This is a genomic window from Microbacterium sp. Soil_N32 (assembly GCF_057655505.1).
Genome location: NZ_JBDGME010000017.1, coordinates 112,247 through 167,463, shown reverse-complemented (window position 1 = coordinate 167,463; position 55,217 = coordinate 112,247). Strand labels below are relative to the sequence as shown.

The following is a 55,217-nucleotide window of genomic DNA, read 5'->3' as shown; positions in this document are numbered from 1 at the left end:
GTTGCCGAAAAGTCTAGGACGTGCGGCATTGTTTTCCGCCTCCCTGCGCCCGGGGCACCGGCTGCTCCCGTCGCATTTTCTGTCGCCTCGGCCGCCTCCAGGCGACAGAAAGTGCGACGGGAACGGCGGATGGGGTGCGGGGACGAACCGGCGGGGCGGGCTGGGGGCTGGGGGCGGATGCGGTGGGTGGAGGTTTGCTATAGCGTTTAGGGATGACCCACCGCCGCGCGCTCATCACGGGAGCCAGCTCCGGAATCGGCACCGCCGCCGCCCTCGAACTCGCCCGCGAGGGACTCGACGTGTGGCTCACCTACGCCGGACGTGAGGCCGAAGCGGCCCGCGTCGCGGAGGAGTGCCGGCGGGCCGGAGCATCCGACGTGCGGGTCTCGCGGCTCGACCTGCGCGACCCGGCCTCGATCGACGCCCTCGTCGCCGAGATGACGGATGCCTGGGGCGAGCTGCACGTGCTGGTCAACAACGGCGGCGTTTGCCCGTACACCCCCTTCGACGAGATCGACATCGAGGAGTGGGACGGGGTGCTCGAGACCAACGTGCGCGGCACGTTCCTGCTGACGCGCGGCTCGCTGCCGTTGCTGCGCGCCGCCTCGGGCGATCGCAGCATCATCAACCTCTCGTCGATCGCCGGGCAGGTCGGTGCTCTGCAGACCGGTCTGCACTACGCCGCGAGCAAGGGCGCGATCCTCGCGCTGACCCGCAGCTTCGCCCGGCACCTCGCCCCCGAGGGCATCCGCGTGAACGCCGTGACGCCCGGGCCGGTCGCGAGCGCGATCACCGATCAGCTGCAGGGCGAGGGGCGCACGAAGCTCGAAGCGTCGATCCCGCTCGGCGCGTTCGGGCAGCCGGCCGACGTCGCATGGATCATCGCCTCGCTCGCCTCGCCGCGCGCCGGGTTCATCACCGGCGCCACATACGACGTCAACGGAGGAGTTCGCATTGACTGACAGCATCCGCACCGCCGAGCAGACCGTGCAGGAGCAGCTCGACGCGTTCAACGCGCACGACCTCGACGCCTTCGTCGCGACGTACGCACCGGATGCCGTGATCACCGGCGTCTCGTCCGAACCTCTCGTGGGGTCGCAGGCGATCCGGGCGTTCTACGAGCCCCGCCTGCAGAATCCCGAGCTCTCGTGCGTGATCGACCGGATCGTGCTGTTCGGCGACCGGTGGGTCGTCGCGCAGGAGCAGGTGATCAACGCCGGTGCCGCCACCGAGACGATCGCGACCTTCGACGTGGTGGACGGCCTGATCGCCCGCGCCTCCATGCTCAAGGCCTAGCGCCGAAGCGGGCACGCAGCGCGGGATCGAGCGCGACGTCTCCGAACGACGCTGTCCACGCCCCGTCGACGGCGATCGACTGCCCCGACAGGTACGGCGCCTCGTCCGACAGCAGGAAGGCGGCCACCGCGGCGACTTCCTCGGCGCGGGCGATGCGCCCCATCGGCGGGCCCTCGGCGAGCGCGCGCTCGGCGGCGGCGGGGTCGTCGGATGCGGCGATCTGCGCCTCGAGGTGCGGCGTGCGCACCCCTCCCGGCGCGACCGTGTTCGCACGGATGCCGAGGCCGCCGTAGCTCACGGCGACACTGCGACTCAGCGCGTCGATGCCGCCCTTGGTGAACTCGTAGGCGGCATGGTCGACGAACGACGCCCTCCCGTGAATCGATCCGACGTTCACGATCGCCCCCGGCACGCCCTGATCCACGAACGCCTGCACGGCGGTCGCGCACCCCCACAGGTATCCGAAGCCGTTGATGTCGAGCACCTCGCGCACCACCGTCTCGTCGAGCTCGTGCAGCGGGGTGCGCTTCGTGATGCCGGCGTTGTTCACCCACCCGGCCAGGGGCGCCCGAGCGCGCGCCGCCGCGGCCGCCCGCTCGTGCGCGGCGCGGTCGGCGGCGTCGCCGAGCACGACCTCGGCGACCACCCCGTGCTCCACCGTGCCCGACCCCGGCGAGCGTTCGAGCCCGACGACGATCCATCCGTCGGCTGTGAGCCGTTCGGCGATCGCCCGTCCGATGCCCTTGCCGCTGCCCGTGACGACGACGCTGCGTCCTGCTCCACCCATCTCAGTTCCCTCCCGGCGACGCGAACTCGAACACGCTCGGGTCGAGCGTGAAGCCCAGCCCCGGCGCATCCGCGGGCCTCACCTCGCCCGTGAACGACGGACCGCCGACGACGAACGACGGCGCCGGGTCGTACGGGTTCCCCCCGCGGGCGAAGGTCTCGACGCCGATGCCGAGGTGCGTCGTGACCTCGGGGTACACGTGTCCCGACACGGGCACGCCCCGCTCCGCCGCCCAGGCGGTCACCTCGCGCGCCGGCGTCACCCCGCCGATCGCGACGACGTCGAGTCGCAGCACGTCGACGCCCCCGACCTCGACGAGCGCCCGCAGCACCGCGGGGTCGGTCACCTCGTCACCGACCGAGACCCGAAGCCCGCTCTCCCGGCGGATGCGCGCGCACCCCTCCGCGTCTTCGGGCAGCAGCGGATCTTCGAGCCACGCGAGGCGCGGCGAGCCCCACTGCGCGATCTCGGCGAGCGCCTCGTCGGCGTCGCGCCACCCGAACCCGACGTCGACCACGAGACCGGTCGTCGACGGCAGCTCCGCCCCCAGGATCGTCAGCAGTTCGCGCATGTACGACGGGTCGGGCAGGCGCGAGATCTTCACCTGCGCCCAGCCGGCGGCCTGCGCGAGCACCTCGTCGGCGACCTCACGCGGCGTGTGCGTGGCCGACGGGTACGCCGCGACGAGCATCGCCTCGCGGGGGGCGTCGCCGGTGCCGAGCATGCGCCACAGCGGCACCCCTGCGCGCCGGGCCGCGACGTCCCACAGGGCGATATCGACCAGGCCGATCGCCCGGCGCACGAGACCGACCCGTCCGACGATCGCGGTGCCGCGCAGCATCCGCTCCCACGTCGTCGCCGGATCGTCGGCGTCGGCTCCGCGGGCGTGCGGAGCGACGAGACGGTCGACGATCTCGGCCATCGGCGCCTCGCGCGACAGGCAGTACGCCACGCCCCGGATGCCGTCGGCATCGGTCACCTGCACCGCGCTGTACTCGCGCCGGGTCACCGTCATCGCCCCGAGGTGCAGCGGCGCGGGCAGCGGCAGCACCGCCGTCGCCGTCTCGACCGTGGCGATCACACCGCCCGATGCGCGGGTCATGCGGGCCTCTTCGCGAGCGGCACGCCGTAGTCGACCATGAAGCCGCCGTCGACGTAGAGGGTCTGGCCGTTCATGTACCGCGACTCCTCGGAGACGAGGAAGCTGACCGCGGCGGCGATCTCGCTCGCCTCGGCCAGGCGCTGCGCGGGGATGCGCGACAGGATCGTGTCGAGGCTGAGCGTGCCCTGCTCGACGCCCTGCCGGAACACCCCGGTGTCGACGTAGCCCGGCGCCACCGCGTTGACCCGCACGCCGCGCGCCGCCCACTCGGCGCCGGCGGTCGACGTGAGACCGATCACGGCCGCCTTCGTCGTGGCGTACGGCGCACGCCCGGCCGAGCCCCGCGACGAGATCGACGAGATGTTCACGATGCGGCCTTCGCCGCGCGCGAGCATCCGTCGTCCGGCGGCCTGCAGGGCCGAGAACACGCCGTGCAGGTTGACGTCGACGACCGTCGACCACTCGTCGAACGTGAGGTCTTCGAGGCCGCGATGTCGCTGAATACCGGCGTTGTTCACGAGCACCTCGATGGGCCCGAGGTCGTCTTCGATCTCGCCGAACACGCGGTCCACGGCGGCGTGATCGGTCACGTCGAGCTCGCGCCACAGGATGCCCGCCGGGTTCTCGCCCACGGTCAGTCCGGGAACGCGATCGGCCGCGACGACGAGGTAGCCGTCGGCGGCGAGGCGCTGTCCGATCTCCCAGCCGATGCCGGCGGATCCTCCGGTGACGATGGCGACGAGGCGGGTCATGCTTCTCCTTGCGTGGGGGTGAGGGTGAGGGCGGATGCGGGCGGGTCGGCGAGCACGGCCGCCAGCCTCTCCGCCGCGTGGGCGATGAGCAGGTCGAGGGCTCCCGGCGCGAGCGGCGTCTGCCACGCCTGGTACGCACCGCGGTCGTAGGCCTCGGCGGTGGGGAGGTAGACGAAGCCGGGACCGTTGGTCAGGTTCATGACCACGATCGGGATGCCGGGGAAGCGGCCCCGCAGAGCGGTCTGCAGCCGGGAGTACGCCTCGCCGGGATGCGCGACGAACACGGCGTCCCCGAACCGCCACACCCACACGGGGTGCGCGACGGCGGGGCCGTCGATGTAGTCCTCGCGGAGGTTCCGGGCCCGGCCGAGGCGCTCGTCGCGGGAGCGCGCATCGATGTCGGCCCACTCCTCGGCCAGCTCGTCGAGAGTGGGCAGATCGCGCAGGGGCAGCTCGACCTCCGACAGGATCGCCGCGGCTGTCGCGGACACCGCGGGAGGGGCCGCGGTGGAATCGCCCGCCCCGGAGGAGGCCGTCACGGAGGATCCCGCGACCGGCCGCCCCGCCCACACCGCGAGCGGCGCACCCGACTCGACCACGCGATCGAGGGTGAGCTCGAGGCCCGGGGCGGGCAGCGCATCGATGGCCGCGAGTACGGCGTGCCCGAGCGAGCGGCCGTGCCGATCGGCGACCGCGACGTCGCCGGTGTACTGCTCGCGCGGCGCGAGTTCGCCCGAGGCCCCCTGCACGAAGAGGCACGGCGCGCCGGTGGCGTCCTCGACCACCTCGCGCATCGCCCCCACGTAGTCGGGCGACACCTTGCGGTTCTGCCACGCCAGGGTCGTCGGGTGGCAGGCGTAGTTCACGAGGGTCGCGCACACCGCGCCGTCGATGCTGAGGCGCCCGATGGTGACGGTGTCGTCGGCGGCGCCCGCGGGGTTGTAGCCGACGAGCGCGCGGCCGTCGAGGTCGAGTTCGCGCTCGGCGGCGAGCGTGCACCGTCCGGTCGTCCATTCGATGAGTCCCGGACGGGCTGCGGCCAGCGCCTCGCGGCCCGCGGCGACACCGGCGGCCGCGAGAGCGTCGAGGTACCCGGGGATCAGCTCGCCGCCGGGCAGGTGAGCGTCGGCCGCGCACAGCACCGCGCCCGCGTGGGTGTGCGAGAGCGAGACGAGCAGCTGGTCGGGGTCGAGGCCCAGTCCGTCGAGGATGGCGGTGCGCACGCCGCGCTCGTCGGCGACCCGCCGCCACCAGGTGCCGTCGGCGGCGAGCAGCACGCGCGGGCGGTCGTCGCCGCCGATGAGTGCGAGGGCGGTGAGGGTGAACGGCCGGTGCGCGCCCTCGGAGCGCTCCCAGTCGGCCGGCCCCCAGTTCTTCGCGCGGATGCCGGTGGGCGGTGTGATGTCGCGGCGCGCGACCCCGATCGACACGACGCTGCGCGGCACGCGGATGCGGTCGCCGATGCGGGTGGCGGACGTCATGGGTGCTCCTCGGGGTCGATGTCGGAGTGGGCTGAGGAGTGACCGGTGGCGACGCCTCCGGAGGGGGAGCAGCGGACGCGCGCGGAGCGGCCCGGGGTGACAGCTTCGGAACGGGTGCCGGCGACGCCGCCGAACCGGGAGGAGGATGCCATAGCATCGGTGCGAGCGTGCACCACCGGCATCCCGATCCCCGCCGGGTGTGACGCACTCGGAGAGGGCCCATCCATGCGCACCGTGTCGGATCGCAACATCGCCGAACAGGTCGCCGACGAGCTGCGCTCGGCGATCCAGTCGGGTGAGCTCGCCCCCGGCGAACGCCTGGTCGAACGCACGCTCGCCGATCGCCTCGGCGTGAGCCACATCCCCGTGCGCGAGGCGCTCACACGGCTCGCCGAAGAGCGGTTGATCGTGCGGGAACCGCGCCGCGGAGCGCGCGTCGCCGAACTCACGGCGCAGGACCTCGACGAGATCTCGAGCCTGCGCATCGTGTTGGAGCAGTTCATGGCTCTGCGGGTGCAGGAGCGGTGGAACGCGGATGCCGCGGCGCGCCTCGAGTCGATCGTCACCGCGATGGGCGCCGCCGCCCCGGGCGACATCGACGAGGTGCTGCGGCAGGACCGGCTGTTCCACGAGGCGCTCGCCGATCTGGCCGAGCACCGGTTCCTCGACGAGGTGAGCGCGCAGCTGCGCGGGCGCGTCGCCGGGTTCCTCCGCGCCGCGAACGCCGCACTCGAACCCGACGAGCAGCAGCAGCACGTGCAGAGCCACCAGGAGATCGTCGACGCCCTCGCGAGCGGCGACCCCGAGCGGGCGCGCACCGTCGTCGCCGCGCACATCACCCGCGCGGCCGCGCGCATCACCCCGGCAGGAGCATCCGCATGACCGACCGCACCATCGTGATCACCGGAGCGTCCGACGGGATCGGCGCCGCCGCGGCCCGTCAGCTCGCCGCATCGGGTGCTCGCCTGATCCTCGTCGGCCGCTCGCCCGAGAAGACCCGCGCGGTCGCCGAGGCGGCCGGCGCCGAGCACTTCACCGCCGACTTCGCGCGCCTCGACGACGTGCGCACGCTCGCCCAGCAACTCACCGACGCCGTCGGCGACGGCACGCTCGACGTGCTGGCGAACAACGCCGGCGGTATCTTCGGCGACCGCACCCCGACCGTCGACGGCTACGAGAAGACCATCCAGGTCAACCACCTGGCCCCGTTCCTGCTCACGAACCTGCTGCTGCCGAAGCTGCTCGCGTCGCGGGCATCCGTCATCAACACGTCGAGCGTGGGCCATCGCCTCTTCGGGCACATCGACGTCGACGATCTCGACAACGCGAAGAAGTTCAGTGCGAACAAGGCCTACGGCGACGCCAAGCTCGCGAACGTGCTGTTCACCCGCAGCCTGCACGAGAAGTTCCACGACGACGGCCTCAGCGCCGTCGCCTTCCACCCCGGCACCGTGCAGACGAACTTCGCGTCGGACTCGTCGAGCATCATGCGGCTCGTGTATCGCAGCTTCCTCGGCAAGCTGCTGCTGACGAGCACCGACGAGGGCGGCGCCATCCTGCGCTGGTTCATCGAGGGCACCCCCGGCGACACGTGGTTCTCGGGCGCCTACTACGACGAGCGCACCCTCTCGTCGAAGGTGAACCCGCAGGCCGACGACCCCGCCCTCGCCGAGGCCCTCTGGCAGCGCAGCGCCGAGCTCGTGCGCCTGTAGGCAGCGCTCGCGCGCCCGCACCCGCACCTGCATCCGCTGCCGCGCCCGCTGCGAAGGAGAACACGCGGAGCGGAGGAGCGGATGCCGCATCCACTCCTCCATAGCGTGAGATCTCCTCCGCACCGCGCGCGAGGACTTCGGTACCCTTCCCGCATGCCCCTCGCACTCGTCACCGGAGCCGCGCGCCCGAACAGCATCGCCGCGGGCATCGTGCCGCGGCTGCGCACCGACGGCTGGTCCGTCGTCACCAGCGACCTCGATGCCGGAGACTACCCGGCCGATCTCTCCGACCCCGACGGCCCCGCTGCACTCGTCGAGCGCGTGCGCCGCGAACACGGCGAGGTCTCGGCGCTGGTCCTGAGCCACGCTCACGGCGTCGAATCGGGCATCCTCGACACCACCGCCGAGAGCTTCGATCGTCACGTCGCAGTGAACGCGCGCGCCAGCCTGCTGCTCATTGCGGCGTTCGCGCGGCAGGTCGGCACGGACGGCGGCGCGATCGTGGCCTTCACGAGCGACCACACCACGGGCAATCTGCCCTACGGCGCCTCGAAGGGAGCGCTCGACCGCATCGTGATCTCGGCGGCGCGCGAACTCGGGTCCCGGAGCATCTCGGCGAACGTCGTCAATCCGGGCCCCATCGACACCGGATGGATGAACGACGAGATCCGTGATGCGCTGACTCCGATGCATCCGCTCGGCCGCGCCGGCACGCCCCGCGACATCGCCGGGATCACGTCGTTCCTGGTCTCCCCCGAAGGCCGCTGGATCACCGGGCAGCTGCTGCACACTGACGGTGGATTCTCGGCCCGCTACTGATCCATCGCTCACTGGGCGGCCGCCTCGCACCCGCTGCGAAGGAGAACACGCGGAGCGGAGGAGCGGATGCCGCATCCGCTCCTCCATAGCGTGAGATCTCCTCCGCACCGCGCGCCTGCCCGCCGCCGACTCAGACCGCGATGTTCGCGGTGTCGACCACGCGGTCGCCCGCGGCGGGGAACGCGGTGCGCGTGACGCCCGACTCGACGTTGGCCGTGTGCACGAGCGTCGACGACGATCCGAACGCGCCGTCGGCGAGCTCGATCGCACCGCCCTCGAATCGGTTGCCGACCGCGCGGTAGTGCGTGGCGCCCGTCTTGATCGACACGTGGGTCGCCGACCCTTCGGCGCGGAACGTGCTGTCCGACAGCGCTACATGCAGCTCGCCCGATCCCGTGCGGGCGAGGCCCGTGCCGCCGACGTTCACGACCTCCGACCCGGCGATCTCGACGGCTTGGCGCTCGCCGCGTGCGGCCGCGATGCGCGCGTTGCGCAGGGTCGACCCCTCGATGCGCAGCCGTGCAGACGACACCGGCATCGGGGCCGCGTCGTCGGGGCCGGTGAGGGTCGACCCGCGGAAGGTGACGGCGCCGGGCCCGGTGATCTTCAGCCCGCCCACGCCGGTGAGCACGGTGTCGACGAAGGTCACCGGCGTGGTGACGTTCGCGGCGGTGAGCTCGCCGCCCGCCGCGACGAACGTGAAGTGCGACCCCTCGATGATGTTCGGGCGCGACGAGGCATCCGACTGCTGGGTGATGATGAGCGTGTCGGATGCGGTGCACCCGCGCAGCTGCGCCCCGTCGGCGTTGATCCACAGCATTCCCGAGCCCGCGAGAGTCGGCTTGCCGATGACCTGCACGTCTTCGAGGGTGAGGTCGGTGATCCGCACGCGCGCCACGAACCACGAGCACACGTGCTTGCGCACCGTGATGCGCTTGGCCGCCGACCCCCACGCCGCGCCCGAGTTCGCGAACGTCATGAGTCCCGAGTTGCCCGTGTAGGTGAGGTCGTGCTCGTACTGGCCGTGCGTGACGAAGGGCCCCTGGTCGTCGCCGTCGCCATGGCAGTTCTCGACCAGGCAGTAGGCGCTCGCGGTGAAGTCGTTGAGGTGCCGGGCGTTGGCGGTGTGGCAGTTGGCGATGTAGCCGTACAGGCAGTAGATCTGCTGCGTGAGGTACCCGGCGCCGCCCCAGGTGACCGACGTGGGGTTCTTCAGCGTGCACTCGGTGGTCGAGAAGTAGGTGTTCCAGCGGCGCTGGATCAGCGGCCAGAAGGTGCCGGTGCCGTCGATGTGGTCGACGTCGCAGCGCACCGCGTACTCGAAGGCGAGCGGGTGCGACCCGGTGTACTCGTCCGTCCCCTTCCCGAGGAACTTCAGGTTCGACACCGACACGTCCTGCACGGGCACCACGCGCCGCCACGTCATGGTGCGGTCCTTGCCCAGCGGCCACCCGTTCTTGTAGTTGATGCGGATGTGCGTGCCGTCGACGATCTGCGTCACCTGCACGAGCCGCTGCAGTTCCCGCTCCCACCGGCCGCTGAGCGCGTCGACCTCGGCGGCGTACCAGTCGCCCACCGTGAAGAACGACGAATCGGCCACGGGGAACACGTCGCGCAGGTCGGGCACGTCCTCACCGAGCCGCGCCTGCTGCACGGCATCCGTCACCTCGCCGCGGAAGAACATGACCGCGGCGAAGGGGTCGTCCTTCCCGGCGTTCTCGATGCCCTCGGTCGTCATGAGGTGCCCGCCGAAGTCGAATGCGATGTTCGAGCGCGAGAACGTGTGGCGACGCACGAAGTTGAGGTCGGTGTGCGCCTCGATCCGGTGGATCGTCGGGTCGTTCACCATCGCGTCGAGGGCATCGTCGGCGTTGACGTTCGCCCCGAAGATGCCGAAGGCGCGGAAGTCGACGACGCCCTGGTGCACGAGCACCCAGACGCCCTCCTTGCGGGCGGCGAGCACGGTGCCGCCGTTCACCGCCGGAGCCGCGTCTTTCACGAAACGGTAGAGCCCGTCGCCTCCGTCACCGGGTGCCGCGTAGCCGGAGGTGCGCATCAGGTCGCCGGCCTTGCCCTTGATCGACGCGAGGTCGGTCGCCAGACCGGCGTTGCCGACGTCTTTCGAGCCGGCCGCCGCCATCGGGGCCACCGGACCGGATGCCTGGGCGGGAGACTGCATCGCGACCGCGGCCAGGCCGCCCGCCGCTGCCGCCCCGAAGCCCGCGAGCAGCATGCGCCTGCTGCGGAGTCCGGCCGGGGTCGTGCTGTCGTCGTTCGTGATCGTCATCTCTACCTCCATGCGGCACCTAAGCCGTGATCGGGCGTGCGGCCGGATGGTCGTCACGCGACGTGGGTCAGTTCGTGCGGTCTCCCGCGGTGCTGCCGCTCATGCCATCGACGCGAGCTGTGCACGGTCGACGAGATGCGCCAGAGCCTGGCCGGCGGCGAACGCGTCGATCTCGTCGGCGACGATGCGCCCCTGCCGCAGGCGCCCCTCGGTCGTTCCGGCGGCGCGGTGCGGAGTGAGCAGCGCGCCGCGGAGGGCGCGCAGCGGATGTTCGGGCCCGAACGGCTCTTCGTCGAACACGTCGACGGCCGCGCTGAGCCGCCCCGAGCGCACCTCGTCGATGAGCGCGGCCTCGTCGACGAGCCACGAGCGGGCGGTGTTGACCAGTCCTGCACCGTCGGGCATGAGGGCGAGTTCGCGCCGACCGATCAGATGGCGGGTCTCGGGCAGCGTGGGCGCGTGCACGGCCACGATGCGCGCCTGGGCGAGGGCGGTGTCGAGCGGCACCAGATCGGCGCTGAGGGCGGATGCCGCGGCCGCGTCGAGCGTGGGATCGACGAGCAGCGCGCGGGCACCGAGCGCCCGGATGAGGTCGAGGTACGCGCGCCCCGTGCGCGAGGCGCCGATCACCGCGATCGGAGCGTCGAGGATCTCGTGCTGCGCACCCACGCCCTCGTACCAGCCGCCGTCGCGCAGCCCGTTGTGCAGCTCGGGCACCCGGTGCAGCAGCGCGAGGGTGAAGGTCAACGACACCTCGGCGACCGAGCGCGCCATGCCGGCGCCCGCCTGGGTCACGCGGATGCCGCGGTCGAACAGCTCGTCGGTCGCGAACGCCTTGACCGAGGCACCCGTGTGCGCCACGAGCGCGAGCTGCGGGAGGGCGTCGAGCGTCGGCGCATCGAACGGACCGACACCCCAGCTCGTGACGACGACGCGGGCCTGGTCGAGAGGGGCATCCGTCAGCCGGTCGACGCGCGTGAACGACCCGCCGAGCCGCTCGGCCGCAGCGGCGAGGCGGTCGGCGTCGGCCGGCGAGAAGAACTCGGCGAACAGCGGCGTCGGTACGACGGCGACGATCGAGGGCCCGCCCGGCGACGCGCTCATGCCAGCCAGGCCTCGCGGTGCGCCGCGATGAACGCGTCGTCGTTGAGCGCCGGGTACGCCCGACGCACGCGGGCGATCTCGTCGGCCTGCCCGGGCGACAGCCCCTCGTCGGGGTCGAGGCACCAGATGCCGTCGAGCAGACCCTGCTGGCGCAGCATCTCGTGCACACCCGCGATGACACCGTGGAAGTCGTTGCCCGGGTCGAACACCGCCTGGTTCACGTCGACCATGTCCGACGCGATCAGGCCCAGCTCGCGGTACGCCGCGGCATCCCCCGCCATCGCACGCTGCGCTTTCTCGAGCAGTGCCACCGCCGCGCGGGTGCCCACCGCCCACTGCCCGAGCAGCCCGCCCACGAATCGCAGCGTGCGGGGGCCGTCGGGCGCGTCGACGTGGAACTCCGAGAGCAGGTCGGCGACGATCGCGTCGTCGTTGCCGGTGTAGAGGGCGATCTCGTCGGCCCGCCCCGACGCCGCGACCCCGCGCACGAGCTCGAGCGTGCGGTAGCGGTCGAACGGCGCCGCCTTGACCGCGACCACCGCGGGGATGGCGGCGAACTCGCGCCAGAACTCGCGGTCGAGCACGGGCCCGCCGATCGCGGTCTGCAGGTAGAACCCCACGACGGGCAGCACCTCGCCCACCGCACGGGCGCGGTCGAGCAGCGCCTGGTCGTCGGCTCCGGCGACGCGGGGGCTCACGAGCACGGCGTCGTAGCCGAGAGACCGGGCGAGCTCGGCCTCGGCCACCGCCTGCGTCAGGTCGCCCGCGACCCCGGCGATGCGCACCAGGCTCGCGTCGTCGCGGGCATCCATCTCCTCGGCCGCGAGCGCGAGCACCGGCTCGAACAGCGCGTGCTCCGGATCGCGGATCTCGAACTGCGTCGTGTGCACCCCGACGGCGAGGCCGCCGGCGCCCGCGTCGAGGTAGTAGCGGCTCAACGCCCGCTGACGGCGCTCGTCGAGCCGGCGGTCGGCGGTGAGGGCGAGCGGATGCGCGGGGATGACGGCGCCGCGGGCGAGCGTCACCGCGGCCTCCGGGCGCAGAGCGGGAACGGTCGCGGTGCGGGCGGCGGATGCGACCATCAGAACTTGCCGTCCCGCACGGCCCACTTGGTGGGTTTGGCGATCATCGGCAGTCCCGCCGTGATCCACTCGGCCTGCCGCTCGATGAGCGTCTCGGCCGACACCTCGGGGTAGCCGAACAACGCCATGCACCGACGGGCGTCGCTGAGCAGCGCGGTCGGCTGCGGCTCGTCGACCAGGGTGACCTCGCGGTCGAGCAGCGCACCGAAGCGGCGGGCGATCGACTCGACGCTCAGCAGCTCGGGGCCGGTGAGGTTGATCGTGAACGGGTCGGTCGAGGCGTGGCTCAGGCTGCGCAGCACGACCTCGTTCGCGTAGCCCTGCCAGATGACGTTGACGTTGGCCGTCGCCACCGATACGGGTTCGCCGGCGTGCACGGCGCTGCCGATGTCAGCGAGCACGCCGTAGCGCAGGTCGATCGCGTAGTTGAGGCGGATGATGGCGACCTTCGTGCCGCGCTCCTGCGCCCCGAACTCGAACACCCGCTCGCGGCCGAGGCACGACTGCGCGTACTCGCCGATCGGGGCGGGGGCGACCTCTTCGGATGCCCCGCCCGAGGCGGCCGGCACGAACGGGTACACGTTGCCGGTCGACAGCACCGAGATGGCGCTGTCGCGGTAGCGGCGGGCGACCCGGTCGGGCAGTGCCGCGTTGACCTCCCAGGCCCACGACGCGTTGGTGGCGGCGCCGAACTTCGCACCCACCATGAACACCACGTTCGGAGCATCCGGGAGCCCTGCGAGGTCGTCGTTCTCGATGAGGTCGAACGGCACCACCCGCACCCCCGCGCTCTCGAGGCGCTCGCGGACCGCCGCGTCGCCGAAGCGCGAGACGGCGATGACGGCGTCGCCCTTCCGGCCGGCGGCGTCGAGGCCGCGACGGGCGAGCATCGCGAGGGTCGGGCCCATCTTGCCGCCCGCCCCGAGGATCACGAGGTCGCCGGAACCGGCGGCGAGATCGTCGACGAGCGCGGCGCTCGGCGTGGCCAGCGCCTCCTCGAGCTCGGCCTCGGAGGTGAAGCGGTGCGATGTCATGTGGTGCATTCCCTTCTTGTCAGCCCTTGATCCCGGTGCCCGTGACTCCCTCTTGCACGTAGCGCTGAGCGATCAGGTACGCGAGGAAGATGGGCAGGAGGGCGACGACCGAACCCGCGAGCATGGTGCTCAACGGCACGTCCTGCTGCTGCAGCGACGAAATGCCCACGGTCAGCGTGAACATCGAGTTGGACTTGGCGATGATGAGCGGCCAGAGGAAGTCGTTCCAGTGCCACAGGAAGACGAAGATGCCGAGCGTCGCGAGGATCGGCTTGCACAGCGGCAGCACGATGCGCAGGAAGATGCGGAACTCGCCCGCACCGTCGATGCGCGCCGCCTCGAACAGCTCGTCCGGCAGCCCCTGGATGAACTGGCGCATGAGGAACACGGCCTGCGCGTTCGCGAGCGTCGGCAGGATGAGGCCCCAGTAGGTGTCGATGCCGCCGAGGTTCGCCATGAGGATGAACGTCGGGATGAGGGTGACGTGGAACGGCACCATCACCATCGCGAGGAACGACCAGAACATCACCTCTTTGCCGCGGAAGCGCTTCTTCGCGAAGGCGTATCCGGCGAGCGCCGAGAGGAACAGCACCGCGACGACCGACACCAGCGAGTAGACGAGGGTGTTGAACAGCCACACGAGGATGTTCTGGCCGCCGAGCACCTGGGCGTACGAGTCGAAAGAGATGTCGTTGAAGGGCGACAGCGAACCGGGCAGCTCGACGACCATGCCGGGCTTCAGGCTGAGCACGACCATCGCGTAGAACGGGAAGAAACTGAGGATGCCGGCGATGCTCAGCCACACCCAGCGCACGACCACGCCGAGACGCGTCGGCTCGAGGGCGCGGAACGAGCGGGTGCGGCCGCGGGGGGCGGCGGACTTCGGGGCCGTCGCGGGCGGCGTCTGGGTGGGCGGCTGGATCAGGGCGGTCATTTCTGCTTTCCGATCACGAGGCGCTGGATGAGGGCGACCACGAGGGTCATGATGAACAGGGCCACCCCGACGGCGGCGGCATAGCCGTAGTCGAAGTAGCGGAAGCCCTGGTCGTAGAGCATGTAGACGAGCGAGTAGCTGGCGTTGGCCGGTCCGCCCTGCGTCATGACGTAGATGACGTCGAACACCTGGAACGCCGCGGTCGTCTCGATCACCGCGAGGAAGAAGAAGGTCGGACGCAGGTACGGGAGGATGATGTACCGGAATCGGTTCCAGGCGTTCGCCCCGTCGACGAGGGCCGCCTCCTCCAGTTCGCGCGGCACGTCCTGCACGGCCGCGATGATGATCATCATCCCGTAGCCGAACCGCGACCAGACACCCACGACGACGATCGCGGGGATGACGAGGATCGTGCTGCCCAGCCACGAGCCGCCGAGTCCGAGCGGGCTCATGATCGCCGACCACGGCCCGTTGCTCGAGAAGATCCAGACGAAGATGCTGCCCGCGAGCACGAGCGACGTGATCACCGGCAGGAAGAAGATCGAGCGGAAGAACCGCGAGCCCCGGAACGCCCGGCGCACCCCGAGCGCCATGACCGTCGAGAGCACCAGCGAGATCGGCACGGCGAAGATCGTGAACGTCACCGTGGTGCCGAGCGCCCGCCAGAACAGGGGGTCGGCGACGAGACGCTGGAAGTGGTCGAGTCCGCGCCAGGCGATCTCGCCCGAGATGTCGTAGTCGAAGAAGCTCAGCGCGACGCCGGCGATGCTCGGGCCGAAACGGAACGCGATGAAGAGCAGGAAGGCGGGGAGCACGAAGAGGAACGCGACGCGCGCCTCCCGGCGGGCGAGCACGCGCGCCACGCGCCCCGTGGGCCGTTCAGCGGTGGATGCCGTCGTCATCAGGGGTCCTCACAGAAGGGAGCGGGGGCGCACGGGCGTGCGCCCCCGCTCGGCACGACTACTTGATCAGCGGAGCCGCGGCGGCCGCGGCATCCTTCAGCGCATCGGCGGGCGACTTCTGGCCGAGCAGCGCCGCCTGGATCTCGGGCGCCAGCACCCCCATGAGGGCGCGGGAGCTGCCGTCGAGCTCGCCGACGGTCGTGTCGGGCACATACTTCTCGACCTCGCCGAGCAGCGGGTCGTCGGCGTACAGCGGCTCGGTGGTGCTGAGGGCCGAGAAGTAACCGGCGGCCTTCAGGTAGGGCTCGATGACATCGGCGCTGGTGGCGTACTCGGCGAACTTCGCCGCCGCATCCTGCGCCTTCGATCCCTTCAGGACCGACAGCGATCCGACCGTGCCGTAGGCGACCGACTCCTCGTCGGTGAGCGGCGCGAGCACCTTGACGTTCTCCTCGCCCCAGAACGGCGCGACCTCGGTCACGGCGTTGTTCCAGGTGCAGGCGACCTTGCCCTGGGCGATCGCCGTCTGCTCCAGCGGCACGTTCGTGGTGAGGGCCTCCGGGTCGAGAGCGCCGTCGGCGGCGAGGTCGCTGATGAACGTCAGCGCCTCCTCGCCGGCCTTGCTGTCGAAGCCGACCGCGCCGTCGTCGTACACCTGGCCGCCGGCCTGCCACAGCAGCGGGTAGAAGGTGAGGTTGAGCGTGTTCTCGGCCGAGGCCGGGTAGTTGAGCACGTACATGTCGGCGGCGGTGAACGCCGGCGCGATCTCGGCGATGTCGTCCCACGTCTCGGGGTACTCGGTGACGCCGGCGGCCTCGAACGCGGCGGCGTTGCAGATGAGCGGCTGAGCGCTCGTCAGCAGAGGTGAGCCGAGGATGTCGCCGTCGATCGTGACCGATTCCTTGACGTTGGGCAGCAGGTCATCCTGCCGCTCCGCGCTGAGCAGGTCGTTCAGCGGGGCGATCGACTTCTGGTACGCGGCGAGCTGGTCGGGGATGAGGTAGACGACGTCCGGGCCCTTGCCGGCGGCGATCGCGGTCTGCAGCGCCTCGTCGCGGTTCGCCCACGGGAAGATCTCGTAGTCGACGGTGACTCCGTCGTTCTCCTTCTCGAACTCCTCGATCGTCGAGTCCCAGAACTCCTTGTGCGCCGCTTCGTCGGCGATCACGGGGTAGAGCCAGACGGTGATGTTCTGCTCGCCGTCGGCGGTACCTCCGCCGCCGGCCGAACAACCGGCCAAGAGGGCGACGGTCGCGAATCCCGCGACGACGCCGGTGGTCTTGCTGACGCGCATGGTGCTCCTTTGCTCATACCGTGCTGAGTACGGTTCATTATGACAGTAGGGTGGGATAATTCGTCAAGGACAACTTCGCAGCCATTTGTTTCACCCGTGTTTCCGGCCGGAAAATGGTTGACCTTGATCTGAGAATCCGGTGTGCTAATTTGATCGCACCTGCCGACGTCAGCAAGGAGAGGACTGCACATGGGAGTGCCGGGCCACCTGTCGATCGTCGCGCGATCAGCCCTGCAACTGCGTGACGGCGGACCGGCGACGGTCGCCGCTCTCGCCCGCTCGCTCGAGATCTCGCGCACCTCGGTCGAGAACGCCGTCGCGGTGCTGAGCGAGTCGGGTCTGCTCGCCGACGCCCCCGCACCCGGCGCGTCGGGGGCGGGGCGCCCCGCGCGCCACTACGCCTTCCACGCGGGCGCGGGCACCGTCGTCGGTCTCGACATCGGTGTCGCGAGCGTGCGCGTGATCCTCGCCGACCTCGCCGGCCGCGTCGTCGCCCAGCGCTCCTTCCCCGGCGTCGAGGCGCAGGCCGACGGGGCCGCCAAGCTGCAGGCGGTCATCGACCACGTGCGCCGCACCCTCGCCGACGCCGATCTCCCGGCGTCGCGGCTCCGCGCCGTGGGCGTCTCGCTCCCCGGGCTCATCGACGACGCGGGTCGGGTCACGCTCTCGGTCGTCATCCCGGAATGGTCGGGCGTCGACATCGGGGCGCAGCTGCGCCAGGCCTTCGGATGTCCGGTCGCGGTCGACAACGGCGTGCGCCTCGCCGCGGTCGCCGAGCACCACCTCGGCGTCGCCCAGCTCGTCGACGACGTCATCTACCTCTCGGTCGGCAACCGCATCTCGATGGGCCTCATCCTCGGCGGACGCCCGCGTCGGGGCATCCACAACGCCGCTGGCGACATCGGACGCCTGGCCTTCCGCGGACTCGACACCGGCACCGGGCAGATCTCGTGGCGCACCGCGCCGACGGCCGCGGAGGTGTTCGCCGCGGCCCGTGCGGGCGACGCCGCGGCGCGCGACGAGCTCGACGCGTTCATCGACGAACTCGCGCACGGCATCGCCACGCTCACCATGACCGTCGATCCGGCCATGATCGTCATCGGCGGTGGCCTGTCCGCCGCACACGAGCAACTGCTCGACCCGTTGCGCGCGGCGCTCCCCCGCCACCTCGGCCTGCCGTTCCAGGTGCCGATCGCCGAGGCGCGCCTCGGGGCCGAGGCCGCCGCGCACGGCGCCGTCGTGCACGCGTTCCAGCGGCACGCGTCCGACGTGTACGGCATCGACGACATGCCCGTGCCGCCCATCACCCCGCTGTCGGCGGTCGCCGCGCCGGCATCCGCATCCGCATCCGCATCTCTGGAGGAGAAGTGAGCACCCTGAAGGTCGGACTCATCGGCGCGGGCGGCATCTCCCGCGTGCACGCCGACGCCTGGCGCGCCCTCGGCGTCGAGGGCTACGTCACCTCCCTCGACGGGGCCGACGAGATCGCCGCGGAGTACGGCTTCGTGCAGGTCGCCGACGTCGACACCCTCATCGAACGCGTCGACCTCGTCGACATCGTCACCCCCAGCAGCACGCACGCCGACTTCGCCCTGCGGGCCATCGCCCGCGGCCGCGACGTCATCTGCGAGAAGCCGCTGGCGGCGACGGCGGATGCCGCGGCCGAGGTCGCGCGCGCCGCCGAAGCCGCGGGAGTGCGCCTCTTCCCCGCCCACGTGGTGCGCTACATGGGCGAGTACGAGCGCATCAAACAGGGAATCGACGCCGGCCGCATCGGCACCCTCGCCGTGCAGCGCTTCAGCCGCGCGGGCTCCGCCCCGCAGACCCCGTGGTTCTTCTCGGAGCGCGCGGGCGGGGGCGTGATCCGCGACCTCGCGATCCACGACATCGACCAGGCGATGTGGTTCGCCGGCGACGTCACGCAGGTGTTCGCCGTGCAGAACCCGCCGACGGTCGACGACCGCGTGCCCGCGCCCGTCACCGCGCAGATCGTGCTGACCCACGCGAGCGGTGTGATCAGTCACATCCACGCCAGCTGGGGTTTGCCCGGCATCCCGTTCCGCACCAGCGTCGAAGTCGCAGGATCGGAGGGGCGCTTGCGCTACGACAGCGCCGAGGACCGCACCCTCCGCACCGACGCCGTGGTCGACCCCGGCGCCACCGACTACCTGCCGCCGATGTCGCCGCAGGACAGCCCGTACTACGCCGAGATCGTCGACTTCGTCGCCGCGATCCGCGAACGCCGCGACGCCCGGGTGGCGCCGGTCGACGGCATCCGCGCCGTCGCCGTGGCCGAGGCGGCGTACGCGTCGATCGCCGCCGGAACGCCGGTCGAGGTCGACGCGAGGTCGACGTACGGTACCGAACAGGCCTCAGGACCCGTGCCCGTCGCGGCCTCCACCCCCGCCGCTCCCGCGGCAGCCGCCGAGGAGGCCTCCCGATGACCGCGCCCCTGCGCATCGCCGTGTTGTCGTTCGCCCACACGCACGCCCTCAGCTACGTGCACGCCCTCACCGCCATGCCGGACGTCGAGCTGATCGCCGCCGACCCCGACGGGGCGACCGCGCCCGACGACGCTCCGCGCGGGGCCGCCCTCGCCGCCGAGCTGGGCGTCGCCTACGTCGACACCTACGACGAGGCCTTCGCCTGGCAGCCCGACGCCGTGGTGATCGCCGCCGAGAACTCCCGCCACCGCGCCCTCGTCGAACGTGCCGCCGCCGCCGGGGTGCACGTGCTGTGCGAGAAGCCGCTCGCGACCTCGGTCGACGACGCGGTCGCCATGCGCGACGCGTGCGAGGCCGCGGGGGTCATCCTCATGGTCGCCTACCCGGTGCGGTTCGCCCCCGCCGTGCGCGACGCGATCGCCGAGCTGCGCAGCGGCCGCCTCGGGCGCGTGCTCGGCGTCACCGGCATCAACAACGGCAAGCTGCCCGCCGAGCGCGCCTGGTTCACCGACCCCGAACTCGCCGGCGGCGGCGCCCTGGTCGATCATGTGGTGCACTGCGCCGATCTTCTCGACGACCTGCTCGGCGAGCGCGCCGCGTCGGTGCGGGCGGTGTCGAACGGCATCCTGCACGGCCAGCGCGACCTCGCCGTCGAGACCGGCGGACTCGTGACACTGCAGTACCCGAGCGGCGTGATCGCGACGATCGACTGCTCGTGGAGCTGGCCGATGAGCTCGGCGACCTGGGGCGGCCTGACGCTGCAGGTGGTCGCCGAAGGCGGCACGATCACCGTCAGCCCCTTCGCGAAGGGCGTGGCGGGGCACGACGCCGCGGGCGAGACGTGGGACCCGATCGGCGCCGACCTCGACGCGCTGCTGCTCGCCGAGTTCGTCGACGCCGTGCGCACGCGACGCCGCCCTCAGCCCGACGCGGGCGTCGGCATCCGCACCGTCGAGATCGTGAAGGCCGCGCAGCTCTCCGCCGCCCGCCGGGGCGAGGTCGTCGCGCTCTGAGAGCACACTCACCGCGAGAGGGAGTAGGCTCTCTCCTCGGGTCGATCGGCCCGAGGAGTCAGGGAAGGCGGTGAGGGCGATGTCCGACGATAGTTACGACGCCGCCTCCGCTGCGTCGCGACTCCCTGCGCTCGCGCGTTGAGCATCCGCTCCGCGTCCGCACGTCGACCTCCGCAGCCGTCGGTGGCGTCTCCCGCATCCTGACGAATCCGCGCACCGGCCAACCGCCCGCGTGCGCCTGCGAGAGAAGAAGCACTGCCATGGCCCTCATCGACAACGGCGTGTACGTCGACGGACGTCGCGTCGAGACGCTCAAGAACCTCGACGACACCTTCCGCACCCTCGGCGCGACCGGCGGCATCGCCTGGATCGGCCTGTACCGACCGCAGCGCGAGGAGGTCGAATCGGTCGCTCGCGAGTTCGACCTGCATCCGCTCGCCGTCGAAGACGCCCTGTCGGGGCACCAGCGGTCGAAGGTCGAGCGCTACGGCGACACGCTCTTCGCGGTGCTGCGGCCCGCGCGGTATCGCGATGAGCAGGAGTCGATCGTGTTCGGCGAGCTGCACCTCTTCATCGGCCCCGACTTCGTCGTCACCATCCGGCACGCCGAGTCGCCGAACCTCTCGGCGGTCCGCCGCCGCATGGAGGCGAACCCCGACCTGCTCGCGAAGGGACCGGAGGCGGTGCTCTACGCAATCCTCGACGAGGTCGTCGACGAGTACGAGCCCATCGTCGCCGGGCTCGAGAACGACATCGACGAGATCGAGGACCAGCTCTTCGGCGACAGCGACGACGATGCCCTCTCCCGTCGCATCTACGAGCTCTCGCGCGAGGTCATAAACTTCCAGCGGGCGGTGCATCCGCTCAGCGGGATGCTCGAGTGGCTGCGCCGCGGAAGCGACAAGTACCGCGTCGACGAGGAGCTGCAGCGGTCGCTGCGCGACGTGCTCGACCACGTGATCCGCGTGAACGAGCGAGTCGACTCGTTCCGCTCGATCCTCGAGAACGCCCTGACCGTGCAGTCGGCGCTCGTGGCGCGGCGGCACTCCGAGGCGGGGCTCGCGCAGAACGACGAGATCAAGAAGATCTCCTCGTGGGCGGCGATCATCTTCGCCCCCACCCTCGTCGGCACCGTCTACGGCATGAACTTCGACCACATGCCCGAGCTGCACTGGGCCTTCGGCTACCCGCTCGCCCTCGGCGCGATGGGGGCGTTCGCGGTGACGTTGTACGGCATCTTCCGGTACAAGCGCTGGCTCTGATGCGGGCGGGGCGGGTCGAGGGCGGCGGCCCCGGTAGGGTCGGAGACGTGTCAGACACCGCCGCCCCCACCGCCGCATCCGACCTCGCCCGCATCGCCGACGGCCTCGCCGGCGCCGACCCGCTGACCTGGGTCATCACGGGCGACTCGATCACGCACGGACTGGTGTTCACGCAGGGCGGGCGCAGCTACGCCGAGCACCTGCACGAACTGATCCGCGGTGAGCTGGAGCGCGTGCGCGACATCGTCATCAACTCGGCGATCAGCGGGCACCGCATCGTCGACATCCTCGGCGACTTCGACCGCCGGGTGTCGTCGTGGCGACCCGACGTGGTGACGCTGATGATCGGCACGAACGACCTGTCGACGGGCGGGCCGCAGCCGGTCATCTCGCCCGACGACTACGCGGCGTCGCTGCGCACCTTCGTCGCGCGGGTGCGTGAGCTCGGCGCCGTGCCGGTGCTGCAGACGCCGCCGCCGATCGACGTGGCGAACGCGCCCGAACGCGCCCGGGTGGCGGAGTTCGCGGATGCCGTGCGCACCGTCGCCGCGAGCGACGACGTCATCCTCGTCGACCAGTACGCACACCTCGTCGACCTCGGTGCCGGGGGCGTGCCGTGGGGCCTGATGGGCGACCCGTTCCACCCGAACGCGGCCGGGCATGCGGCGATGGCGCTCGAACTCGCGCGCGTGCTCGGCATCCGCCCGCGCGCGGAGCGCTCGCGCACCCTGCCGCTGCTCGAGGCGAAGGTCGGCGCCGCGCGCATCTACAGCTGACGCCCGCGCCCCAGCGTCGGCGACCCCCTCGACGCCGCGCTCAGGCGTCGGCGACCTCGACTCCGGTGACCTCGAGCTCGTCGTCGAGCTGCACGAGGATGCGCGAGTCGGGGAACTGCTTCGGCGCCGCGAACGACACGTGCACCGCGTCGGCGAAGACGACGATCGCTGTCGCCTCCATGTCGTCGCGCAGGTCCCGCTGCTCGGTCACCTCGACCTCGCCGACGGCATCCTCGATATCGCCGGCCGCCTCGTCGACGATCGCGCGCCAGCGCCGCTCCGACACGGAGAGGATGCGGCGCAGCCCGTCGATGATCTCGGCGGGGTCCGCGTCTCCGTCATCGCCTTCGGGGTCCAGATCGACGGCGACGACGACGCCGGCCGCTTCGAGCTCGGTGCGTCCGTGCACCAGGCCGTCTCCGGGGACGGCGTCATCGAGCAGTCCGCTCTCGGTCACGCGGGTCAAGAGGTCGTCGAGCGCAGAGGTCATCCCTCCATCCTCCCCGAATCCGCCCGGCTGTTCACGGTTCCCGTCGCACTTTCTGTCGCTTCTTCGCCGCGTGAGCGACAGAAAGTGCGACGGGAGCGAGAAAAAGCGATCGGTATTCGGTCTTGCTAGGTACCAGTACCTAGTGTTACTTTGTAGCGGTACCCAGCGACACTGAGTACCGACGACGCGACGGAGGCGATCTCTATGGGCAAGCAGATGACCGAGATGCTCAAGGGCACCCTGGAGGGCGTCGTGCTGGCCCTGCTCGGCGAACAGCCGGCATACGGCTACGACATCACCGCGCGTCTGCGCGACCACGGGTTCACCGACATCGCCGAGGGCACGATCTACGCGCTCCTCGTGCGGATCGAGCAGCGCGGCCTCGTCGACGTCGAGAAGGTGCCGAGCGAGAAGGGGCCGCCCCGCAAGGTGTACTCCCTTAACCCGCAGGGCACCGCCGAGCTGGCCGAGTTCTGGAAGACCTGGAGCTTCCTCTCCCAGCGCATCGAAGAAGTGCGCACCACCCCCGCGAACACCCCGAGCAAGGAGAACTGACATGGCCGCCAAATGGATCGAAGCCCTGACCGGCTCGCTCGAACAGAAGAAGCAGTACAAGCAGGCGAAGGCCCGGCTCGACGCCCTGCCCCAGCCCTACGCCGCCACAGCGGATGCCTTCCACCGGTTCTTCCTGTACTTCGGGGGCATCACCGAGGGCGACACCCTCGTGCAGATGATCGCCGACTTCGCCGACCTGTGGGAGCGCGCCGCGATCGACGGCACGCCGATCGATGCGCTGATCGGCGACGACCCGGTCGAGTTCGCCGAGAACTTCGCCCGCGCCTACAGCGGTCGGCAGTGGATCGACAAGGAGCGCGCGCGGCTGGTGCAGGCCGTCGACGAGGCGACGGGGAAGGCGAAGGAATCATGACCCCCGCGATCAGCGCCCGGGGCATCGAGAAGTCCTATGGCGACCTCCGGGTGCTGCGGGGCGTCGACCTCGACGTCGACGAAGGCTCGATCTTCGCCCTGCTCGGCTCGAACGGGGCGGGCAAGACGACGATGGTGCGCATCCTCTCGACGCTGCTGGCGGCGGATGCCGGAACAGCCACGGTGCACGGAGCCGACGTGTCGCGCGACCCGCGCGCCGTGCGCCAGGCGATCAGCCTGACGGGTCAGTTCGCCGCCGTCGACGAGATCCTGACCGGTCGCGAGAACCTGATGCTGGTGGCGAAGCTGCGCCACCTTCCCGGGGCGGGAGCGATCGCCGACGATCTGCTCGCCCGATTCCGGTTGACGGGGGCCGGCGGGCGCCGGGCCGGCACCTACTCCGGCGGCATGCGGCGGCGTCTCGACATCGCCATGAGCCTCGTCGGAAACCCCGCCGTCATCTACCTCGACGAACCCACCACCGGACTCGACCCCGAGGCGCGGATCGAGGTGTGGCAGGTCGTCAAAGAATTGGCGGATGCCGGCACCACCGTGCTGCTCACCACCCAGTACCTCGACGAGGCCGAGCACCTGGCCGACCGCATCGCGATCCTGCACGAGGGTCGCATCATCGCGAACGGCACACTCGCCGACCTGAAGGCCCTGCTGCCCGCGGCGACGGTCGAGTACGTCGAGAAGCAGCCCACGCTGGAGGAGATCTTCCTCTCGCTCGTCGGGCCGAACACCCCGAAGGAGGACGCCGCATGAGCACGCACATCCTCGCCGACACGGCGACCCTCACCGGCCGGTCGATGCGCCACATCTTCCGCAGCGCCGACACCATCATCACCACCGCAGTCACACCGATCGCACTGATGCTCCTGTTCGTGTACGTCTTCGGTGGGGCGCTGCGGCAGAGCACCGGGCAGCAGAACTATGTGAACTACCTGCTGCCGGGCATCCTGCTCATCGCCATCGCCTCCGGCATCGCCTACACGGCGTTCCGCCTGTTCACCGATCTGCAGAGCGGCATCTTCGACCGCTTCCACTCCATGCCGATCGCGCGGTCGAGCGTGCTGTGGGCGCACGTGCTCACCTCGCTCGTCGCGAACGGCATCACCCTGGCGATCATCTTCGGCGTCGGCTTCGCGATGGGGTTCCGCACCGATGCGAGCATCGGGGCGTGGCTCGCCGTGATCGGCATCCTGCTGCTGTTCACCCTGGCGCTGACGTGGCTGGCGGTCATCGCGGGCCTCAACGCGAAGACGGTCGACGGCGCGAGCGCGTTCTCGTACCCGCTGATCTTCCTGCCGTTCATCAGCTCGGCCTTCGTGCCGACCGACACCATGCCGGGCCCCGTGCGGTGGTTCGCCGAGAATCAGCCGGTCACGTCGATCGTGAACACGATCCAGGCGCTGTTCGCCGTCGAACCCGTCGGGGCGGAGATCGGGGTCGCCCTCGCCTGGTGCGTCGGCATCCTCGTCGTCGCCTACGCGTTCGCGATGCTGACCTACCGCCGGAAGGTGCGCTGAGGGCGCCGGCCGCCGCACACGACGCAGAAAGGAGCCGAGCGAAGCCGTCTCGGAGCAGCCCGCCGGGGCTGTTTCGCGTGCAGTCTTCCTGAACTATAATCCGCGATCATGACTGGTTCTCAGGACTACGCCTACCTCGGACGGTGGAACTACAGCCTCCATACGCCCGTGCCCGACGAGTCCTGGATCACCGAAGCCGAAGCTCGTGGCGGGCTCGAGGCAGGCGTGATCCGCTGCGACATCGTGCCCGGCGAGGTCTACAGCCGTCGGGATGAACGGCCCCGGCCATCAACCCCGTGGGTGATCACGGCGTTCGGAGGCGGGGTGACCGGGTTCAAGGTCTTCCGCCTCACGCGTCACGGATCGATCTCGAGCATCGAGCATTTCCAAAACCTGGAAGGCCGTTTGTTCGTGGGAAACATGTTCGACTACACCTACCCCGATGACCGTCGCTACTACCGGCAGTCCGAGTCCACCACGATCCTGCACGGGATCGTGAAGCCCGACGGCACCGGCTTTCTCACGATCAATGACAAGTCGCGCCCCACCGTCGAGCGACTCTCGATGGATCAGGTCGACGTCTCGAACAACTGGCTCGACCGCCCGGCGTTCGGCGACTGGCACGTCCTCCTCGACCCCGACCTCGGCACCCGTCTGACCAAGCCCACCCGACCCGCCGTCGACGCAGCACGACCGCCCCTCGGGTCGAGGGTGCGTTCCGCGCTCAAAGACCGATTCACGGCCCGTCCCTGATCGAACGGGCGAGCGGACGGACGCCTCTGCTCGGGGCCGGATGGGAAGGAGCGACTATGACCGGTGATCTGAACGACGGACGGTTCCGCGACCCTCGGGCCGAGCCCGAGCCGATGCGGAAGTACCTCGGTGCCATACTCCGGAGCATCGAGACCTCCCTCGAGTGGATCGAAGAGGGCAAGGACCGGGTACCGCGAGACCTCCTCGACATCCGCGACCTGTCGCGAGAGTACTTCGACGCGTTCTCCGTCTCGTATTGGCTGGGGGAACCTCCCCATCGTTTACGTCAATACCTCGACGGCGCCGTCGACGCGCATGTCGAGTACGACACCCTGTCGCTCCCCCAGCGTCAAGAGCTCAGCAAGCACCCGCGAACCTGGGTCGACGCCCCCACCTGGATGATCGAGACCGGCGAACTCCTCGGCGCTGTCATCCTCCTCGGCACCGAGGAACAGCGCGCCCGCATCGACAGACGCTCGTGCTGCTCGGCCCCGACACCGCGCTCGAATACCTCGGCGGCCTGCATCCGACCCTCGACGGCGTCGACGTGACCCTCTCGCACCCGCGCCCCTACGGCCGACTCATCACCGCCGTCCAGGCACCACCCGACGCCCGCCCGAAACTCGTCGGACAATTCGTCCAGCACTGGTACAACGGCACCCGCAAACGCCAAGGCTGGGGCGAACACCTCCGCCAGCAGAAACGCGGCGTGCCCCTCCGATACCCCGGCTACTGGTGCTTCACCGGCGCCGCCCTCACCAAAATCCTCGACCTCGACGACACCGGCTACCGCGACAACGAGTACTACCCCGAAGCCTTCCTCCCTCGCTGAGCCCCCCCCGGGGCAACCTGCGGCCGCGGCGCGCTCAGCGCAGCGCGACCGGCCCGAGCACGAGACGGCGGCGGTCGCGCACCCAGTGCACCCCGAATTCCCGCCGCTCCGCCCGGGTGGCGAAGCGATAGCGATACGACACCGCCCGCACCCATCGCGGCGCGTTGCCGTCGAACGGGTCGACCCGCAGCAGCGCGAGCGTCGGGGCATCCGCCTCCAGCAGCCGGAGGAGGAACACCGTGAACCAGTCGTCGAGCGAACGGCCGAGCGGCAGGAACCACATCAGCCAGTCGAGCCGCAGGTGGTACGGGGCGAACTGCCGCGGCACGCGCCGCACATCGCCCGGTTTGCCCCGGAACTCGTACTCACGCCAGTCGCTCTCGCCCTCGGCATCCATCGTGCCCTCGACGACGATCTCGATACGCTCCTTCGTGACCGTGCCGAACGCGCCGTAGGCATTGGCGAGCTGCCAGCGGTTGAAGCTCGCGTTCATCAGCTGACGGCGGGCGAAGAGGTTGCGCAGCGCAGGCCAGCTCAGCACGACGTACAGCGCGGCAACGGCCGACGTCACGACGAACCACCACAGCGGCATGCCCGGCCACGGCCCGGCGTCGACCGACGGATGCCCGATGCCAGCCAGCCCGATCGCCGAGAACCCGATCACGATCGTCGCCCCGTTCAGCCAGGCGAAGTTGCCCGTCACGACGAGCCACGCCTGCGTCGCGATCACGATGAGCGCCGCCACGGCACCGATGATCTGCGGCACGGGCCCGTCGACCCAGATCGACAGCAGCGGCGCGAAGAGGAAGAAGGGCACGACGAGCTGCGCGACGTGGTTGCCGACCACCTCGGCCTTGTGGAACCACGCGGGCAGCAGATGCGCCTGACGACTGAGCGGCCCCGGCATGGGCTGCGTCTCGTGGTGGTACATCAGGGCGGTGAGGTCGCGCCACTCGCGCCCGCCGCGGATCTTGATCATGCCGGCCCCGAACTCCAGCCGGAACAGCAACCACCAGAACAGCGCAATCACGACCGTGGGCGGCGGCTGGTCGTTCGACCCGAGGAAGGCGGCGAGGAACCCGGCCTCGAGCAGCAGCATCTCCCAGCCGAACGAGTAGAAGGTCTGCCCGATGCTCACGACCGACATGTAGCCGAGCCACAGCGCCAGGAAGCAGAGCATCGGCACCCACGGCGGTCCGAGCTGCGGGAGGCCGGCGACGAGCGCCGCGGCGACGACGATGCCCGCGACGCACAGGGTGACGAGGCGGCGGTCGGTGTAGCGGATGCGCGAGAACACCGTCGGATGCAGCATCCGACGTCGCTCCTTCTTCTGCGCGACCCAGTCGAGCAGCGTCGGCGCGGGGAGGAGTCCGCGTTCGCCGAGCAGCGGCCGGAACTGGTTCAGCGTCGAGACGAACGCGACGAGGTACAGCGCCGCGATGCCCCGCTGCAGGACCTCGCGGGCGAACCCGAAGTCGACCGCCGCGAACCCGTCCATCCGGTCAGGCTACGCCCGGGGTTCGCGCGGCCGGGGAGGGGGTTGCGTGAGGGGCTTCAGTCCCTTCCAGCGGATCAGCGGAACCGGGGATACAATCCGCGCATGATGACGGAATCTCCGACCTACGCGTACCTCGGTGAGTGGAACAACGAGCTCCGCACACCCACCCCGCTAGGACCGTGGATCACGGAAGAAGAGGCCCGCGCCGGACTCGAAGCAGGTGCGATCCGCTGCGACATCGTCCCCGGATATGTGCAGGAGCGTGAGCACGAGCGACCCCGCCCGCACACCCCCTGGGTCATCACCGCATTCGGGGGTGGGGTCACAGGGTTCACGGTCTCCCATCTCTCGCGGCACGGCTCGATCCAGCGCATCGTCGAGTACGACAACATCGACGGGCGCCTCTTCGTCGGAGGCCTGATCGACTACACCTACCCCGACGACACTCGGTGGTACGCCCAGTACGACTGCATCAAGCTCCTCCACGGGATCATGAAGCCCGACGGAACGGGCTTCCTGACGATCAACGACAAGTCCCAACCCACCGTCGAACGCCTCTCGATCGACCAGATCGACGTGTCAGAGAACTGGCTCGACCGCCCCGCCTTCGGCGACTGGCACGTCCTCCTCGACCCGAACTTCGGCACTCTCCCCGCCGCCCCGACGCCACCCGACCAGCGCCCACCGCGACGCCGACGCCCCTGGCCCCTGTTCCGCAGACCCTAGTACCTGCACCCTCCCCCCTCACCAACGCTCCCGTCGCACTTTCTGTCGGAACCGGCGGGCCAGAGCGACAGAAAATGCGACGGGAGCAGAAGGAGCAGAAGGGGACGGAGGGAAGCCGGTCAGCTGACCACCCAGTCGAAGTCGGCGCCGTTCTCCTCGAGCCAGGCATCGACGGCCTCGGCTTCCTTGCCCTCGCCGTACTCGTTCACGACGAGGTCTTCGAGCGAGCCGTACTGGGCGTCGTCGAGCTGGATCTTCTCGATGAGCTCGGCGGCCTCGGGGAACTCGTCGGCGAAGCCCTTCGTCCCGAGGAAGTGCAGGCTCTCGGCCTCGCCCATCGCGCCCTTCGGGTCTTCCAGGTCCTTCACGGGGAAGGCGTCGTTGGCCCAGAACGGACGCCACAGGGTGACGACGACGTCCTTCTCGGCGTCGGTGGCGTTCTTCAGCTCTGTCAACATCGCGGCGGTCGACGAGGTGACGAGCTCGTACTCGCCGTCGAGGCCGTACTCGGGCAGCATGCTCTGCGTCTGCGCGGTGAGACCGGCACCCGGCTCGATGCCGTAGATCTTGCCGTCGAAGCTCGCGCCCTTGCCGACCAGGTCCTCGATGGAGTTCAGCTCGGAGTACTCGGGCACGGCGATCGTGAGCTTGGCGTTGTCGTAGTAGGCGCCGAGGTCTTCGATCTTGTCGCCGTACTCGTCCATGTACGACTTGTGGGTCAGCTCGGGCCACGCCGAGGGGTAGATGTCGACGTCGCCCTGCGCGAGACCGGTGTACAGCGGACCCGCCTCGGTCAGCGTCTTCATCTCGACGGTGTAGCCGATCTTCTCCAGCTGGTCCTGCAGCAGGTAGGCGGTGCTCAGGCCGTCGGTCCATGCGGGCAGGTAACCGAGCGTGATCGTGCCCTTGTCGCCCGAGCCGGAGTCGCCGCTGCCGGATCCTCCGCCGGTGCCTCCCATGCCGTCGCCGCTGCAGCCGGCGAGGGTCAGGGATGCTGCGGCGCCGAACGCCGCGATGGTCAGGAACTTCTTCTTCATGTGTGTCTCACTCTCGTTACGTATGGTGCTGCGGTGATGCCGCGGTGTGTGCCGCGGCGGGTGCCGCGGGATCGACGCGGCGGACTCCCGAGCCTCGGGAGATGCCGCGTCGACCCCGCCGGGGGGTCGTTCTTCGTCAGGCCGTCGTGATGGGGACGCGGCGCGGGGACGCCACCTCGCGCTCGGCCTCGGCGGCGGCATCCGACGAGTCGGCATCGGTCGACGACGCGCCGGTGCGCTGCACGGTGCGCCGGCGGGCCAGCAGGCCGAGCAGCGACGACGGGTTCTGCCCGAGGGAACCGAGGGCCGCGGTCACGCGGTCGAGGAACACGGCGATGAGTACGACGCCCAGTCCGGCCTCGACGCCCTTGGCGATGTTGATGGTCGAGATCGCCTCGACGACGAGCTTGCCGAGGCCGTCGGCGCCGGCGATTCCGGCGATGACCGCCATCGACAGCGCGAGCATGATGACCTGGTTCACCCCGGCCAGGATCGTCGGCATGGCGAGGGGCAGCTGGATGCCCCGCAGGATCTGCCCGGGCTTGGCACCGAACGCCTGCCCGGCCTCGACCGTCTCGGAGTCGACGCCGCGGATGCCGAGCTCGGTGAGCCGCACGCCGGGAGGCAGGGCGAAGATCACGGTCGCGACCACACCGGGCACGACGCCGATGCTGAAGAACACGATGGCCGGGATCAGATACACGAACGCCGGCATGGTCTGCATGAAGTCGAGCACCGGCTTGAGCACGGCTCGCACCGTCGAGTTGCGGGCCGACCAGATGCCGAGGGGGATGGCGATGACCACGGCGATGATGGCCGCGACCAGCACGAGTGCGAGGGTCTGCATCGCCGGCACCCAGAGGTTCATCGCGACGATCAGTCCGAACGAGATCACCGTGCCGATGGCGAGCTGCCACGAGCGGACGAGCCAGGCGAGGAGCGCCGCGATGACGATGATGACGACGAAGTGCGGGCTGAGGAGCACGCGCGTCAAGCCGTCGACGAGGAAGCCGACGACGAACGAGATGCCACTGAGCAACCCGTCGAGGTTGTCGCGGATCCAGTCGACACCGGTCGCGACCCACGATCCGAGGGGAATGCGGAACCCGTCCATCAGCGCACCTCCCCGGCGATCGATGCATCCGATCCGGGGGCGGTGGCGCCCCCGTCCGTCGGGTCGGCCGTCCAGCCGTCGTCGAGCACGGCGTCGATCTCCGCCTGCGGCATCGGCAGGAGCGGCAGGGTCAGCTCACCCGTGGCCCCGGGGCCGGGGCCCAGCGCGGCGAGCAGGGTCACGCGCGGGATGACACCGACGAGTCGGCCGGCAGCATCCGTCACCGCGAGCGGCAGCGGCGACTCGACGGCCGGCACGAACAGGTTCATCAGCACCTCGTCCTCGCTCACGCTCTGCGGCACGGGCTTGATGATGTCGCGCAGCGTTGCCGTGCCCTTGCGCACCAGCTTCACGGCGTCGCGGTCGGTGACGATGCCGACGAGCTGACGGTCGCGTCCGACGACGTAGGTCGCCGACATGTAGGCGTCGCGCATCTGGCGGAGCGCCGTGCGGGGGCCTGCGGTCTCGGCGACGACGGGGCGGGGGCGCTCCATCACGTTGCCGGCGGTGAGCACGCGGGCGCGGTCGACGTCTTGCACGAACTGCTCGACGTAGTCGTTCGCCGGGTCGGTGAGGATGTCCTCCGGCGTGCCGATCTGCACGATGCGGCCGTCGCGCATGACGGCGATGCGGTCGCCGAGGAACATGGCCTCGTTGAGGTCGTGCGTGATGAAGACGATGGTCTTCTGGAACTTCTGCTGCAGTTCGAGCAGCTGCTCCTGCATCTCGCGGCGGATGAGCGGGTCGAGGGCGCTGAAGGCCTCGTCCATGAGCAGGATGTCGGTGTCGGCGGCGAGGGCGCGGGCGATGCCGACGCGCTGCTGCATTCCGCCGGAGAGCTCGGCGGGGAGCTTGTCGCCCTGGCCCTCGAGGCCCACGAGGCCGAGGATCTCGTGCGCCTTCGCCAGGCGCTCGGCCTTGCCCACGCCCTTCAGCTCGAGGGGGTAGGCGACGTTCGCGGCGACCGTGCGGTGCGGCAGCAGCGCGAAGTGCTGGAAGACCATCGACACGCGGTCGCGGCGGATCTCACGCAGACGCGAGGCCGGGATGCCCGTGATGGCGTCGCCGCTCACCGTGACGGAACCGTCGGTGGCGGGGTGCAGGCCGTTGAGCATGCGGATGATGGTCGACTTGCCGGAGCCGGAGAGCCCCATGATGACGAAGATCTCACCGCGGTTCACGGTGAAGCTCGCGTCGATGACGGCAGCGGTTCCTGCGTCGGCGACGGCGGAGCGGGTCTCGCCGGCCTTCAACCGGCGGACGGCGGCGTTCGGATTCTTCCCGAACACCTTGAACAGATGGCGCGCTTCGAGTGCGGTTTCGGACACGTTTCCCCCGCGGCTCGCCTCGGGTCGGCGAGCCTGCTTCGGTTACGCCCGGGTGACGTCCTCGAGGCCGTTTCGACAGGGCTGCTGTGGCGGCGCGGGCGGCGGATTTCGGATCCACCGCGATAGGACATCGACCGTACGGACACGCCTCTTCGCAGCACAGCAGATCGAAAGAAGGACGCGTTCGCGGACTGGTCTTCGGACCGTCAGGCCCACAGACCAACGTAGCGAAATGGCCGGTCAGCGCCAAATCCGGCCTCGCCTGACACCCCGCGATTCGCGGCCTGACCGGGTGATTGCACGGGTCGTTTCCAAATTCACGCGCATGCTTTCGAGCTGCACGAGGGGGCGCATATCGCCGCCTCCCGGCATCCGGATGCGGCGCCTCTCGACCCCTCACGGGGGCGGGGGATCAGCGGCGGATGCTGCGCGTCACCGTGAACTTCGGGGTGCGGTGCAGCTGCTCGGTGGGGCCGACCAGGCGCCCCAGCTCGGCACGGTAGCCGAGCGACGAGTTGAACACCGTGAACAGCCCTCCCCCCGGCCTCAGCACGCGGGCGGATGCCTGGAACAGCCGCGTCGCCGCACCGGTGTGCACGCTCGTGCCGAGGTGGAAGGGCGGGTTGAGCAGCACCACGTCGACCGAGGCATCCGCGATCTCCGACGCGGCGTCGTCATGCGTGATTTCGATGCGATCGGCGACCCCGTTAGCCTCGACGGTCGCCCGCGCGGAGGCGACGGCCGCCGCCGAGCGGTCGGTCGCGATCACGCGTGCATCGGGATGGGCGCGTGCGTACGAGACGGCGAGCACGCCGGTGCCGCAGCCGAGGTCGAGCACCGTGCGAGATCCCCCGTGGGCGACGCCGGGGCTGCGTGGGGCCGCCCCGTTCTCAGCCCTCGGCGACGAAGAACCCGCATCCCCGCCCAGCCCCAGCGCCTCGAGGAGCACGCGGGTGCCGATGTCGAGGCGCGGTCCCGCGAACGCTCCTCCGTGCGCGACGATCGTGAGTCCGTCGCGCGTCGCCGTCACCGGGAACGGCGGCCGTTCCGGCACCTCCCGCGGCTCGCTCGCGACGATCAGCCGGGACTTCCGCTCCGCGCGCTGCGGCTGCACGATACCGAAGCTCCGCCCGATCACCTCGTTCTGGGCGAGCGTCATGTGCTTCACCCGACCTCCCGCGACGAGCACCGCGTCGGGCGCGGCCCACCGGGCCACCGCATCCGCGATCTCCTCGAGTTCGGCGAGCGCCTTCGGCAGCTGCAGCAGCACCAGACGGGCATCCGCGAGCAGCCCGCCGTCGAGCTCGTGCGACGCGAACCCCTCGATGCCCAGCTCCTCGGCGTTCCGGGCGAGGGCCCGACGCCCGGTCGCGAGGTCCTGATGCACACGGATGCCCCGGAACCCTGCATCCGTCAATGCCAGCGTGATGGCGCCGTACTCGTCGCCGATCACCGCGATCTGCGCGCCGTCGATCCCGCGCTCCGCGGCGAGCGCCTCGGCCCGGTCGACGAGCAGCCGGTCGGTCGCGTCGTGCGCCTGCAGGTTCTCGGCCTCGACGTCGGGCCACCGACGCAGGCGGCTGTAGGGGAACTCCGGCACCTGCCCACTGTACGCGGGGCGGACCCGCGTCACGCCCCGGTGACGGCTCAGAAGAAGGTGCGGACGAGCTCCACGACACGGCCCGACTCGGACGACTCGACCACCGGCAGGAAGTGCCACTTGTCGAATGCGGTGCACGGGTGCGACAGGCCGAGGGCCACGACGTCGCCGATCGAGGCATCCGCGTCGGGCAGGAAGGTGTGCTGGTCGTTCATGGCGGTGACGGATGCTTCCGGCAGTGGCACGGGCATCTCCCCGAGGTCGGGGGCGACGCCGTGCACGACGGGCAGTCCCTCGTCGAACGGGAAGTCGCGCTTGCCGCCGTCGAGCAGGGCGAGGGCGGGCTCGGGGTGCGAGACGACGCGGGCGTAGCCGCGCATGGCGGAGCGGAGCATCCCCTCGTCGGTTCCGGTGCGCGTCGCGTCGAGCGGGGAGATGCCGCGGTAGAAGCCGTCGTCGTGCACGATGTACGCGCCCGAGCGGAGGGTGAAGCGGGTGCGGTCGTCGCGGGCGATGGCCGGCGCGTACACCTCGGCGACGAGGTCGAAGTACGCGCTGCCGCCCGCCGTGACGAACACGTCGCCCTCGTCGTACAGGTCGCCGAGCGCCTCGTGCACGACGAGCTGGTCGGCGAGGTACCGGCGCACGGCGGTGAGCGCGGCATCCGATCGGTCGTGGCCGAGCGCGCCCTCGTACCCGCCCACGCCGGCGAGGCGCAGGACGTCGGATGCCGCGATCCGGCGTCCGATCTCGATCGCCGCGTCGACACTGCGGACGCCGGTGCGTCCGCCCTCAGCGCCGAGTTCGACGCAGACGTCGACGCGCCGGGGCGTGCCGACCTCGCGGAGCGCGCGCTCCATCGCCTCGACCGTGTCGAGGGAATCGGCCCAGCTCACGAAACGGAAGTTCGGGTCGGCGAGTTCGCCGGCGAGCCAGCGCAGCGAGCGGGCGTCGACCACCGCGTTCGCGAGCATGACGCTGTCGAGTCCGAACGTGCGGGCCGTGCGCACCTGGCCCATGGTCGCGAGGGTGATGCCGGGGCATCCGGCGTCGAGCTGGCGCTGCCACAGGGCGGGCGCCATGGTCGTCTTGCCGTGCGGCATGAGCTGCAGGCCGCGGGCCTCGGTCCACGCCGCCATGACGGCGAGGTTGTTGCGCATGGCCGAGTCGTCGAGCGCGATGACGGGGGTCCAGAACTCCGACAGCCGGGGCTCGGTGGCGAGGAACTCGTCGACCGTCAGACCGATCGCCCGCTCGGGGATGCCCTTGTCGCGCGCCGTGAGGCGCTCGGCGCCCCATCCGTCGTCCAGCCGTGTCATCCGTCGCCCTCCGGTTTTGTACAGTGCCCTGCCAATCTACCCGCCGCCCTGTCCGCAGCCCACCCCGCTCCGCCCCCCTCTCCCTCCCCCTCTCCCTCTCCCTCCCCCTCTCCTCTCCGAGAACCTTCTGCTCCCGTCGCACTTTCTGTCGCCGGACGTCGCCGGAAGCGACAGAAAGTGCGACGGGAGCGGGGGGAATGGGGGAAGGGCCGAGGGCTAGATGGTGTCGTCGGCGGCGAGCAGGTCGATCTGCCAGTGGCGGCCGGCGGGGTCCTCGGAGTCGTGGGCCTCCTGGGCGGCGTCGAGCACCGCGTTCACCTTCTCCATCGCGACCTCGAACTCGGCCTCGGTCAGACGGATGGTGCGCTGCGTGAAGCTGCCGTGCACCTCGGCCGTGCGTCCGGTCAGGTACTCCGGCGCCCAGGCGGCGACGCGTTCGAGCAGGGCACGGTGCTCGTCGACGATGCCCGCGAGCACCGCCCCTCCGAGGGCCTCGTCGGCCACGGGACGCTCGGGCCCGCCGACGCTGAGGGGCCCCTTGATGCTCGTCCACACCCGGTCGCGGCGATCGCGGGCGTGCTCGGGCGCCTCGGAGATCAGGCCGGCGTCGGCGAGCGCCCGCAGGTGGAAGCTCACACTGTTCGCGGGCACGTCGAGCTCGGCGGCGATGTCGGCGGCGCGCAGGTGATCGTGGCGCGAGAAGAGCCGGATGATGCGGCGGCGCAGCGGATGCGCGTAGGCCTTGAGCATCGCCGACGTCATGAACTCCGCGTCCGTGCCGCTCTCGTCGCCCGCCATGCCCCGAGTGTATCCGCCAGAAATTTTGCGCAAGTACAGTTGCGCAACTGATCTTGCGCATCTACCATCGACCCATGACCACCGTGACCGCCCCGCACCGCCTCTGGCACAACACGCGCTACCTCCTGTGGCTCGTGAGCGACACCAGCAAGGGGCTGGCCGCGGCACTGTTCGGTTTCGCGATCCCCCTGCTGGCGCTCATCGTCACCGACGACCCGGCACTCGCAGGCATCATCGCCGGGGCGGGGCTCGTCGCACGCCTGCTCGCGACGCTGGTCGGCGGCATCCTGGCCGATCGACACCGCCGCATCGTGTTGATGCTCGTCGGGTCGCTACTGGGAGTCGGCCTCTCGGTCGCCTTCACGGTGCTCGCGTGGACCGATGCCCTCACGTTCTCGGTGCTGCTCGTGATCGACGTGCTGCTCGCCGCCCGCAACGGACTCTTCGACGTCGCCGGCGAGAGCGCCCTCAAGGAGATCGTGCCCGACGAGGCGATGGGGCGCGCACAGGCGGCGAATCAGGGGAGGGATGCCGCGCTGCAGCTCGCCGGCGGACCCCTCGGCGGCCTCCTGCTCGGCGTCGGCGGATGGCTCGTCGGTCTCGTCATGACCCTCTGCCACGCCCTCGCCGCGGCGACCGCCTGGCTGCTCACCCGCTCGCCGGTGACCCCCACCCCCGTCTCGGCAGCGGCCGACGCCGGTGACGGCGTCGAAAACGCAGACGTGACGGCGGATGCTCGGCGCGGCACCCCGCGACACACCGCGGATACCGCATCCGATCTGGGTTTTCACACCGCAGACCGCACAGACCACGCAGGCCGCGATGGGGCCGCAGGCCACGCGGGCCACGCTGGCGCCGCAGACCACGCGGGCCACGCAGGCCACGCCGGCCGCGCCCGGACCCCGCGCGGGCGGGCTGTCACCGAGCTGCGCGAAGGGTTCGCGTGGCTGTTCTCCCGCCCCGACCTGGGCGGGGTGCTCGCGATCATCACGATCATCAACCTCGGCTTCAACGCCGCCATCACGACGGTGATCTACGCGCTGCAGCAGACCGGATACTCCGAGCTGCTCATCGGCACACTCAGCGCGGGCGTCGGCGTCGTCATGCTCGCGGGCGCGGTCATCGCGCCGCTCCTCGTCTCGCGGGTGGGCACCGGCGTACTGACCATCGCCGCACTCACGGTCGTCGCGGCGGCCGTCGTGGGCCTGTCGTTCGCCACCGACCTGTGGGCGATCATGGCGGTGCTGGGGTCCGCGGTGCTGCTGCTGCCCGCCCTGAACGCGGGCATGATGGGCTACTTCATGGTGGCGACGCCCAGTCACCTGCTCGGGCGCGCCAACAGCGCCGCCGGAGTGCTGGGCATGGGGGCGATGCCGCTGGGACCGCTGATCGCCGGGTTCGGCCTCGCCTGGGCGGGACGCCACGGCACCATCCTGGTGTGCGCCGCCCTGTGCGGCATCGCCGCGGTGCTGGCCGTCGCCAACCGGGCCCTGCGGGCTCTTCCCGTCGAGGCGCAGTGGGCCGCGCACGCCCGCCAGTACGAGCAGTAGTCCCGACGGAGGGTGGGATCAGAGGGCGCCGGCGAGCGCGGCGATGCCGGCGATCAGCGACAGCAGCGCGAGCACGAGCGCGATCGAGATCAGCACGATGTGCACAGTGAGGAACGGCGTCGGCTTGCCGTTCGCGTCGCGCGCCCGCGGGTCCTTGGCCACGCGGCGCAGGAACTGCGGCCACACCACCGCGTTGAAGACGGCGTTAAGGAACAGGATCACGGCGAGGAGGGTCACCCGTCCACCGTATCCGCCGCGGCTGCGGAGCATCCGCCCTCCTCACCCCCGGGCGACCCCCACCCACACCCCCACCGCTTCTGCACCGAGGTCATGTATCACCGACCTCTTGCCGCGCTCCTGGTAGGTGTGCGCACAATGTTCCTCATGATCGACGGTGCTCCCGGCACCGCCCTCGATCCTGCATCGGACGACGGCCCCCGGCGTTGGCAACGGGCGGCCGAGCTCTTCGGTGCGTGGCGTGGGGGCGACAGTCGCGCGATGGACGGGCTCGTCCGCTTGATGACGCCCGTGCTCTGGCATGTCGTGCGCGCGTACGGGCTCGAGCGGTCGCTCGCCGAAGACGTGGTGCAGACCACCTGGCTGAGACTCGTGCGCGGGCACGACGCGATCGCCGACCCGCAGGCGGTGTCGGCGTGGCTCACCACCACGGCGCGTCGCGAGGCCTGGAAGGTCGCGAAGGCGCACGGCCGGGTCGACACGACGGATGCCGACGACCTCGATGCGCTCCTGCCGGAGCAGCCGTCTCCCGAGGAGCAGGTGACGGTCTCCGATGAGCGGCGCCGGCTCTGGGTCGCCGTGCGACGGCTGGCGGAGCGCTGCCAACGGCTGCTGCGCGTGATCGCCTTCGAGGATCGCCCCGATTACGCCCGGCTTGCCAGCGACCTGGCGATGCCCGTGGGGAGCATCGGCCCGACTCGTCAACGCTGCCTCGCGAAGCTGCGCGTGGCCCTCGACGCGACCCCCCGGCCGGAGGGCGCGACATGAGCGACGACGCGCTGTTCGCCGAGTTGCGCGGAATGTGGCGCGAAGCCGACCCCATGCCCGACACGCTCGTCGATCGCATGATCGCGGCCGTCGCCTCCGACGGCCTCACGCAGGAGTACGCGCTGCTCACCCTCATCGACGACCAGCTCGGCGCGGTGCGCGGAGACGCGGATGCCCTCACCCTGCAGTTCAGCGACGGCAGCACGAGCATCCTGCTGCACGTCACCACCACCGAGACCGGTCGCCGGCGAGTCGACGGGTGGGTCGACACCGCGGCGGGCGAGATCGTGCTGACGCAGGGCGACCGGTCGCGCTCCACGACCCCCGCCGAGACGGGACGCTTCGCCTTCGACGACGTACCGCCGGGACTCACCTCGGTGCGGTTGACGACCGTCGTGAGGGGCGAGTCGCGCACGCTGTCGACGCCCCGCTTCGAACTCTGAGCACCACCGCCGTATCGCACACCGCGTATCGCCGTATCGAGAGGATGACGCATGGAGCAGCCCGAGGGATGGAGCTGGCAGGATCGCGCGGAGGGGTCGATCCGTCGAGGATCAGCGCTGGATCCGAGCCTCGAACCGGTCGACGGCATCCGCGCCTTCCCCACGGCGTACCTGCCCGAGCGCCTGCTCATCACGAACGACCTCGACGAACAGGAGGAGTTCGATCGCGAACTGCGCACACTGAGAGACGCGGCCGACTCGTTCGGGTGGATGCTCGAACTCGACGTCGCCGACCGCGAGGACGCGGGCGAGCTGGTGCCGGGGGTCCCGGGCTTCCTTCGGGCCCGGCTGACGACGCCCGACGAGCCGCAGCGCGGGGAGTCGCCGGTGGCTCCGGATGCCTGGCGCGTGCTGCAGCGCGCGCGGCGCATGTCGCGGTCGACGATGCCGCGCACGAGCCTCGAGCACGTGGTGTCGATCGATCCGGTCGGCCTGAACCCGTTCAGCCGCACGAATCCCTTCAGCCGCACAAACCCGTTCAGCCGCACGAACCCGGCCGCCGGTGAGCGGGGCGGCAGCGACGACTATCTCGAGCCGGGGCGCGGGGCGCGACAGCCGGTGAGCTGGGTGGGACCGGCGCCGCAACGGGGACCGCGGCCGCCGCGGGGCAAGCGGCGTGCGGTGGTCGCGGTGCTCGACACGGGCTGCGGGGTGCACGACTGGTTGCCCGACGACATCGTCACGCGGCACCTGGAGCTCGACGGCATCCCGGTGGGCCTCACCGATGCCGCCGACCCGGAACGCTACCCCGACCTCTACGGACAGCTCGACGGCGAACTCGACGCGGTCGCCGGGCACGGCACCTTCATCGCGGGCATCGTGCGGCAGCTGGCGCCCGACGCCGACATCGTGTCTGTGCGCGTCGCGGGGGCGCTCGGCGTCGTCGACGAGAGCAGCCTGCTGCGCACGCTCGCGCAGGTGGTGGAGCTGCTGCGGCGATACCGGGAGGACCCGGCGACGGGGCATCCGATCGACGTGCTCAACCTGTCGCTCGGCTACTACCACGAGACCCCGCAGGACGGCCTGTACAGCCGCACCCTCTTCGACCTCCTCGCGAAGGCCCGCGAGCTGGGATGCGTGGTGGTGTGCTCGGCGGGCAACGACGCGGTCGACCGCCCGTCGTTCCCCGCGTCGCTGTGGGCGTGGCCGGGCGCCGACAACGGTCTGCCGCCCGATGAGGGGGCGCCGCACCTGTCGGTCGGCGCGTTGAACCCCTCGGGCCACTCGGTGGCGCTCTTCTCGAACGTCGGCCCGTGGGTGAAGGTGTACGCGCCCGGCGCGGCCGTGGTGAGCTGCTCGCCCGCCTTCGTCGGCGGCACGCAGGCCCTCACCCGCGCCGACGCCCACGACCTGCGCCGCGAGACCATCGACCCCGACGACTACCGAGGCGGTTTCGCGGTGTGGAGCGGCACGTCGTTCGCGGCGCCGTTCGTGGCCGCACGCATCGCCGCCGAGTTGGGCCCGGTGCCCGTCGACGGCGCGGGCACGGATGCCGTCGCCGCCGCCGTCGAGACCGTCGCTGGGGCTCTTCCGTCGCCGGCGTAACGCGCGCCACGCCACCTGCACGGACTTCCCACACCTGCACGGACTTCCACCGCGCCACCTGCACGGACTTCGCCCACCTGCACGGAGCATCCGCCCATGCCTCCGTGCAGGTGTGCGCCGTCCGTGCAACCGACCCCACCGGACCGACCGGCGTCCTCCCCCACCCCACCGACCGACGCACCCCGCCGCATGGCGCTCCCGCACCACCTCAGCCCCCCACCCCAGACCCCCGACCCTTCCGCGGATGCCGGTGCACCGGGCATCCTGGGGTCATGCCCCTGACCGCCGCCGAGCTGCATCGGCGCGGCGTCGACGCGGCGAACGCCCGCCGGTTCGCCGCCGCACGACGTGCCCTCGACGCCGCGGCGGAACGCGCGCGGGATGCCGACCTGCGGGCGCGTATCGACGGCACGCGGTCGTACGTGCTCGCGCAGACCGGGCATCCGGCCGAGGCCGAGCAGCTCTGCCGCGATGCTCTCGGGCGACGCGGGTTGCGGCCCGATACGGTCGCACTGCTGAGCGGCCAGCTCGGCACACTGCTCCTGCACTCCGGCGCGCTCGACGCCGCCGAGGCGATGCTCACGCGAGCGATCGACGCGATGAGGGAATCTTCCTCCACGGAGCTCGCGAACCTGCTCATGAACCGGTCGATGGTGCGGATGCAACGACACGAGCTCGCGGCCTGCACCGCCGACCTCCACCGCGCCGTCGCCCTGTACGAGCGCAACGGAGAGGACGAGCCGCTCGCCGAGGCCCGACACAACCTCGGCTACGTCGCGCTGCTCGCCGGCGACTTGGTCGCGGCGCTGAGCCTGATGACGCGCTCGCGGCCCGTGCTCGCGGCGACGAGCGACCTCGCCGCGGCCATCAGCGATCTCGACCGCGCCGAGGTGCTGCGCGACGCCGGTCTCACCACCGAGGCGGAGGCCCTGCTCGCCCGCGTCGCCGAGCAGTTCGGAGCGCAGCGCATGCCGCAGGCCCGCGGTGAGGCAGAGCTGCATCTCGCCCGTTCCCTCCTGCGGCACGATCCCGCCGCGGCCGAGCGCACCGCGCGTCGCGCCGCACGTCGCTTCACGGCCCTGGGCAGCGAAGGCTGGGCGGCGCGCGCCGAGGCGCTGCGCTGCGAGGCCGCACGCCGCGCCGGTCGCGTTCCCCGGCGCGACGAGATCGACGGCACCATCGACGCCCTCACCCGTGGCGGCTTCCGCACCGAGGCGACGGCCCTCCGGCTCGATGCCCGGCGCGACGGAACGGGACGGATGCCCCGGCTCGCCCTCGACGCCGCCACACCGCTGCGCCTGCGCGCCCACGAGGTGCGGGCGGCGCGGGCGGAGGCGGCCGGACGCACGACCGAGGCCCGCCGCGCCGCCGCGGCCGGGCTCGATCTGCTCACGAACTGGCAGCAGTCGTTCGGGGCGCTCGACCTGCAGGCATCGGTGGCGATGCACGGGACCGACCTGATGTTCGCCGGCCTCCGTGCCGCCGCCGCGACCGGCGACCCCGCCGTGCTGTTCGAGTGGGCGGAGCGGGCGCGGCACCTCAGCCAGCAGGTGGCATCGGTGCGCCCGCCGGTCGACGACGAACAGGCCGCCGACCTCGCCGAGCTGCGGATGCTGCGCGCCGACCTCGCCGGCACCGACTGGACCGCCGACCCCCGGGTGCGCGTGCTGCGCGGGCGCATCCGCGAACGGCAGTGGGCGTCGACGGGCGTGCAGGGCACTCGGCAGCGGGTCGACCTGCGGACCGTCCGTGCGCGCCTCGATGCGCACACCGCACTGCTCGCCTACCTCTACACGGGCGTCGAACTGCTGTGCGTCGTGGTCGATCACCGGGGCGCCGCGGTCGTCCGCCTCGAATGGGCGCGCGTTCGCGTCGCGATGGACGGTCTGCGCGCCGACCTCGACGTCGCGGCCCTCACGCGCGGCGGGGCGATGTCCGGCGTGATCGCGCGCGGCCTCGACGCGCGGCTGCACGACCTGGGCGACGCCCTCCTCGCGCCCGTGCGAGCGGTGACCCCGGCGCGGCACCTCGTGATCACGCTGCCGGGGGTGCTCGCCGGGGTGCCCTGGGCGATGCTCCCCGGTATGCACGGCGTTCCTTTCACCGTCGCCCCATCGGCGTCGCGGTGGGTCGACGGTCGTCGTACGACGCAGGCCGCGGATGCGCGCGGCGAGCGCACCCCCGCGAGCGACGCCGCCCCCGGGCGGAACGGGGCTGCCCCCCTTTCCGCGGAAGGCTCCGGCACGGAAGGGACCGGCACTCCCGCGCCCCGGGTCGGCTTCGCGGTGGGGCCGGGGGTTCCGCGCGGGCCCGAGGAGGTGCACGAGGCGGCGTCCGCCTGGACATCGTCGACGACCCTGCTCGGCGACGAGGCATCGGTGACGGGCGTGACGCGGCTCGCCGGGGCATCCGATCTGCTGCACATCGCCGCGCACGGCCGGCACTCCGCCGACAACCCGCTGTTCGCGGGCTTCGATCTGGCCGACGGCACGCTGTTCGGCTACGACGTCGACCTCATCGCCCGCACGCCCGAGACCGTGGTGCTGTCGGCATGCGAGCTCGGGCGCTCGGCCGTGCGCTGGGGCGAAGAGGCGCTCGGCATGACGCGTGTGTGGCTGCACGCGGGCACCCGCAGCGTGATCGCGGCCCCGGTGACCGTGCCCGACGACGTCGCCTGCGAGCTGCTCGGGGCGCTGCACGTCGAACTGGCGCGCGGCACCGTGCCGGCTGTCGCGCTCGCGCGCGCGGCGAGCGCGACCGGGCACCGCGCTCCCTTCCAGTGCCACGGCAGCGGTCTCTGACACCCGTCGAAAGACCTGTCCTCTCGCCGACTCGCGTCGCGACGACTTTCTTCTCGACGCGATGTATCAGGAGGGCGCGGACGCGCTCCTGATGTTCGGAAGGTGTCGACAGAGCGGCTCCGGGTCACCTGGGGTGGGAGGGCGCTGTCGGCGGGGGAGCCCGCACTGGGGATGGCGGACTCGACATCGGCACCGACTGCTCAGAGGGCCCGGCGATGGGGACGCCGGGCCCTCGTGCGCGCGCCGGTGGAAGACTGGGGGGCATGAAGATCGTCGTCATCGGAGCATCCGGCAGCATCGGCACCGTCGTCGCCGACACCCTCGACGCCCGCGGGCACGAGGTCGTGCGCGCCTCGCGCACCGGCGATGTGCGCGTCGACCTGACGGATGCCGCCTCGCTGGCCGCCCTGTTCGACGAGGTCACCGGCATCGATGCCGTGATCGTGACGGCCGGCTCGGTGCCGTTCCGTCCCCTGGCCGACCTCGACCGCGACGGCCACACCGCCGCGTTCCTGGGCAAGGTGCTGCCCCAACTGGACGTCGTGCGCCTGGCCCTCACCCATCTGAACGACGGGGGATCGGTGACGCTCACGAGCGGCGTGCTGTCGCGCGCCCCGATCCCCACCGGAGCGGCGGCCGCCATGGCCAACGGCGCCCTCGAGTCGTTCGTGATCACGGCCGCCGCCGAGGCGCCCCGCGGCATTCGCATCAACGCGGTGTCGCCCGATGTGCTCGAGAATTCGCCGGGCTACCACGACCTGTTCGCCGGCCACCGCCCGGTGTCGGATGCCGAGATCGGGCGCGCCTACACGCTCGCCGTCGAGGGGCTCGTGAACGGCACGACCATCGTCGTCTGACCGCCCTCCGCGATCCACGAGCGCGGGACGCGGGGGCTGGCGGGGTCAGCGCCCCTCTGCCGCCTCGGTGTGGTGGCGGATGACCTCGGCGACGACGAAGTTGAACCACTTCTCGGCGAACTCCGGGTCGAGATGCGCGTCTTCGGCGAGCGCCCGCAGGCGTGCGACCTGCTGCTCCTCACGACCCGGGTCGGAGGCGGGCATCTCGTGCTCGGCCTTGAGCGTGCCCACCTGCTGCGTCGCCCGGAACCGCTCGGCGAGCAGGAAGATCAGCGCGGCGTCGATGTTGTCGATGCTGGCGCGCAGGCGCAGCAGTTCGGCTCTCGGGTCGTCGGGGACGCTCATGCTCCCACTCTAGAGCGGTGCGGGCGCACGGACCGTCGGGCGGCGGCCGATATCGTGTGCTGATGAGCGACGACAGCGCGTCCCGGGCATCCGACGACCCCACGACCTCCCCGACGGGCGCCGCATCCGCCGCCGATACGGGCGATTCCCCCACATCCGATCAGTCGGTTCCGGCCTCCGACGGGACGGAAGCGGCCTCCGACCGGCCCGCCCCCGCGGCGGCCGGCGAGTCCTACGGCTCGGCGTCCGAGCAGGGCGACGTGCCCACGGGCGACGCGGCCCGCGACGTCGTCGTCGAGACGGCCCCGCCGAGCCGCTCGTTCTGGACGCGCATCGATCGCCCGTTCGTCTTCGGCTTCCTGCTGACCCTCGGCGGACTCGCGGCGATCGTGCTCGGTCTCGCCGTCACGAGCCTGTCGACCGTGCTCATCTACATCGCCCTCGCGCTGTTCGCGGCACTGGGTCTCGATCCGTCGGTGCGGTTCCTCGAGCGGCGCGGCCTGTCGCGCGCGTTGTCGGTCGTGGTGGTGATCGTCTCGCTCATCGTGGTGGTCGCGCTCGTCCTGTGGATGATCCTCCCGGTCGTGATCGAGCAGATCGCGAGCTTCGTGCGATCGGTGCCGGGCATGATCGACGACTTCCAGCGCAGCGACCTGTACCGCACGCTCGACGACCAGTTCGGCGACCAGTTCCAGGGCCTCGTCTCCGACGTGCAGACCTTCCTCACCGACCCGGGCAACATCGCCAGCATCGGCGGCGGCGCGCTGCAGGTCGGGGCATCGATCGCCACGGGCATCTCGGGCGTGATCGTCGTGCTCGTCCTCACCCTCTACTTCGTGGCCACCCTGCCGACGATGAAGAAGGCGCTGCTGCGCCTGGTGCCGGCACGCGACCGCGCGCGCACCGGCGACATCGCCGACCAGATCACCGAATCCGTCGGCGGCTACGTGATGGGGATGGTCGTGCTCGCGTTCTGCAACGCGGTGCTCGCCTTCCTGCTCTACTTCTTCCTGGGGCTGCCGTTCCCGCCGCTCATGGCGACCGTCGCGTTCTGCATCACGCTCATCCCGCTCGTGGGATCGGTGCTGTTCTGGGCGATCGCCACGACCCTCGCGCTGTTCACCGATCCGCTCAGCGCGCTGATCTTCGCGGCGGTCTACCTCGTGTACATGCAGGTCGAGGCGTACGTGCTCACCCCGCGCGTGATGAACAAGGCGGTATCGGTTCCCGGATCGCTCGTCGTGATCGGCGCCCTGGCCGGCGGCACGCTGCTCGGTTTGCTCGGCGCGCTCGTGGCGGTGCCCGTGACGGCGTCGATCCTCATCATCGTCAAGCAGGTGTGGGTGCCGCGACAGGACGCCCGGGCGTAGCACGCCGCAGTGCCCGGGACCATCGGCCCCGGGCACTGCAGTACGACTCGATCAGCGGATCAGATGAGACCCTGGTCCTCGAGCCACTTCTTCGCGATGTCCTTCGACGACTGCTGGTCGACGGTGCTCTTCACGTTGAGCGAGACGAGCTCCTCGGCGGTGAGCTTCGCGTTGACCTCGTTGAGCACCTCGCTGATCTCGTCGGCGATGTCGCTCGACACGATCGGCACGACGTTCGACGAGATGATGAGGTTCTCGGGGTCTTCGAGCGCCACGATCTCTTCGGTCTCGAAGGCCGGGTCGGCCGTGTAGATGTCGGCGACCTGGATCTCGCCGGCGAGCAGCGACTCAAGCGTGCTCGGACCGGTGGCCGAGAACTGCAGGTCGACGCCGTAGACCTCCTTGGCGGCGGCCGGGTTGTACGGGCGCTGCTCGAACTCGGGCGCCGCGCCGATGGTGACCGGGGCGGGGGCCTTCGAGAGGTCGGCGATCGAGGTGATGCCGTTCTCCTCGGCGAAGCTCTTGAGCACCGTGTACGTGTCCTGGTCGGACGCCTCGGCGTAGTCGAGAGCGGTCAGGCTGTCGGGCAGAGCGTCCTGCAGCGCGGCGTAGACGTCCTCCGGGCTGGTGACCTCGACCTTCTCCTCGGAGAGGTACTCGAGCAGGCTGCCGGTGTACTCGGGGAAGACGTCGATCGCACCCGACTCGACCTCGGGCATGTACGCGTCGCGCTGACCGATGTTGAGCTGGGTCTCGACGTCGTAGCCGGCGTTCTCGAGCGCCTGGGCGTAGATCTCGGCGATGATCTCGTTGGAGTAGTACGCCTGCGAGCCGACGACGATCGTGTCGTTGCCGCCCGAGCCGGAGCTGTCGTCGGACGGCTCGTCGAGCGGGTTGCTGCTGCCGCCGCACGCCGTCAGGGTGAGCGCCGCGGCGGCGACCAGACCGACGGCGAAAGCGCTGCGCTTGCCTCGTGCTGTGAACATGGACTTCCTCTTCTCTGGGAACTGCGGGGAATTGCGTGTGCTGTGTGGGCTGTGGAGTCGGGTCGATGGTGTCGCGCTGCGCGCGTCACGCGGGGGCGGATGCCGGGGTGGCGGCGGAGCCCGCCGAGCCCCGGACCGAGGCGGAGGTGGTCTTCGTCGTGGCGGCGGAGCCGCCTGCCGACGAGCCGTCGGCCGTACGCGGCGCGCGCTGCGCTCCTCCGCGCGGCCCGCCGCGGAGACCCGCGGGTACGGCCGCACGCTGGGCGGCGGCGAGGAGCAGGTCGACGATGAGCGCCAGCACGGCGACGATGATCGCACCGGCGAGCACCTGATCGAACCGACGCAGCGGGATGCCCTGGATGATCGGCCAGCCGAGCCCGCCGAGGTTGACGTACGCGGCGATCGTGACGGTGGCGATGACCTGCAGGAGCGCCGACCGGATGCCGCCGACGAGCAGCGGCAGCCCCAGCGGCACCTCGACCTTCCAGAACACCTGCCACCCGGTCATGCCCATCGCCTTGGCGGCGTCGAGCGTACGGCGGTCGATCGCCTCGAGGCCCGTGTACGCGCCGGCGAGGAGCGACGGGATCGCGAGGAGCACGAACGTGATGATCGCCGCCTCCGGGATGCGCAGCACACCGAGGAGGAGCACCAGCAGCACCATGAGGCCGAACGACGGGATGGCGCGAGCGGCACCCGAGACGGCGACCGCGATCTCGCGACCGCGACCGGTGTGGCCGATCAGCCAGCCGATCGGGATCGCGATGGCCGCGGCGATGAGAACCGAGATCGCCGTGAGGGCGAGGTGCTCGCCGAGCAGCTTGGGCAGCGCGTAGGTGCCCGTCCACTGGGCGGGGGCGAAGATCCAGGCGAACGCCTCGAGGAACAGGTTCATGCGGGGGCTCCCACCGCGATGGCCCGGGTCGGGATCTTCTTCGAGGCCGCCCGCGTCCACGGCATGAGCGCGCGCCCGACGAGCAGCAGGATGAGATCGATCACGAGGGCGATGATGACGACGGCGACGACCCCGGCGAAGACCTCGGCGATGATGCGCCGTTCGAGGCCGTTGGTGAAGAGGTAGCCGAGGTTGGTGACCCCGATGAGGATGCCGACCGTCGCGAGGGAGATCGTGCTGACCGCCGTGACCCGGAGGCCGGCGAGGATGACCGGGCCCGCGAGCGGGAACTCGACCGCCCAGAACCGCCGGAACGGGGCGAAGCCGGTCGCGGTGGCCGCCTGTCGCACGTCGTCGTCGACCGAGTCGAGGCCGTCGGAGACCGCGCGCACGAGGATCGCGATGGCGTAGATCGTCAGGGCGATCACCAGGTTCGTCTCGCTGATGGCCGAGTAGCCGAGCGCCGCCGGCAGGAGGATCAGCAGGGCGAGCGACGGGATCGTGTAGAGCAGGCCGGTGAGCACGATGATCGGGCCGCGCACGAGACGGTACCGCCAGGCGACCCAGCCGAGCGGCAGCGAGAGCACGAAGCCGATCACGATCGGGATGATGCTCTGCCGCAGGTGCACCGCGGTGAGTTCGAAGATCAGCCCGAGATTGTTGACGACCCAGTTCACGGGTGACCGCCCTGCACCGCATCGAGGGCCGCGGCATCCGGACCCGCCAGCGGCCCGTCGGAGCGCTCGGCCTCGGCGACGATGGCCCCCTGCGTGCGTCCTTCGGAGTCGACCACGACCGTGCCGTGCGGCGTCTGCTTGAGATGCAGTGCGCGGCGGCCCCGGTCGGCGCCGATGAAAGAGGCGACGAAGTCGTCGGCCGGGTTCTCGATGATCTCGCTGGGCGTGCCCACCTGCACCACGCGCGCACCCTTGTCGAGGATGACGACCTGGTCTCCCAGCAGGAAGGCCTCGTCGATGTCGTGCGTGACGAACACGACGGTCTTGTCGAGCTCGCGCTGCAACCGCAGGGTCTCCTGCTGCAGGTCGGCGCGAACGATCGGGTCGACCGCGCCGAAGGGCTCGTCCATGAGCAGGATGTTCGGGTCGGCGGCGAGGCCCCGGGCCACACCCACCCGCTGCTGCTGCCCGCCCGAGAGCTGGCTCGGGTAGCGCTCGGCCAGCTTCTGGTCGAGGCCCACCGTGTCGAGCAGCTCGCGGGACCGACGGTGGGCGTCGGCCTTCTTGACGCCGTTGAGCCGCAGCACGGTCGAGACGTTGTCGATCACGGTGAAGTGCGGCATGAGCCCCGAGTTCTGCATGACGTACCCGATGCTCCGGCGCAGCTGCACCGGGTCGCCGCCCAGCACGCTCTCGCCGTCGATCTCGACGTCACCCGAGGTCGGCTCGACCATGCGGTTGATCATGCGCAGCAGGGTGGTCTTGCCGCAGCCGGACGACCCCACGAAGACCGTCGTCTTGCGCGACGGCAGCACCAGGCTGAAGTCGTTCACGGCGACGGTTCCGTCGGGGAACTGCTTGGTGACGTTGCGGAACTCGATCATGGCTGTTCTCCCGTCGGGATGTGGTGTGCGGTGTCGCGACCCGCGGGGGTCAGGCCGAGACCTCGACCCCGGGCGCGAAGGCGACGTATCCCGAGAAGTCGCCGCCCACGCGGTCGAAGGCCGACGGGTACGGCTGCGGGTACGACCACGCCAGGTCCTTATGCAGCTCTCCGCCTGCCTGGACGGAGTAGTACTGGCACACGCCCTTCCACGGGCACGTGTAGGGCGTCGGGCTCTCGACGAGGACGTCGGGCGAAATCGACGCCGGCGGGAAGTACCAGTTGCCCTCGATGCGGTAGAGATCGCTCTCGTCGGCCTCGGCGAGCACGGTTCCTGCGTATACAGCCTTCATATCGTGCCTCCTGGGATGTGGGTTAGAGCGTATAAGAGGGTGCCGACATCGTGCCGAGGCTTGCGCCGCGCCATGTCAATGTGCGAAACATTCGGGCGCGCTCGTCGGAGCCCGCCCCCCTCTGTTCGGAGCGGGCGACGGAACGGATCGGATGCCGGGACGACACCGCCGCCCCGGCCCGCACGGTCATGCCGAGTCCCTGCCGTAGGTCTCGAGCAGTCGCAGCCAGACCTCGCTGACCGTCGGGTAGGAGGGCACCGCGTGCCAGAGGCGCGCGATCGGCACCTCCCCGACGATCGCGATCGTCGCCGCCTGCACGAGCTCGGCGACCTCCGGCCCGACGAACGTCGCACCGACCACGACCTCGCGTGCCGTGTCGACGACGAGACGCGCCTGTCCCTCGAAGCCGTCCTCGTACAGGCTCGCGCCGGCGACCCCGCCGAGGTCGTAGTCGACGGCACGGACCTCGAGACCCGCCTCCGCCGCGGCATCCGCGGTCAGCCCGACCGAGCCCACCTCCGGGATCGAGAACGTCACCTGCGGCACGGCGGCGTGATCCGCCGTCGCGGCGTGACGTCCCCAGTCGCCGGCATCCACGTCGTCACCCTTCGCGCGAGCCACGATCACGTCGCCGGCCGCGCGCGCCTGGTACTTGCCCTGATGGGTCAGCAGCACGCGCCCGTTGACGTCGCCGACCGCGTAGAGCCAGTCCGAGCCGGGCACGCGCATCGTGTCGTCGACCGTGATCCACCGGCCGGGCTCGAGGCCCACCGCGTCGAGGCCGATGTCGTCGCTGCGCGGCGAACGTCCGGTCGCGACCAGCACTTCGGATGCCGTGATCTCGCTGTCGTCGTCGAGGGTGATCGTGACGCCGTCGTCGTCTCGGCGCACCGCGGTCGTGCCGGTGTTCAGCCGCACGTCGACGCCGAGCTCGCGCAGGCCCGCGGCGACGCGCTCGCCGGCGAACGTCTCCATGCCGCCCAGCAGACCGCTGCGGGCGAGGAGGGTGACGCGGGAGCCGAGTGCGGCGTACGCCGTCGCCATCTCGACCGCGACCACTCCGCCGCCGATCACGGCGAGCGAGTCGGGCAGCTGCTCGGCGCTCGTGGCCTCGCGGCTCGTCCACGGCGAGGCGTCGCGCAGTCCGGGGATCGGCGGCACGACGGCATCCGATCCGGTGCTGACCGCGACGGCGTGGCGGGCGCGCAGCACGCGCGTGCCCCCGTCGGCGTCGGTGACGGTCACCTCTCGCTCGCCCGTGATCCGGCCGTGGCCGCGAGCCAGGTCGATGTGCGCCGACTCGAGCCACTTCACCTGGCCGTCGTCCGACCAGTTGCTGGTGAACGAGTCGCGGCGGGCGAAGACGGCCGACACGTCGAGCGCGCCGGTCACCGCCTCTTTCGCGCCCGCGACGTGCTGAGCCGCGCGCAGCGCCTGCGCGGAGCGCAGCAGGGCCTTCGACGGCATGCACGCCCAGTACGAGCACTCGCCGCCGACCAGCTCGCTCTCGACGATGATCGCCGAGAGTCCTCCCTGCACGGCGCGGTCCGCGACGTTCTCGCCGACCGGCCCTCCGCCCAGGACGATCAGATCGTATTCATCGGTCTTGTCTGCAGTCATCGCACGCCTTTCCGCCGAACAGTCTTGCTCACCAGCAACGCCGTGTCACGGGGTCGTTGTTCCCGTGGGCGGGCTGACGGCGCATCCGGGCGCGTCGGCCCCCCGCCTCAGCGGACGGGGAGGATGTGCGTGGGCGTCGCCGCCGGCGCCTGATGACGGATGCCCCGGGGCGCTCCCGTACGGTCGTCGAGGTCGATCAGCGCGATCGAGTCCGACCGCTGCCCCGCCACGACGAGCTTGCCCTCGAACACCCGGTGGTGACGGGGCCAGTCGACGCCCGCGTCGGCCAGGGCGACCGATTCGAGACGCGCACCACCGTCGAGCACGCGCAGGGCGGCGATGGTGTTGCTGCCGCGGAGAGCGGTGTACAGGAAGGCGCCGTCACGGGTGCGGGCGAGCTCGGCGGGGAAGTCGGTACCGATCTGAGCGACGGGGCTGGTCGCGGTGACCGACGCGACGCTCCACGTGCCATCGGGCGCTGCTGCGAGCGTGAACACCTCGCAGGAGTACTCGGTCACGACATGCAGATGACCGCTCGGATGCACCACCATATGACGCGGCCCCACGCCCTGCGGCAGCACGACCTCGTGGTCGAGCGCGAGGCCCGACCCGGTGAGCCGCCAGAACCGCACGAGGTCGAACCCCAGGTCGGTCGTCGCGATCCGCCCGTCCGGCAGGAAGGCGGCGGCATGCGCGTGCGACGAGCGGTCCGGCGCGGAGTACGGGTCGGATGCCGCGGCACCCACTCCCGGTTCGTCGCGCACCGCGTCGGGGTCTTCGTCGGCGCCGAACAGCGCCGCGCGCAGCGCCGCCGCGGCATCCGCCTTCGCCGGCACGGGGCGCCCGTCGGGCGCGAGGCCGAAGCGCACGACACGTCCGTCTCCGTAGCAGCTGGCGATGAGCGTCTGACCGTTCGGCGCGACGGCCAGGTGGCACACCGCCTCCCCGGCGGGCACGGCGACTCCGAGGGGTGCGAGCGACCCCTCCCCGGAGCGGACGAACGCCTGCACGGTTCCGGCGTGCTCGAGCGCCGCATAGACGACGTCGAGCGTCGGATGCTGCGCCAACCACGACGGCGACGAGACGGGCGCCGCGAGGTCGCGGTACGCGAGGGTCGTCGCCTCGCGCCCCTCGTCACCGGCGAGGAAGCCGACGCCCTCGGCCGTGCCGCCCATCTCGGGGCCGTAGCTCCCGAGCCAGAACCGGGTCACGGGTCAGTCGAGGAGGTCGTGGCGCACCACGACCTGGTCGCGCTCGGGGCCGACGCCGATCACCGAGATGCGCGTGTTGCTCATCTTCTCGAGGGCGAGCACGTAGTCCTGCGCGTTCTTGGGCAGGTCGTCGAAGGTGCGCGCGACGGAGATGTCTTCGCTCCATCCGGGGAAGTACTCGAGGATCGGCGTCGCGTGGTGGAAGTCGGTCTGGTTGACCGGCACCTCGTCGAACCGCTCGCCGTCGACGTCGTAGGCCACGCACACCGGGATCTGCTCGAGGCCGGTGAGGATGTCGAGCTTGGTGAGCACGAGGTCGGTGATGCCGTTGACGCGCGTCGCGTAGCGGGTGATGGGGGCGTCGTACCAGCCGACGCGACGCGGACGACCCGTGGTGGTGCCGAACTCGAAGCCGCGCGAACGCAGCCAGTCGCCCTGCTCGTCGAACAGCTCTGTCGGGAACGGACCCGATCCGACTCGCGTCGTGTACGCCTTGACGATGCCGACGATGCGGTCGAGGGCACCAGGGCCGACGCCCGAACCGGTCGAGGCTCCGCCGGCCGTCGCCGACGACGACGTCACGAACGGGTAGGTGCCGTGGTCGACGTCGAGCATGGTCGCCTGACCGCCCTCGAACACGACGACCTCTCCGCGGTGCAGCGCCTCGTCGAGGAGGTGACCGGTGTCGGCCACCATCGGGCGCAGGCGCTCGGCGTACGACAGCAGGTCGTCGACGATCTCGTCGACGGTGATCGAACGGCGGTTGAACACCTTCACCAGCAGGTGGTTCTTCTGGTCGAGGGCACCCTCGACCTTCTGGCGCAGGATGTTCTCGTCGAACAGGTCCTGCACGCGGATGCCGACGCGGTTGATCTTGTCGGCGTAGGCCGGACCGATGCCGCGGCCGGTCGTGCCGATCATGCGCTTGCCGAGGAAGCGCTCGGTCACCTTGTCGAGCGTGCGGTGGTACTGGGTGATGATGTGCGCGTTCGCGCTGACCTTGAGGCGCGAGATGTCGATGCCGCGGGCGCCGAGCGCCTCGAGCTCGCTGAACAGCACCTCGAGGTCGATGACGACGCCGTTGCCGATCACGGGGGTGACGCCGGGGGAGAGGATGCCGGAGGGAAGCAGGTGCAGCGCGTACTTCTCGTTGCCCACCACCACGGTGTGTCCGGCGTTGTTGCCGCCGTTGAACTTCACCACCCAGTCGGTGCGCTCACCGAGGAGATCGGTGGCCTTGCCTTTTCCTTCGTCGCCCCACTGCACGCCGACGATCACGATTCCTGGCATGGGTAACCCCCTGGATGATGCCTCTCGCCGGGATTCCACCGGCGGATGAGCTGGCCCGATCGGGCGTTCCCATCCTAGCGAAGCCCCTCCGACACTCCCCTTCTGCGCTGTCTGCGACCTGTCCGCCCCCCTCGGCGACCTGTGACGCCTTCACTTCGCGCCCTGCGGCGCCCGCGTTCCGGCGGAGATCTGTGACGCCTTCACTTCGCGCCCTGCGGCGCCCGCGTTCCGACGGGGATCTCGGGATGCAGAGGAGAGGATGCGGCATCCGGTCCTCCCTATCGCGCGATCTCCTTCGTTGCGGGGGGCCGGCGGCGGCGGCGGGCCCGGACACTCACGGGAGAACCGGTAGGGAAGAGGCAGGAATCCGCCGACGGCTGTCCGCCCCCCGCCTCGCCGATGTCGGTGACCCCTGCCACCATCGGAACATGTCGAAGACCGCTCCCGTCTCCGGCGGCCTCCCGCGCACCGCGCCGCGGCAGGGACCGCTGGTACTCATCGCCGCGCTCGTGACCGTGGCGCTGTGGGCATCGGCGTTCATCGGCATCCGCGGGGCGGGGCCGCACTACGACCCGGGCGCCCTGGCGCTGCTGCGCATGGCCGTCGGTACCGCGGTGCTCGCGGTCATCGCTGTGCGCCACGGCATCCGACTCCCCGCTCGCCGCCAGTGGTGGCTGATCGCGGTGTGGGGCGTCGGCTGGTTCTGCGTGTATAACCTGGCGCTCAACGCCGCCGAGCGCACGCTCGATGCCGGGACGGCGGCGATGGTCGTGAACCTCGCTCCGCTGATGGTGGTGGTCTTCAGCGGACTCTTCCTGCGCGAGGGATTCCCGAAGCCGCTCGTCATCGGCGCTCCGATCGCCTTCCTGGGCGTGGTGCTGATCGGGATGAACTCCTCCACCCCGGCGGGTGAGGGACCCGACATCACCGGCCTCCTCCTCGCGCTCCTCGCAGCGGTCATGTACGCGGGATGCACCCTGCTGCAGAAGCACCTGCTGACCGGCGGAGCCGACTCGACGACGCTCACGTGGCTCGGCGCCCTCGCGGGCACCGTCGCCCTGCTGCCGTGGGCCGGGAGTCTGGTCGCCGCGGTGCAGACCGCTCCGCTGTCGTCGACGCTGTGGGTCGTGTATCTGGGCGTCTTCCCCACCGCAATCGCCTTCACCACCTGGGCGTACGTGCTGCAACGCAGCACCGCGGGGCAGACGTCGGCGACGACCTACGTGGTGCCGGCGCTCGCCATCCTCATGTCCTGGGCCATCCTGGGCGAGGTTCCGACGCCCCTGATGCT

The 55,217-nt window shown here is 70.9% G+C and carries 55 protein-coding genes (1 of these 55 cut by a window edge); 26 read left to right on the top strand and 29 right to left on the bottom strand.

All coding sequences use genetic code 11. The features are described from left to right. Positions 1–212: 212 nt before the first annotated feature. Both AC3A3J_RS06150 and AC3A3J_RS06145 read left to right on the top strand, forming a co-directional pair. Entirely contained in the window at positions 213–962 is a 750-nt protein-coding gene (locus AC3A3J_RS06150) for an SDR family NAD(P)-dependent oxidoreductase (RefSeq protein ID WP_487671445.1), read from the top strand. Continuing rightward, a complete protein-coding gene (locus tag AC3A3J_RS06145) occupies positions 955–1,296 on the top strand; it encodes a nuclear transport factor 2 family protein (protein ID WP_487671444.1) in 342 nt (113 codons plus the stop codon). Before AC3A3J_RS06150 ends, AC3A3J_RS06145 begins: the two co-directional genes overlap by 8 nt. Here the strand turns inward: AC3A3J_RS06145 and AC3A3J_RS06140 are convergent. Genes AC3A3J_RS06140 through AC3A3J_RS06125 form a run of 4 tightly spaced genes read right to left on the bottom strand, consistent with a single transcriptional unit; the run spans position 1,286 to position 5,418 of the window. Continuing rightward, positions 1,286–2,083, bottom strand: coding sequence for an SDR family NAD(P)-dependent oxidoreductase (locus AC3A3J_RS06140; protein ID WP_487671443.1), 798 nt, complete (start codon positions 2,081–2,083; stop codon positions 1,286–1,288). The genes AC3A3J_RS06145 and AC3A3J_RS06140 overlap by 11 nt on opposite strands. A gap of 1 nt (position 2,084) precedes the next feature. Beyond that, the gene (locus AC3A3J_RS06135) at positions 2,085–3,185 is read right to left on the bottom strand and encodes an enolase C-terminal domain-like protein (RefSeq protein ID WP_487671442.1); all 1,101 of its coding nucleotides are present in this window, start codon (positions 3,183–3,185) and stop codon (positions 2,085–2,087) included. Beyond that, the gene (locus AC3A3J_RS06130; protein ID WP_487671441.1) at positions 3,182–3,937 is read right to left on the bottom strand and encodes an SDR family NAD(P)-dependent oxidoreductase; all 756 of its coding nucleotides are present in this window, start codon (positions 3,935–3,937) and stop codon (positions 3,182–3,184) included. Before AC3A3J_RS06130 ends, AC3A3J_RS06135 begins: the two co-directional genes overlap by 4 nt. Further along, entirely contained in the window at positions 3,934–5,418 is a 1,485-nt protein-coding gene (locus AC3A3J_RS06125; protein WP_487671440.1) for a hypothetical protein, read from the bottom strand. Before AC3A3J_RS06125 ends, AC3A3J_RS06130 begins: the two co-directional genes overlap by 4 nt. 225 nt (positions 5,419–5,643) lie before the next feature. Here AC3A3J_RS06125 and AC3A3J_RS06120 point away from each other — a divergent pair, with 225 nt between their 5' ends. The 3 genes from AC3A3J_RS06120 to AC3A3J_RS06110 all read left to right on the top strand — a co-directional run bounded on the left by AC3A3J_RS06120 (position 5,644) and on the right by AC3A3J_RS06110 (position 7,949). Then, complete coding sequence (locus tag AC3A3J_RS06120; protein ID WP_487671439.1) at positions 5,644–6,300, top strand: GntR family transcriptional regulator; 657 nt, start codon at positions 5,644–5,646, stop codon at positions 6,298–6,300. Beyond that, positions 6,297–7,130, top strand: a complete 834-nt coding sequence (locus tag AC3A3J_RS06115; protein WP_487671438.1) for an SDR family NAD(P)-dependent oxidoreductase — start codon at positions 6,297–6,299, stop codon at positions 7,128–7,130. The genes AC3A3J_RS06120 and AC3A3J_RS06115 overlap by 4 nt, the downstream gene beginning before the upstream one ends. Positions 7,131–7,283: 153 nt before the next feature. Continuing rightward, positions 7,284–7,949 carry an SDR family oxidoreductase gene (locus AC3A3J_RS06110; RefSeq protein WP_487671437.1) on the top strand — a complete coding sequence of 222 codons (666 nt, stop codon included), beginning with the start codon at positions 7,284–7,286 and terminating at the stop codon, positions 7,947–7,949. A 130-nt stretch (positions 7,950–8,079) separates the two neighbouring features. Here AC3A3J_RS06110 and AC3A3J_RS06105 read toward each other — a convergent pair whose 3' ends face one another. The 7 genes from AC3A3J_RS06105 to AC3A3J_RS06075 all read right to left on the bottom strand — a co-directional run bounded on the left by AC3A3J_RS06105 (position 8,080) and on the right by AC3A3J_RS06075 (position 16,586). Beyond that, positions 8,080–10,236: a peptidase C14 gene (locus tag AC3A3J_RS06105; RefSeq protein WP_487671436.1), complete on the bottom strand. Its 2,157-nt coding sequence runs from the start codon at positions 10,234–10,236 to the stop codon at positions 8,080–8,082. 99 nt (positions 10,237–10,335) lie between these two features. Continuing rightward, positions 10,336–11,340 (bottom strand): hydroxyacid dehydrogenase, encoded by a 1,005-nt coding sequence (locus AC3A3J_RS06100; RefSeq protein WP_487671435.1) that lies wholly within the window; start codon positions 11,338–11,340, stop codon positions 10,336–10,338. Further along, complete coding sequence (locus AC3A3J_RS06095) at positions 11,337–12,422, bottom strand: dihydrodipicolinate synthase family protein (protein ID WP_487671434.1); 1,086 nt, start codon at positions 12,420–12,422, stop codon at positions 11,337–11,339. Before AC3A3J_RS06095 ends, AC3A3J_RS06100 begins: the two co-directional genes overlap by 4 nt. After that, positions 12,422–13,456 (bottom strand): NAD-dependent epimerase/dehydratase family protein, encoded by a 1,035-nt coding sequence (locus AC3A3J_RS06090; RefSeq protein WP_487671433.1) that lies wholly within the window; start codon positions 13,454–13,456, stop codon positions 12,422–12,424. Before AC3A3J_RS06090 ends, AC3A3J_RS06095 begins: the two co-directional genes overlap by 1 nt. 19 nt (positions 13,457–13,475) lie before the next feature. Next, positions 13,476–14,390 (bottom strand): carbohydrate ABC transporter permease, encoded by a 915-nt coding sequence (locus AC3A3J_RS06085; RefSeq protein WP_487671432.1) that lies wholly within the window; start codon positions 14,388–14,390, stop codon positions 13,476–13,478. Next, positions 14,387–15,292 carry a carbohydrate ABC transporter permease gene (locus AC3A3J_RS06080; RefSeq protein ID WP_487671431.1) on the bottom strand — a complete coding sequence of 302 codons (906 nt, stop codon included), beginning with the start codon at positions 15,290–15,292 and terminating at the stop codon, positions 14,387–14,389. The genes AC3A3J_RS06085 and AC3A3J_RS06080 overlap by 4 nt, the downstream gene beginning before the upstream one ends. A 58-nt stretch (positions 15,293–15,350) precedes the next feature. Continuing rightward, on the bottom strand, positions 15,351–16,586 hold the full coding sequence (locus AC3A3J_RS06075; RefSeq protein WP_487671430.1) for an ABC transporter substrate-binding protein: 1,236 nt from the start codon (positions 16,584–16,586) through the stop codon (positions 15,351–15,353). Between the two features lie 189 nt (positions 16,587–16,775). Between AC3A3J_RS06075 and AC3A3J_RS06070 the strand changes: the two genes are divergently transcribed. From AC3A3J_RS06070 to AC3A3J_RS06050, 5 genes are all read left to right on the top strand, one after another. Beyond that, complete coding sequence (locus tag AC3A3J_RS06070) at positions 16,776–17,957, top strand: ROK family protein (RefSeq protein ID WP_487671429.1); 1,182 nt, start codon at positions 16,776–16,778, stop codon at positions 17,955–17,957. Next, positions 17,954–19,030 (top strand): Gfo/Idh/MocA family protein, encoded by a 1,077-nt coding sequence (locus AC3A3J_RS06065; RefSeq protein ID WP_487671428.1) that lies wholly within the window; start codon positions 17,954–17,956, stop codon positions 19,028–19,030. The genes AC3A3J_RS06070 and AC3A3J_RS06065 overlap by 4 nt, the downstream gene beginning before the upstream one ends. Further along, positions 19,027–20,043, top strand: coding sequence for a Gfo/Idh/MocA family protein (locus AC3A3J_RS06060; protein ID WP_487671427.1), 1,017 nt, complete (start codon positions 19,027–19,029; stop codon positions 20,041–20,043). Before AC3A3J_RS06065 ends, AC3A3J_RS06060 begins: the two co-directional genes overlap by 4 nt. Positions 20,044–20,303: 260 nt before the next feature. Further along, entirely contained in the window at positions 20,304–21,305 is a 1,002-nt protein-coding gene (locus AC3A3J_RS06055; protein ID WP_487671426.1) for a magnesium and cobalt transport protein CorA, read from the top strand. 47 nt (positions 21,306–21,352) lie between these two features. Further along, positions 21,353–22,081 (top strand): SGNH/GDSL hydrolase family protein, encoded by a 729-nt coding sequence (locus AC3A3J_RS06050; protein WP_487671425.1) that lies wholly within the window; start codon positions 21,353–21,355, stop codon positions 22,079–22,081. A 40-nt stretch (positions 22,082–22,121) separates the two neighbouring features. Here AC3A3J_RS06050 and AC3A3J_RS06045 read toward each other — a convergent pair whose 3' ends face one another. Then, complete coding sequence (locus tag AC3A3J_RS06045; protein WP_487671424.1) at positions 22,122–22,571, bottom strand: cytochrome C5; 450 nt, start codon at positions 22,569–22,571, stop codon at positions 22,122–22,124. Positions 22,572–22,775: 204 nt separating this feature from the next. Between AC3A3J_RS06045 and AC3A3J_RS06040 the strand changes: the two genes are divergently transcribed. The 7 genes from AC3A3J_RS06040 (at position 22,776) to AC3A3J_RS06010 (ending at position 26,615) form a co-directional block, all read left to right on the top strand. Next, entirely contained in the window at positions 22,776–23,126 is a 351-nt protein-coding gene (locus AC3A3J_RS06040) for a PadR family transcriptional regulator (protein WP_487671423.1), read from the top strand. Between the two features lies 1 nt (position 23,127). Then, entirely contained in the window at positions 23,128–23,499 is a 372-nt protein-coding gene (locus AC3A3J_RS06035; RefSeq protein WP_487671422.1) for a DUF1048 domain-containing protein, read from the top strand. Further along, a complete protein-coding gene (locus AC3A3J_RS06030; RefSeq protein WP_487671421.1) occupies positions 23,496–24,266 on the top strand; it encodes an ABC transporter ATP-binding protein in 771 nt (256 codons plus the stop codon). The genes AC3A3J_RS06035 and AC3A3J_RS06030 overlap by 4 nt, the downstream gene beginning before the upstream one ends. After that, the gene (locus tag AC3A3J_RS06025) at positions 24,263–25,030 is read left to right on the top strand and encodes an ABC transporter permease (protein ID WP_487671420.1); all 768 of its coding nucleotides are present in this window, start codon (positions 24,263–24,265) and stop codon (positions 25,028–25,030) included. Before AC3A3J_RS06030 ends, AC3A3J_RS06025 begins: the two co-directional genes overlap by 4 nt. 108 nt (positions 25,031–25,138) lie before the next feature. Next, positions 25,139–25,783, top strand: a complete 645-nt coding sequence (locus AC3A3J_RS06020) for a hypothetical protein (protein WP_487671419.1) — start codon at positions 25,139–25,141, stop codon at positions 25,781–25,783. A 56-nt stretch (positions 25,784–25,839) separates the two neighbouring features. Then, on the top strand, positions 25,840–26,334 hold the full coding sequence (locus AC3A3J_RS06015; protein ID WP_487671418.1) for a hypothetical protein: 495 nt from the start codon (positions 25,840–25,842) through the stop codon (positions 26,332–26,334). After that, positions 26,331–26,615: a PoNe immunity protein domain-containing protein gene (locus AC3A3J_RS06010; protein ID WP_487671417.1), complete on the top strand. Its 285-nt coding sequence runs from the start codon at positions 26,331–26,333 to the stop codon at positions 26,613–26,615. The genes AC3A3J_RS06015 and AC3A3J_RS06010 overlap by 4 nt, the downstream gene beginning before the upstream one ends. A 34-nt stretch (positions 26,616–26,649) precedes the next feature. Here AC3A3J_RS06010 and AC3A3J_RS06005 read toward each other — a convergent pair whose 3' ends face one another. Next, entirely contained in the window at positions 26,650–28,113 is a 1,464-nt protein-coding gene (locus AC3A3J_RS06005) for a lipase maturation factor family protein (RefSeq protein WP_487671416.1), read from the bottom strand. 102 nt (positions 28,114–28,215) lie between these two features. On the opposite strand from AC3A3J_RS06005, the gene AC3A3J_RS06000 reads away from it, so the two are divergent. Then, on the top strand, positions 28,216–28,839 hold the full coding sequence (locus AC3A3J_RS06000; protein ID WP_487671415.1) for a hypothetical protein: 624 nt from the start codon (positions 28,216–28,218) through the stop codon (positions 28,837–28,839). A gap of 119 nt (positions 28,840–28,958) precedes the next feature. On the opposite strand, the gene AC3A3J_RS05995 is transcribed toward AC3A3J_RS06000, so the two are convergent. The 6 genes from AC3A3J_RS05995 to AC3A3J_RS05970 form a co-directional block, all read right to left on the bottom strand. Next, complete coding sequence (locus tag AC3A3J_RS05995; protein WP_487671414.1) at positions 28,959–29,876, bottom strand: glycine betaine ABC transporter substrate-binding protein; 918 nt, start codon at positions 29,874–29,876, stop codon at positions 28,959–28,961. 136 nt (positions 29,877–30,012) lie between these two features. After that, positions 30,013–30,990, bottom strand: a complete 978-nt coding sequence (locus tag AC3A3J_RS05990) for an ABC transporter permease (protein ID WP_487671413.1) — start codon at positions 30,988–30,990, stop codon at positions 30,013–30,015. After that, complete coding sequence (locus AC3A3J_RS05985; RefSeq protein WP_487671412.1) at positions 30,990–32,318, bottom strand: quaternary amine ABC transporter ATP-binding protein; 1,329 nt, start codon at positions 32,316–32,318, stop codon at positions 30,990–30,992. Before AC3A3J_RS05985 ends, AC3A3J_RS05990 begins: the two co-directional genes overlap by 1 nt. Before the next feature lie 412 nt (positions 32,319–32,730). Next, positions 32,731–33,918 (bottom strand): class I SAM-dependent methyltransferase, encoded by a 1,188-nt coding sequence (locus AC3A3J_RS05980; protein WP_487671411.1) that lies wholly within the window; start codon positions 33,916–33,918, stop codon positions 32,731–32,733. Between the two features lie 47 nt (positions 33,919–33,965). Next, positions 33,966–35,237 (bottom strand): alanine racemase, encoded by a 1,272-nt coding sequence (locus AC3A3J_RS05975; protein ID WP_487671410.1) that lies wholly within the window; start codon positions 35,235–35,237, stop codon positions 33,966–33,968. Positions 35,238–35,453: 216 nt separating this feature from the next. Further along, complete coding sequence (locus tag AC3A3J_RS05970) at positions 35,454–36,035, bottom strand: helix-turn-helix domain-containing protein (RefSeq protein ID WP_487671409.1); 582 nt, start codon at positions 36,033–36,035, stop codon at positions 35,454–35,456. A 74-nt stretch (positions 36,036–36,109) separates the two neighbouring features. Here AC3A3J_RS05970 and AC3A3J_RS05965 point away from each other — a divergent pair, with 74 nt between their 5' ends. Beyond that, positions 36,110–37,585: an MFS transporter gene (locus AC3A3J_RS05965; RefSeq protein WP_487671408.1), complete on the top strand. Its 1,476-nt coding sequence runs from the start codon at positions 36,110–36,112 to the stop codon at positions 37,583–37,585. An 18-nt stretch (positions 37,586–37,603) separates the two neighbouring features. Here AC3A3J_RS05965 and AC3A3J_RS05960 read toward each other — a convergent pair whose 3' ends face one another. Next, entirely contained in the window at positions 37,604–37,855 is a 252-nt protein-coding gene (locus tag AC3A3J_RS05960; RefSeq protein WP_487671407.1) for an SCO4848 family membrane protein, read from the bottom strand. 114 nt (positions 37,856–37,969) lie between these two features. Here AC3A3J_RS05960 and AC3A3J_RS05955 point away from each other — a divergent pair, with 114 nt between their 5' ends. From AC3A3J_RS05955 to AC3A3J_RS05935, 5 genes are all read left to right on the top strand, one after another. Then, positions 37,970–38,590: an RNA polymerase sigma factor gene (locus AC3A3J_RS05955; protein ID WP_487671406.1), complete on the top strand. Its 621-nt coding sequence runs from the start codon at positions 37,970–37,972 to the stop codon at positions 38,588–38,590. Beyond that, positions 38,587–39,033 carry a hypothetical protein gene (locus AC3A3J_RS05950; protein WP_487671405.1) on the top strand — a complete coding sequence of 149 codons (447 nt, stop codon included), beginning with the start codon at positions 38,587–38,589 and terminating at the stop codon, positions 39,031–39,033. Before AC3A3J_RS05955 ends, AC3A3J_RS05950 begins: the two co-directional genes overlap by 4 nt. A gap of 51 nt (positions 39,034–39,084) precedes the next feature. Next, on the top strand, positions 39,085–40,638 hold the full coding sequence (locus tag AC3A3J_RS05945; protein ID WP_487671404.1) for a S8 family peptidase: 1,554 nt from the start codon (positions 39,085–39,087) through the stop codon (positions 40,636–40,638). Between the two features lie 272 nt (positions 40,639–40,910). After that, a complete protein-coding gene (locus tag AC3A3J_RS05940; protein ID WP_487671403.1) occupies positions 40,911–43,439 on the top strand; it encodes a CHAT domain-containing protein in 2,529 nt (842 codons plus the stop codon). A 263-nt stretch (positions 43,440–43,702) separates the two neighbouring features. Then, a complete protein-coding gene (locus AC3A3J_RS05935) occupies positions 43,703–44,296 on the top strand; it encodes a short chain dehydrogenase (protein WP_487671402.1) in 594 nt (197 codons plus the stop codon). 45 nt (positions 44,297–44,341) lie between these two features. Here AC3A3J_RS05935 and AC3A3J_RS05930 read toward each other — a convergent pair whose 3' ends face one another. Then, entirely contained in the window at positions 44,342–44,641 is a 300-nt protein-coding gene (locus tag AC3A3J_RS05930; RefSeq protein WP_487671401.1) for a chorismate mutase, read from the bottom strand. Between the two features lie 59 nt (positions 44,642–44,700). Here AC3A3J_RS05930 and AC3A3J_RS05925 point away from each other — a divergent pair, with 59 nt between their 5' ends. Continuing rightward, positions 44,701–46,011: an AI-2E family transporter gene (locus tag AC3A3J_RS05925; protein WP_487671467.1), complete on the top strand. Its 1,311-nt coding sequence runs from the start codon at positions 44,701–44,703 to the stop codon at positions 46,009–46,011. Between the two features lie 59 nt (positions 46,012–46,070). Here the strand turns inward: AC3A3J_RS05925 and AC3A3J_RS05920 are convergent, their stop codons facing one another. The 8 genes from AC3A3J_RS05920 to AC3A3J_RS05885 form a co-directional block, all read right to left on the bottom strand. Beyond that, on the bottom strand, positions 46,071–46,997 hold the full coding sequence (locus tag AC3A3J_RS05920) for an ABC transporter substrate-binding protein (protein ID WP_487671400.1): 927 nt from the start codon (positions 46,995–46,997) through the stop codon (positions 46,071–46,073). Positions 46,998–47,082: 85 nt separating this feature from the next. Then, the gene (locus AC3A3J_RS05915) at positions 47,083–47,892 is read right to left on the bottom strand and encodes an ABC transporter permease (RefSeq protein WP_487671399.1); all 810 of its coding nucleotides are present in this window, start codon (positions 47,890–47,892) and stop codon (positions 47,083–47,085) included. Continuing rightward, positions 47,889–48,569, bottom strand: a complete 681-nt coding sequence (locus tag AC3A3J_RS05910; RefSeq protein ID WP_487671398.1) for an ABC transporter permease — start codon at positions 48,567–48,569, stop codon at positions 47,889–47,891. Before AC3A3J_RS05910 ends, AC3A3J_RS05915 begins: the two co-directional genes overlap by 4 nt. Continuing rightward, the gene (locus AC3A3J_RS05905) at positions 48,566–49,453 is read right to left on the bottom strand and encodes an ABC transporter ATP-binding protein (RefSeq protein WP_487671397.1); all 888 of its coding nucleotides are present in this window, start codon (positions 49,451–49,453) and stop codon (positions 48,566–48,568) included. The genes AC3A3J_RS05910 and AC3A3J_RS05905 overlap by 4 nt, the downstream gene beginning before the upstream one ends. A 49-nt stretch (positions 49,454–49,502) precedes the next feature. Beyond that, a complete protein-coding gene (locus tag AC3A3J_RS05900; protein WP_487671396.1) occupies positions 49,503–49,805 on the bottom strand; it encodes a DUF427 domain-containing protein in 303 nt (100 codons plus the stop codon). A 186-nt stretch (positions 49,806–49,991) separates the two neighbouring features. Beyond that, on the bottom strand, positions 49,992–51,425 hold the full coding sequence (locus AC3A3J_RS05895) for a dihydrolipoyl dehydrogenase family protein (protein ID WP_487671395.1): 1,434 nt from the start codon (positions 51,423–51,425) through the stop codon (positions 49,992–49,994). A gap of 107 nt (positions 51,426–51,532) precedes the next feature. After that, positions 51,533–52,636: a lactonase family protein gene (locus tag AC3A3J_RS05890; protein WP_487671394.1), complete on the bottom strand. Its 1,104-nt coding sequence runs from the start codon at positions 52,634–52,636 to the stop codon at positions 51,533–51,535. 3 nt (positions 52,637–52,639) lie between these two features. Further along, a complete protein-coding gene (locus AC3A3J_RS05885) occupies positions 52,640–53,926 on the bottom strand; it encodes an adenylosuccinate synthase (RefSeq protein ID WP_487671393.1) in 1,287 nt (428 codons plus the stop codon). A gap of 428 nt (positions 53,927–54,354) precedes the next feature. Here AC3A3J_RS05885 and AC3A3J_RS05880 point away from each other — a divergent pair, with 428 nt between their 5' ends. Then, on the top strand, positions 54,355–55,217 hold the 5' portion of the coding sequence (locus AC3A3J_RS05880) for a DMT family transporter (protein WP_487671392.1). 106 nt of this gene lie beyond the right edge of the window; 863 of the gene's 969 nt are visible here — the first part of the coding sequence; it begins with the start codon at positions 54,355–54,357; the stop codon falls past the right edge of the window.

What these genes read in the sequence shown, in the direction of transcription:
- AC3A3J_RS05970 (WP_487671409.1), bottom strand. Translation starts at nt 36,035, where the DNA reads ATGGCGGGCGACGAGAGCGGCACGGACGCGGAGTTCATGACGTCGGCG.
- AC3A3J_RS06015 (WP_487671418.1), top strand. Translation starts at nt 25,840, where the DNA reads ATGACCGGTGATCTGAACGACGGACGGTTCCGCGACCCTCGGGCCGAG.
- AC3A3J_RS06070 (WP_487671429.1), top strand. Translation starts at nt 16,776, where the DNA reads ATGGGAGTGCCGGGCCACCTGTCGATCGTCGCGCGATCAGCCCTGCAA.
- AC3A3J_RS06135 (WP_487671442.1), bottom strand. Translation starts at nt 3,185, where the DNA reads ATGACCCGCGCATCGGGCGGTGTGATCGCCACGGTCGAGACGGCGACG.
- AC3A3J_RS06055 (WP_487671426.1), top strand. Translation starts at nt 20,304, where the DNA reads ATGGCCCTCATCGACAACGGCGTGTACGTCGACGGACGTCGCGTCGAG.
- AC3A3J_RS06115 (WP_487671438.1), top strand. Translation starts at nt 6,297, where the DNA reads ATGACCGACCGCACCATCGTGATCACCGGAGCGTCCGACGGGATCGGC.
- AC3A3J_RS05965 (WP_487671408.1), top strand. Translation starts at nt 36,110, where the DNA reads ATGACCACCGTGACCGCCCCGCACCGCCTCTGGCACAACACGCGCTAC.
- AC3A3J_RS05885 (WP_487671393.1), bottom strand. Translation starts at nt 53,926, where the DNA reads ATGCCAGGAATCGTGATCGTCGGCGTGCAGTGGGGCGACGAAGGAAAA.
- AC3A3J_RS05995 (WP_487671414.1), bottom strand. Translation starts at nt 29,876, where the DNA reads ATGAAGAAGAAGTTCCTGACCATCGCGGCGTTCGGCGCCGCAGCATCC.
- AC3A3J_RS05945 (WP_487671404.1), top strand. Translation starts at nt 39,085, where the DNA reads ATGGAGCAGCCCGAGGGATGGAGCTGGCAGGATCGCGCGGAGGGGTCG.
- AC3A3J_RS06000 (WP_487671415.1), top strand. Translation starts at nt 28,216, where the DNA reads ATGATGACGGAATCTCCGACCTACGCGTACCTCGGTGAGTGGAACAAC.
- AC3A3J_RS06130 (WP_487671441.1), bottom strand. Translation starts at nt 3,937, where the DNA reads ATGACCCGCCTCGTCGCCATCGTCACCGGAGGATCCGCCGGCATCGGC.
- AC3A3J_RS05905 (WP_487671397.1), bottom strand. Translation starts at nt 49,453, where the DNA reads ATGATCGAGTTCCGCAACGTCACCAAGCAGTTCCCCGACGGAACCGTC.
- AC3A3J_RS06150 (WP_487671445.1), top strand. Translation starts at nt 213, where the DNA reads ATGACCCACCGCCGCGCGCTCATCACGGGAGCCAGCTCCGGAATCGGC.
- AC3A3J_RS05990 (WP_487671413.1), bottom strand. Translation starts at nt 30,990, where the DNA reads ATGGACGGGTTCCGCATTCCCCTCGGATCGTGGGTCGCGACCGGTGTC.
- AC3A3J_RS06125 (WP_487671440.1), bottom strand. Translation starts at nt 5,418, where the DNA reads ATGACGTCCGCCACCCGCATCGGCGACCGCATCCGCGTGCCGCGCAGC.
- AC3A3J_RS05935 (WP_487671402.1), top strand. Translation starts at nt 43,703, where the DNA reads ATGAAGATCGTCGTCATCGGAGCATCCGGCAGCATCGGCACCGTCGTC.
- AC3A3J_RS06120 (WP_487671439.1), top strand. Translation starts at nt 5,644, where the DNA reads ATGCGCACCGTGTCGGATCGCAACATCGCCGAACAGGTCGCCGACGAG.
- AC3A3J_RS05955 (WP_487671406.1), top strand. Translation starts at nt 37,970, where the DNA reads ATGATCGACGGTGCTCCCGGCACCGCCCTCGATCCTGCATCGGACGAC.
- AC3A3J_RS06040 (WP_487671423.1), top strand. Translation starts at nt 22,776, where the DNA reads ATGGGCAAGCAGATGACCGAGATGCTCAAGGGCACCCTGGAGGGCGTC.
- AC3A3J_RS05950 (WP_487671405.1), top strand. Translation starts at nt 38,587, where the DNA reads ATGAGCGACGACGCGCTGTTCGCCGAGTTGCGCGGAATGTGGCGCGAA.
- AC3A3J_RS05915 (WP_487671399.1), bottom strand. Translation starts at nt 47,892, where the DNA reads ATGAACCTGTTCCTCGAGGCGTTCGCCTGGATCTTCGCCCCCGCCCAG.
- AC3A3J_RS05920 (WP_487671400.1), bottom strand. Translation starts at nt 46,997, where the DNA reads ATGTTCACAGCACGAGGCAAGCGCAGCGCTTTCGCCGTCGGTCTGGTC.
- AC3A3J_RS05960 (WP_487671407.1), bottom strand. Translation starts at nt 37,855, where the DNA reads ATGCTCCGCAGCCGCGGCGGATACGGTGGACGGGTGACCCTCCTCGCC.
- AC3A3J_RS06100 (WP_487671435.1), bottom strand. Translation starts at nt 11,340, where the DNA reads ATGAGCGCGTCGCCGGGCGGGCCCTCGATCGTCGCCGTCGTACCGACG.
- AC3A3J_RS06080 (WP_487671431.1), bottom strand. Translation starts at nt 15,292, where the DNA reads ATGACGACGGCATCCACCGCTGAACGGCCCACGGGGCGCGTGGCGCGC.
- AC3A3J_RS06140 (WP_487671443.1), bottom strand. Translation starts at nt 2,083, where the DNA reads ATGGGTGGAGCAGGACGCAGCGTCGTCGTCACGGGCAGCGGCAAGGGC.
- AC3A3J_RS05930 (WP_487671401.1), bottom strand. Translation starts at nt 44,641, where the DNA reads ATGAGCGTCCCCGACGACCCGAGAGCCGAACTGCTGCGCCTGCGCGCC.
- AC3A3J_RS06075 (WP_487671430.1), bottom strand. Translation starts at nt 16,586, where the DNA reads ATGCGCGTCAGCAAGACCACCGGCGTCGTCGCGGGATTCGCGACCGTC.
- AC3A3J_RS06095 (WP_487671434.1), bottom strand. Translation starts at nt 12,422, where the DNA reads ATGGTCGCATCCGCCGCCCGCACCGCGACCGTTCCCGCTCTGCGCCCG.
- AC3A3J_RS06110 (WP_487671437.1), top strand. Translation starts at nt 7,284, where the DNA reads ATGCCCCTCGCACTCGTCACCGGAGCCGCGCGCCCGAACAGCATCGCC.
- AC3A3J_RS06025 (WP_487671420.1), top strand. Translation starts at nt 24,263, where the DNA reads ATGAGCACGCACATCCTCGCCGACACGGCGACCCTCACCGGCCGGTCG.
- AC3A3J_RS05895 (WP_487671395.1), bottom strand. Translation starts at nt 51,425, where the DNA reads ATGACTGCAGACAAGACCGATGAATACGATCTGATCGTCCTGGGCGGA.
- AC3A3J_RS06105 (WP_487671436.1), bottom strand. Translation starts at nt 10,236, where the DNA reads ATGACGATCACGAACGACGACAGCACGACCCCGGCCGGACTCCGCAGC.
- AC3A3J_RS06005 (WP_487671416.1), bottom strand. Translation starts at nt 28,113, where the DNA reads ATGGACGGGTTCGCGGCGGTCGACTTCGGGTTCGCCCGCGAGGTCCTG.
- AC3A3J_RS05975 (WP_487671410.1), bottom strand. Translation starts at nt 35,237, where the DNA reads ATGACACGGCTGGACGACGGATGGGGCGCCGAGCGCCTCACGGCGCGC.
- AC3A3J_RS06035 (WP_487671422.1), top strand. Translation starts at nt 23,128, where the DNA reads ATGGCCGCCAAATGGATCGAAGCCCTGACCGGCTCGCTCGAACAGAAG.
- AC3A3J_RS06030 (WP_487671421.1), top strand. Translation starts at nt 23,496, where the DNA reads ATGACCCCCGCGATCAGCGCCCGGGGCATCGAGAAGTCCTATGGCGAC.
- AC3A3J_RS06060 (WP_487671427.1), top strand. Translation starts at nt 19,027, where the DNA reads ATGACCGCGCCCCTGCGCATCGCCGTGTTGTCGTTCGCCCACACGCAC.
- AC3A3J_RS06090 (WP_487671433.1), bottom strand. Translation starts at nt 13,456, where the DNA reads ATGACATCGCACCGCTTCACCTCCGAGGCCGAGCTCGAGGAGGCGCTG.
- AC3A3J_RS05940 (WP_487671403.1), top strand. Translation starts at nt 40,911, where the DNA reads ATGCCCCTGACCGCCGCCGAGCTGCATCGGCGCGGCGTCGACGCGGCG.
- AC3A3J_RS06085 (WP_487671432.1), bottom strand. Translation starts at nt 14,390, where the DNA reads ATGACCGCCCTGATCCAGCCGCCCACCCAGACGCCGCCCGCGACGGCC.
- AC3A3J_RS06045 (WP_487671424.1), bottom strand. Translation starts at nt 22,571, where the DNA reads ATGACCTCTGCGCTCGACGACCTCTTGACCCGCGTGACCGAGAGCGGA.
- AC3A3J_RS05900 (WP_487671396.1), bottom strand. Translation starts at nt 49,805, where the DNA reads ATGAAGGCTGTATACGCAGGAACCGTGCTCGCCGAGGCCGACGAGAGC.
- AC3A3J_RS06020 (WP_487671419.1), top strand. Translation starts at nt 25,139, where the DNA reads ATGACTGGTTCTCAGGACTACGCCTACCTCGGACGGTGGAACTACAGC.